We start from the raw sequence: 54,835 nt of genomic DNA, 5'->3' as shown, positions 1-54,835 counted from the left end.
TGATCGAGCGTGTGGCGGCGCGACGATGACGGCGCTCGCCCAGGGGATAGGCACCAGTTTTCAGACCGCCGCCGCGACCGGGCCACTGCTGCTCGCGCTCGCCGCCTGCATACTCGCCGGGCTGGTCTCGTTCGCGTCGCCGTGTGTTGTCCCGCTGGTGCCCGGGTATCTGTCTTACCTCGCTGGTGTTTCCGGCGCCAGCACCTCACCCGGCGGTGCCGATGAGCCGGGCTCGGGCGCAGACCGCTGGCGGGTGGCCGGTGCGGCGGCGTTGTTCGTCGCCGGATTCACCGTGGTGTTCGTCCTTGCCACCGCGTCGGTGTTCGGGGTGATCGGAGCGTTGCGGATCAACGAGGATCTGCTCCAGCGCATCGGTGGTGTGGTCACGATAGTGATGGGTCTGACCTTTGTCGGGCTCATCCCGGCGCTGCAGAAGGACACCCGCTTCGCCCCGTTGCGGATATCCTCGCTTGCCGGAGCGCCCTTGCTCGGGGGAGTGTTCGGGTTGGGGTGGACGCCCTGTCTGGGGCCGACTCTTGCGGGAGTCCTCTCGGTCGCCGCCGGAACCGAAGGCACGACCGCCGCGCGCGGCGTGGCGCTGATCGTTGCCTACTGCGTCGGACTCGGATCACCGTTCATCGTTCTCGGCTTCGGCTCCGCGAAGGCCTTGCGCGGTGTCGGTTGGTTGCGCCGACATTCCAGGACTATTCAAATCGCCGGTGGTGTCATGCTGATCCTGGTGGGTGCGGCGCTGGTCAGCGGTGTGTGGGCGGTGTTCATCGGCTGGCTGCGCAACGAATTCGTCACCGCGGTCGCGCTGCCGATATGACGCCGCGGCGACTCAGTGGCGAGCCACCGACTGCCCGCACGCCGTCTGGTGGCCAACTTCGATGAGCGAGAACAACTCACCTGCCAACTCCACCACCTGGAGGAGTTGAGCCCGCTTCGCTCACATGACCGAACGGGTCGGCATCGAGCGGTTGGTCGTTCGACACCGAGACGTTGGATTCGATGATCCAGCAGACTGTGGAGTCGTCGTGGCTGGTGGGCTGGTCGGTACGGGAAGTGTCCAGCAGTGTTTGCAGGTGGGCTTCGAGGGTGATGAGTTCGGCGATTTGGGCCCGGACCTGGTCGAGGCGCTCGCTGAGGATCGCTTGGACATGGCCGCAGGGTTGTTCGCCGCGGTCGTGGACAGACAGGATCTGACCGGCTTCGCGCAGACTCAGCCCCGCCGCTTGCGCCCGGCGGATGAACTGCAACCGGGCCAGGTGCTCGGAGCTGTAGTCGCGGTAGCCGGTAGGAGTGCGGCCCGGTTCAGGCATCAAGCCCTCGCCCTCGTAGAACCGGATCGTTTTTGTCGTGACTCCGCCCGCTGCAGCCAGTTCACCGATCTTCATCGCATACTCCCTCGGATCCGGCCCCTTGACATTCCATCTTACTGGAAGGTTCAGGATGGGATTGCCAAGCGGGACGCGTGTGGATGGATGGAGGTCGGCGTGAACGAGCTCGAGTGTGCAGTATGCGGGATGACGTGCTGGTGCTCGTCGCGGTGCCGGTGATGCCCGCGTCGAGCGGACCCCTACCGGCCGAGGACGCGGCTGCCGCGCCGCGGCGGTTGGAAGTCGCTATCGGCGGGATGACGTGCGCGTCGTGCGCGACCAGAATCGAGCGGCGGCTCAATACGATGGACAGTGTCGTGGCCACCGTCAACTTCGCCACCGAGAAGGCCCGTGTCGAGATCGATTCCGACACCGCAGACGCCGACGTGATCGAGGTGATCGAAGCCACCGGGTACACCGCACGAATTCCACACCCGGTGCGAGGTCCTGATAGCGAAACCTCCTATGAGACCGAGACATACGACACCGACACTCGCTCACTGCGCCAGCGAATGCGAGTGTCGGTGGCGTTGGCGGTGCCGGTGGTAGCGATGGCAATGGTGCCACCGTTGCAGTTCACCAACTGGGCAGTGGCTGCCGCTCACCCTGGCGGCGCCGATAGTCGTGTGGGGCGCCTGGCCGTTCCACCAAGCGGCGTGGACGAACCTGCGTCACGCCGCCGCGACCATGGACACTCTCATCTCGGTGGGCGTGCTGGCCGCGTTCGGTTGGTCGCTGTACGCGCTGTTTCTCGGTGATGCCGGGTGGCGGTAGCGACCGGACTGGTGGTGCTCGGGATGGGGTTCTACACCCTCAACGGTGGACTCGAACTCGCCGGTTCACCGTTGGCCGCTGGGCGTATCGCCGAGGCGTTCGGCGCGAGCCAGCCGGTGGCCGATGCCTCCGCCGCTACCGTCGCAGACGGCGCGCAGGTCGTGACGATCACCGCCCGCACCGGCGCCTACACACCGGACAACGTCGCAGCGAAGCCCGGTGTACCGACCACCCTGGTGGTCAAGACCAACGGCACCCAGGGCTGCATCCGGTCGCTGGTCATACCGAGCCTCGACATCCAGAAAGTCCTGCCGACCACCGGCGAGACCCGTATCGACCTCGGGATTCTTCGACCCGGCCGCCTGGACTACACCTGCGGCATGGGCATGTACTCCGGCACCCTCACCATTGCTTGAGAAGGGATCGAAAACCTATGGGCACACACACCTTCCGGGTCGACGGCATGCACTGCGGCAGCTGCGCATTGCTCATCGACGACACCCTGCAAGACCTGCCTGGTGTGCGCGAGACCCGCACTTCCCGGAGGCGCAACCGCACCACCGTCGACCTCGACTACGCCACCCCCGGCGATGTCATCGCAGCCATCGCCGAACTCGGCTACACCGCAACGGTCGACTCGTGACGACCCTGGCCTCATTACATTCGCCCAATTCCAAGCCAGCACGGCGCAACCGGCGCCGCCCTGGCAAGCACCAATCCGTCGGCACCCAATAGCCCGATCAACCGATCGCCAGCCGCTTGCACGACTTGACCTTCCATCCTAATGGAACGTTTAGCATCGCTGTGGTCCACCGGTCAGCCGAGATTGTCTTGGCAGCTCTGGGAACCACGACGACGGCACCGTATCAATCCACCGATCGCGCGGCCGACGAGTCCGAACACGCAACCCAGGGAGGTGATTTACGTGAACCCGCTGAAGATGATCTGTGACTGGATGTGCAGCATGATGGGCCCTTGCTGTCCCATGTGACAGCAGGACGGCTCCCGCAATCACGGCGGGCCGATCGACTCTGGACGGTTCCGGTGTCGATCGGGCCCGCTCTGTCCGGACAGTTCAGTCGTCACTCGGCAAACAGCGCGCTGAGGTCGGTCTATCGTCGCTGTTGGCCTTGCCCGACCCGGCGGTAGCTGACTACTGCCGACTCGCACAGGACTCGGCGCAAGAAGAGGTTCGGAGCAGTCGCTGGGATACTGCGGCGTGCTAGCAGAACCGAGTCGGCGTGAGTGAAGTCAAGCCAAGCTGAACCCCACTTGCGAAGAACGTTTGCATCGACGCTATCCAGTGCCACACACTGCTCGATCGAATCCATGTTCGACCATCACCACGCCGTGCGGTTAGTGGAACTGCGTCTGGCCCGCCAAGTAGGGAGCCTTAGCGGCGCTGCCCGTGAGCCGCCTGCGGGCTGTCTGTCGTCCTGGTCGCCATGATGCGCCCGGTCGCCGTGGTGCCGAACCGTCCGTCAGTAGAACTTCTGGCGTGAGGCGGTCAGTGTTCGCAGTCGGTGTGCGCGGGCGGACTGTAGGTGGTCGCGCCGCAGGCGAGGCAGGTGTGTGCGCGGTGGTGGCCGCCGACGCGCCGACACGGCATTGCGGCGACGACTGCTCGTCCTGCGCCGAGGCGGTGGCCGTTGGGGCAGAACCGCGGCGAGGGCTCTGTCCAGACACCGAGCCTCACGTATGGTCGCGTGGATTCGCACACATGTTCGACTATAGCCCGGGTGTTGCTGGTAGGCGACACCCGGACGCCTAGCGCTGGGAGGCTTACAGACCGACTTTCGCCGGTGCCCGGTTGATGTGAGCGGCCAGCGCGGTGGTGACGTGTTCGGCGTCGCGGTGGACGCCGCGCAGCGTGTTGGAGGAGAACGTCCGCTGGAACTCGAGCCCGACGTAGGCGAGGCCGGGGTGTGTGGTGGATATACCGGCGTTGTGGAGTGGGTATCCGTCAGCGAGGGCGCCGAGCTCGGTGAGGTAGCCGAGGTTGGGGCGGTAACCGGTGGCGTAGAGCACGGTGTCGACCGCTTCGCGAGTGCCGTCAGCCCAGACGATGGCGTCGGTGTCGAAGCTGGTGAACATGGGTCGGCGGTCCATGCGCCCGGTTGTGAGGGCGTGTTGGTAGTCGCCGGTGTCCATGACGAGGGTGCCGCCGACGTAGCGGATGAGCCATTCGGGTGGGAGTTGGTCGAATCCGGTAGAGACGAGCCAGTGGTGGATGTCGTGTCCGTCGCGGTGTTGGGGCAAGAAGTTGATCGGGTTGTGTGTGGCGAGGGTGACGGTGGCGTGGTCGGTGAGTTCGTAGGCGATTTGCACGGCGGAGTTGCCCGCGCCGACGACGATGACTCGTTGACCCGAGTAGGGCTCGGGGCGCCGGTAGTCGGCGGCGTGCAGGACGGTGCCTTGGAATTTGTCTCCTCCGGGCAGTTCGGGCACAGAGGGGTTACCGAAGGAGCCGGTGGCGGCGACGATTCCGGCGGTGTGGAGTTGTTGGCCGTCGTCGGTGTGGACGACGAATCCTTGGTCGGGGTGGGGCTCGACGGTGGTGACGGTGGTGTGGGTGCGGATGTCGGCGTCGAGGGTTTTCGCGTAGCGGCGCAGGTAGTCGACGACCTCGTCACGATGCGGGTAGTGGTGGGGCTCGGCGGGGAAGTTCAGACCGGGCATGGTGCTGTGTTGGGCGGGTGAGAACAGGGTGAGGCTGTCGTAGTAGTGCGACCAGGATCCGACGGGGTCGGGCCCGGCCTCGAGCACGACTGGGGTCAGGTGGTGGTCGGTGAGGGCGCGTGCGGCGGTGAGTCCGGATTGTCCTGCGCCGATGACGATTGCGTCGATCATGAGTGTTGTTCTTTCGGTGAGTGTTTCGGGATGGTGGTCAGTGACAGTGCCGCGGCGAGGGCGGCGGCTGTGCCCAGGATCAGGAACGTGGCGGGATAGCCGCCGAGGTTCGCGGCCATGGCGGTGGCCACGAACGGTGCCGAAGCGATGGTGATGGTCATCGGCGCGGAGACGAGCCCGGTGAGTTGCCCGTAGTGGGCCGAGCCCCACCGGTCGGTGATCGCGGTGGCTTGCAGCAAGGTGAACACACCGCGTGCCATACCCGACAGGATCGCCGCGACGGTCAATGCTGCTGTGGTGGTGAAGATTCCGAGCAGCATTGTGGTGGCGGCGATCGCGGCCAGGATGATCGCGGTGCGGGTGCGCACACTGGTGCGGTCGGCGAAGGCGCTGTAGCCGATCCGGCTCACGACCTGCCCGAGTCCGCCCAGTCCGAGAGCGAGTGCTGCGGTGGTGCTGGAGATCCCGCGCTCGGTCATCAACGGTACGAGGGTGACCACGACCGCGAAGGAGGCGAATCCGGTGACGCTCGACGCGATCGCCAGGGTGATGAATGCCCGGCTGCGCGCGATGCTGGCGGGGTTGCTCAGGTGGGCGTGCTCGGTGCCTTCTTCTGGTCCGGGTGGCCAGGCCGGTCGCAATCCGAACCAGTGGCCGGGGACCGTCACGACCGCGAGGATCGCGGCGAGGATCAAATAGGTTGCGCGCCAGTCAAATCTGGTTTCCAGGGCTGCGGTCAAGGGTGCGAAAACGGTGGAGGCCAGCCCACCTGCGAGGGTGAGCACGGTCAGCGCTTTCACCCGGTCGGGCCCGTACCAGCGGGTCAGCGCAGCGAAGGCCGGGGGATAGAGCACCGCACCCATCGAGATCCCGGCCAGCGCCCAGCCCAGGAGAAACATTGTCAGGGTTTGCGCGGTGGCCACGATGAGCAGTGCCGTGACCGCGAGCGCCGAGCCAGCGGTCATCACCGTGCGAGGGCCGTGGCGGTCCAGGCGACGGCCGACGAGTATTCCGGTGAGCGCGGTGAGGAGTTGTCCGGCGGAGAACACCGCTGTCAGCGCGGTGGTTGACCAACCGGTGTCGGTGGCGATGGCTCCGAGCAGGACGGGGAAGGCGTAGAACAGGATTCCCCAGCTGGTGATCTCGGTGACGCACAAGACCACCAGCACCCGCCGCAACCCGGTCGCGGCGGGTGCCGTCGGTGTCGAAACAACCTGCATCGCAGTGGATCAGCGCGCGGGAGAGGAGGTCAGGGGCAGTTCCTGGATCGCGGTCGGCACGCTGAGGGTCAGCTCCTGCACGGCGGCCGGGGCCCCGCAGCACCCGCCCGTGGATTCTTCGGCGGGGGCGTCGAACAGTCCGGATCCGCCGCAGACCCCGGTGTCGGGCAGGGTGAGTTCGACGCGTTGGGCGGCTTCGTGGTCTCCGGCGAGGGCGGCGACGATGGAGCGGACCTGTTCGTAGCCGGTCATCGCCAAGAAGGTCGGCGCGCGGCCGTAGCTCTTCATCCCGGCCAGGAAAACGCCGGGTTCAGGGTGGGACAGTTCGGTGACTCCGTGCGGGTAGACCGTGCCACAGGAATGGGCGTTCGGGTCGATCAGCGGTGCCAGCTTGGCCGGTGCCTGCAAGGTGGCGTCGAGGTCGAGGCGGATTTCCGAAAGCCAGGACAGGTCCGGGCGGAACCCGGTCAGCACGATCACTTCGTCGACGTCGGTGACGGGGTCGCCTTCGGCGGGGATGAGCGTGAGCCGGCCGTGGTCGGTGGATTCGATGATCTCGGTGCGGAATCCGGTGACCACGTTGATGTGTCCGGCCTCGACCGCTGCCTGAGCGCGCAATCCGAGTGCGCCGCGAGCGGGCAGTTCGTCGGCTTGTCCGCCACCGAAGGTGGATCCGATCGTGCCCCGGCGCAGCAACCACGTGATGCGAGTCCCCGAGTGCTCGCCGGCCAGGTCGGCGAGCGCGATCAACGCGGTGAGCGCGGAGTGTCCACTGCCGGCGACGACCACGTGGCGACCTGCGTGGCGGACGGCGACGGCGGGGTCGGTGAGGTCGGGCACACGGTAGGAGATGCGTTGTGTGGCAGCGGCTTCACCGATGGCGGGCAGCCCGTCTCCACCGAGGGGGTTCGGTGTCGTCCAGGTGCCGGAGGTATCGATGACCGCGCGGGCGGTGATGCGCTCCTCGCGGCCGTCGACGGTGCGCACGTGCACGGTCAACGGTTCGCTGTCACGTCCGGCGTCCACGACGCGGTCGCGGCCACGGCGCGCGACACCGGCCACTTCGGTGTCGAACCGGGCCGAATCGCCCAGGGCTGCACCGAGCGGGCGCAGGTACTGCTCGACCCACTCCGCGCCGGTCGGGTAGCCCTCGAGGTCGGGCTCAGACCAGCCCGCAGCGTCGAGCAGCGGGCGTGCGGCCGGGGCGATCAGCTCGCCCCAACGTGAGAACACCCGCACGTGATGCCACTGCGCGACAGCAGCACCGGCGTGCTCACCGCGTTCGAGCAGCAGGAACGGCAGCTCACGACGGGAAAGCTCGGCAGCGGCAGCCAGACCGACCGGCCCAGCTCCGATAACTACGACGGGCAGGGAGTTCATGACGAACCTTCTTTCATCGATGCAGATCGATTAACTATGGCTGAGAGTATCGACTGGCATCGATGAAAGCAACCATCGATCTGCGTCGATATACTGGCCGCATGCCCATCGCTCTGCCCCGAGCCCAGGTCCTGCCGACCGGCGAAGCCGCCACCTATGCCGAGTGGTTCGCCTGCCTGGCCGAACCGGTGCGGGTGCGGCTGCTGCACGCGGTGGCCACGACCCCGAAAGGTATGACGGTCGGCGCGTTGACCGAGATCCTGGGCACGAGTCAGTCCACGACCTCCCATCACGTCCGCAAGCTCGCCGACGTGGGATTCGTGCGCCTGCACAAGGAAGGCGCAGCGACCATCGTCACCGTCAACGAGGCATGCTGCGCCGGACTGCCCCACGCCGCCGACGCGGTGATGGGTCTGCTCGCCCCGCGCCCGTGCTGCCCCGCCGACCTGCCCGCCGCCGTCACCGTCCGCGCCCTGGAGCCCCAAGATTGGGCTGACGTGCGCCGCATCTACGGCGAGGGTATCGCCACCGGCATCGCGACCTTCGAGACCGAGGTCCCCACCCGCGCCCACCTCGACAAGCAGTGGCTGCCCGCCCACCGGTGGGTCGCCGAGATCGACGGCCACGTTGCCGGCTGGACCGCTGCCGCCCCGGTATCGGGTCGTAACTGCTACGCCGGTGTCGCCGAGACCTCGGTCTATGTCGCCGACTCCCACCGTGGACGCGGTGTGGGCAAAGCCCTGCTGCACAAGCAGGTCCTCGCCGCGGACGACGACGGGTTGTGGACGTTGCAGACCTCGATCTTCACCGACAACCGCGCGTCGCTGGCCCTGCACCACAGCGCCGGATACCGCACCGTCGGCGTGCGCGAGCGCATCGCCCAACGCGACGGGGTCTGGCACGACACCGTCCTGCTCGAACGCCGCTCACCGGTCCGGTAACCGCTGCCCGGTCCGGGCGGGGTGGTGTTCACCGGCTGTTTGCTTGCCTTGTAGTATTGATATCGGTCAATATTGGTGCATGTCGAAGTCGAAGATGGTGGTGACGCCTGTGCAGGCGTGTTCCGCCGCGCCCCTGGTGCGTGAGCCCCTGTCCGAGTCTCACGCCGTCGAGCTGGCGAGCGTGTTCAAAGCACTCTCGGACCCGGTCCGCCTGCGCCTGCTGAGCACCATCGCGTCCCGTGAGAGCCAGGAAGCCTGCGTGTGCGACCTGTCGGCCGGGATCGAGTTGACCCAGCCCACGATCTCCCATCACCTCAAGGTGCTGCGCGAAGCCGGTCTGCTCGACAGTGAACGCCGCGCCTCCTGGGTGTACTACCGGGTCGTCCCCGAAGCCCTGCAACGACTGTCGGAAGTTCTGCTCGTCGAAAGCGGCACCGCGACGGGAGTCACCGCATGAGCACGACCACCGCCGAGCACCCCGCCGTCGTCGGCGAGCTGTCTACTCTCGACCGGTTCCTGCCGGTCTGGATCGGCGTCGCCATGGTCGCCGGGCTGTTGCTGGGCCGGATGATTCCCGGTCTCGGCGACGCCCTCTCGACGGTGGAGATCGACGGCATCTCGCTACCGATCGCGATCGGCCTGCTCATCATGATGTACCCGGTGTTGGCGAAGGTCCGCTACGACCGACTCGACACCGTCACCGGCGACCGCAAGCTCCTGATCAGCTCCTTGGTGCTGAACTGGGTCCTCGGCCCGGCCCTGATGTTCGCGTTGGCCTGGCTGCTGCTGCCGGATCTGCCCGAGTACCGTACCGGCCTGATCATCGTCGGTCTGGCCCGCTGCATCGCGATGGTCATCATCTGGAACGATCTGGCCTGCGGTGACCGTGAGGCCGCCGCTGTGCTGGTCGCGTTGAACTCGGTGTTCCAGGTGATCATGTTCGCCGTTCTGGGCTGGTTCTATCTCTCGGTCCTGCCGGGTTGGCTCGACCTGGAGCAGACCACCATCGACACCTCGCCGTGGCAGATCGCGAAATCGGTGCTGATCTTCCTCGGCATCCCGCTGCTGGCCGGATTCCTCACCCGCCGCTTCGGTGAGCGCGCCAAGGGACGTGACTGGTACGAATCCAGCTTCCTGCCCAAGATCGGGCCGTGGGCGCTGTACGGGCTGCTGTTCACCATCGTGATCCTGTTCGCCCTGCAAGGTGAGCAGATCACCTCTCACCCCCTCGACGTCGTCCGCATCGCGATCCCCCTGCTGGCGTACTTCGCGATCATGTGGGGCGGCGGCTACGCCATGGGCGCCGCCCTGGGCCTGGGCTACGAACGCACCACCACCCTCGCGTTCACCGCCGCGGGCAACAACTTCGAACTCGCCATCGCCGTCGCGATCGCCACCTACGGCGCGACCTCCGGCCAAGCCCTTGCCGGAGTCGTCGGCCCGCTCATCGAGGTCCCCGTCCTCGTGGCGCTGGTCTATGTATCCCTCGCCCTGCGGAAACGATTCCAGCCAACCGCACGAACCGGTGTCGCGGCGACCGACGAGGTGACACCGCGGTGAGCACCACTCCGTCCGTGCTGTTCGTCTGTGTGAAGAACGGTGGCAAATCGCAAATGGCGGCCGGGCTGATGCGAGCCGTCGCCGGTGATCGCGTCGAGATCCATTCCGCCGGGACCGCACCCGGCACCACCATCAACGCACTCTCCGCCGAAACGCTGCGCGAAGTCGGTGTCGACATCAGCGCCGAGATCCCGAAACCCGTCGATCCGGACCTACTGCGTTCGGTTGACCTGGTCGTCACGCTCGGGTGGGAAGCACACATCGACCCGGTCGACGGGGTGCGGCTCGTCAACTGGGACACCGACGAGCCCTCCCAACGCGGCATCGACGGCATCGAACGTATGCGCTTGGTCCGCGACGACATCGCCGCCCGCGTCAACAACCTGCTCACCGAACTCACCACACCCGCCGAGCAACGGACCACATCATGAGCGACAGCCCACTCGCGCCCACCCACACCCGCCACGACCTGACCATCGATCAGCAGCTCGCCCTGAAAACCGCCGCCACGCACCTGCAGCGCGAGTTCGACGGCACCTTCGGCGTCGAGACCATCGAACGGTTCCTGCACTCCTCCTACGACCAGTTCGCCGGACGCGCGACCGTCATCAACTACCTGCCGCTGCTGGCCGAACGCTTCGCCCGCCAACGCCTGCACGCCCTGGCCCGCGTCGAAGGCAAAGCCCACACCGGCACTCCCACAGTGCTGTTCCTGTGCACCCACAACGCCGGACGCTCCCAAATGGCCCTCGGGTTCTTCACCCACCTCGCCGGTGACCGCGCGGTGGCCTGGTCCGGCGGCAGCGAACCCGGCGACGAGATCAACCCCGCCGCCATCGCCGCGATGGCCGAGGTCGGCATCGACATCACCGCCGAGTTCCCCAAACCGTGGACCGAGGAAATCATCCAAGCCGCCGACGTCGTCATCACTATGGGCTGCGGCGACGCCTGCCCGTTCTACCCCGGACGCCGCTACGAGGAATGGGACCTCGACGACCCCGCCGACCTCGACATCACCGCCATCCGACCCATCCGGGACGAGATCGAAACCCGCGTCCGGCTCCTGCTCACCGAACTCGACCTCCCCGCCAACTGAAAGGCATTGCCCCACATGAGCACCCAGCCCAGCGTGTTGTTCGTCTGCGTCCACAACGCCGGACGCTCCCAGATGGCCGCCGGATTCCTCACCCACCTCGCCGGCGACTCGATCGAAGTCCGCTCCGCCGGGAGCGCCCCTGCCGAGACGATCAACCCGTCCGCAGTGGAGGCGATGGCCGAACTCGGTATCGACATCTCCGACCAGACCCCGAAGATCCTCACCTACGACGCGGTAGAAACCTCCGACGTCGTGATCACAATGGGGTGCGGCGACACCTGCCCGGCCTTCCCGGGCGTCAGCTACCGGGACTGGGTCCTGGAAGACCCCGCAGGCAAGGGAGTCGAGTCCGTGCGGCCGATCCGCGACGAGATCAAGACCCGCGTCGAAGCCCTCGTCGCCGAGCTGCTGCCGACGCGCGCCTGACAAAGCCCCGCACACGGTCAACCTAATCGAGCCTCGCGCCACGACAACCAGGGCGCGAGGCTCGAACTGACGGCGACACCAAACTGGCCGCCGACGAAGTGATCGCATCGATCACGCGCGCCAGCGAGCTCGACGGATCAGCCCACGCTATTTCGACATCGCAGGCGCACTCACCTGCGCAGACGGAGCAGCGCCCGTGCGAGGCGTAGCTGGCCGCTAGGCCGTGTTTCTTGGGTGAGGGGCACGAGCGTCAGGCCACCACCATCGATCCGGCACCGTAACAGCCCAGCGCGAGCGCGACCGCCGTCGCCGAACCACCGAGCAGATCACGCACGTAGACAACGGTATCCACGTGATCGGCTGTTGGTGCCCGGGTAGCGAAATTGGCGGCCCCGCCGGTGGGCCCGGAACCGGAGAAGTCCCAGCACACAAGCATGTCCACGGAATCGCAGGCCCATCGTGACGATGACGCTGACGTCAGGTGATTCGGGCGAGCGTAGTGTCGGCCGACAAGTCGTTCGTCACACTGACTCGGTTCGTATGCGGCCGCTCAGCGAGATCTCAACCGAATCTCGCTTGTCGGTGCGCAGCGAATATGCGGATGTCGGCCAGCGGATTACGGAGATGATGGGCGTTGTGTGGCATGCCATCGCAGGACGTCGAGGAGAGCTTCAGCCTGCTGCCGTGCTAACTGCTCGCTGTCTCGGTCTTTGGCAATCAGTATCTCGCAGACCGCTTCGAGTGGCGGACGCCGCTGTCGGGATTCGTTGGAGGCGTTCGGATCGGGTGGCGCTGTGTTCTCGGTCATTCTCATGTTGTGCCACCGATCTACGCTGCCGTCTGACAAATCGGACCTCCGGCGTGTCGCCGGATTCCGTCGGCGTGTCGTTAGCTGTCAGCTAACCCCCCTAGGGCGCCAACCTGCGACCCGTCACCTGGGGTTTTCCTCGCTCTCTAGCATCTCGATCTCGTCCAAACGGCCCTGACCTGCGCAAATGATGCGCAGGTTGGCGCCCCCGGCAGGACACACAAAACATGGGCAACCGGAAAACGCCTGGTCATCGCGGATTCCTACCCGATCTAGCGATGCTGTCCGGCCGCGACCTATCCTATCGCGCTCCCATCTACGTTGTGCCTGCGGGTGAGGCACAACGAAGATGCAGTCACGCGTGACCCGGGATAGGTTCGGGGCTGCTGCAGGTGTAGGTGACAATCGAGATGGCTTGCCGGGAGGCGGGCCTGAGAGGATGTCACAGTGCCCAAGCCGTATCCGAAAGAGTTCCGCGACGACGTGGTCAGGGTCGCCCGCAACCGCGACGACGGGGTGACCCTCGACCAGATCGCGGCCGATTTCGGCGTCCATCCGATGACGTTGTCGAAGTGGATGCGCCAAGCCGACGTCGACGACGGGAACAAGCCGGGAACCACTCGCAGCGAGTCCGCCGAATTGCGTGATGCCCGCCGCCGGATCCGGTTGCTGGAGCAGGAGAACGAGGTCCTGCGGCGCGCGGCTGCCTATTTGTCCCAGGCTCAGATACCGGGAAAAGGCTCTACCCGCTCGTGAAAGAGCTTGCCGCCGACGGGATCCCCGTGGCGGTGACGTGCCGGGTGCTGCAGCTCGCTCGCCAGCCCTACTATCGGTGGCTGGCCGATCCGGTGACCGCCGCCGAGGTCGCCGAGGCGTATCGAGCCAATGCGTTGTTCGATGCGCACCGCGACGACCCCGAATTCGGCTACCGGTTTCTCGCCGACGAGGCCCACGAAGCCGGTGAGACGATGGCCGAGCGGACCGCGTGGCGGATCTGCTCGAGCAATCGGTGGTGGAGCGCGTTCGGCAAGTCCCGGCGCGGCAAGAACGCCAAACCAGGGCCGCCTGTCCACGATGATCTGGTGCAGCGGAACTTCCGCAGCGACGCACCAAATCGTTTGTGGCTCAGCGACATCACCGAACATCGCACCGGTGAAGGCAAGCTGTATTTGTGTGCGGTCAAAGACGTGTTCTCCAACCGGATCATCGGCTATTCGATCGATTCACGAATGAAGTCCCGGCTGGCGGTGACCGCGGTGAACAATGCTGTCGCCCGGCGAGGTGATGTGGCCGGTTGCATTCTGCACACCGATCGCGGATCTCAGTTCAGGTCAAGGAGATTCGTGCACACGCTCAACCGTCACCGTATGGTCGGATCGATGGGGCGCGTCGGCGCGGCCGGCGACAACGCCGCCATGGAAAGCTTCTTCAGCCTGCTGCAACGCAACGTGTTGGACCGGCAGCGCTGGGGAAACCCACGATCAGCTCCGGATCGCCATCGTCACCTGGATCGAACGCACCTATCACCGTCGGCGCCGACAAGCTCGGCTCGGCCGGTTGACCCCGATCGAATTCGAAACCATCATGTCCCCAGCAGCCCGACAGGCTGCTTAACCACTGTCACCCGATCTTGCAGCAGCCCCGTTCGCGTGAATCGGCGTCCCGCATCTGCAACTTCCGACGGGTTGCCAGCTCAAACGGGAGTGCGCGCGGGCAGCCTTCGTCGGAGCGTCGTGTCGAGGTGTAGACCGGCGTTGGTGATGGTGGTCGCGGTGGCGCGCTATTGCGCATCGCGTGTACTCCGTCTCGTGGTCACCTCGCTACGCACTCCGCGTCGTGTCATTCTTGTCGGCCGAACCTCCAGTGGTGAGCCGGTGATTCTGCGCCCTCCGCGACTGTCCGACGCGTCTACCTGGCGCGCGATCCGAATCGCCGACCGTTCGGCGATCGAGCCGTTCTGGCTGACCGACGAGCGGAGCTGGGAATCGCGCCACCGCGAGCGGGTGTGGATTCACGAGTGGCTATGGTCGAGAGCGGAGGCGAAGGCCGACCGTATCGTGCGCACGGTCATCGAGGTCGGTGGCCGATTCGCGGGACAATGCGACCTGTGGATACAGCCTCACGACAAGCGTGGCGAACTCAGTATCTGGGTCGACTCTCGACTGTCCGGGCGCGGCATCGGTGCGGCGGCGGGGCGTCTGATCGTCGGGTATGCCTTCGATGAACTGGATCTCGCGCGCGTCACTGCGCCGATAGATGTGGACAATGTCAACTCGAGTCGATTGGTTCGCCGGATCGGGTTGGTGCGTGAAGGCACGATGGTCAGCTATCTCAGCGTCGGTGGTAGGCGCCGCGATCACGATCTCTGGGCTGTCTCCGCTCAGTCTTGGGAGCGGTATCCGTCGGCCGAGTTGTGAGACCGGGCAGTCCAGTTTTCGGCGTCTAATACGTAGAGACATAGTAGGTGCATCTTGCGTGCTGCCGGTCCGCGAGCCGTCGGCACGTCGGGCCGGGAGAGCGGCGATGGGGCATCGTTTCGGGGAACTGGGGAGCGGTTGTGATGGACCGTGCCTGGTCGGCCGACGACACCATCACGGTCCGGCAGGTGTACGGCGACTTGCTTCGTGACCGAGAGATCGCCTACACGACCGTCATGACGACGGTGCAGGTTGTCCACCGTCATGACGACGGTGGACAACCTGCACCGCAAAGGATGGCTCGAGCGGACGCGACTCGGCTTAGTCAGCTAGCACCGCGTCCGGACTCAGGTCCAGGCGGCGGAGCAGTTGGGCATTGACCGCGACGACGACGGTAGAGGCCGACATCAGCAGGGCACCGACTTCCATCGGAAGTGTGATGCCCCAGTGCGAGAGCACGCCCGCGGCCAGGGGCACGGCGATGATGTTGTATCCGGCTGCCCAGACCAGGTTCTGGATCATCTTGCGGTAGGTGGCGTGCGACAGTTTGATCACCGATAAGACAGCGCGGGGGTCGTCGGAGGCCAGCACGACACCGGCGGAAGCGATAGCGACGTCGGTGCCGGCGCCGATGGCGATGCCGACGTCGGCACGGGCGAGGGCGGGGGCGTCGTTGACGCCGTCGCCGACCATCGCCACGGTGTGCCCGGCGTCTTGGAGGGCTTGGACTTTGGCGCCTTTGTCCTGGGGCAGGACTCCGGCGAAGACTTCGTCGATGCCGAGTTGGGCAGCGACAGTGCGGGCGACGGGCTCGGCATCGCCGGTGATCATGGCCACGTGGATGCCGCGAGCGTGCAGGGCCTTGATGGTCTGGGCGGATTCGGGGCGGATCTCGTCGGCCAGAGCTAGTGCCCCGATGAGCTTCCCGTCGCGCAGGACGTGCAGCACGGTCGATCCCTGCGCGGACCACTCGGCCGCAGCGGGTGCTGGGTCGAGGTTGTGCTGGTCGAGCATCGCGGGCCCACCGACGCTGATCTTTGTGCCGTTGATTGTGGCGGTGACTCCGACACCGTTCTGGGCGGTGAAATCTGTCGCGGTGGGAATGCTGATGCCGCGTTCGGTAGCAGTGTTGACGATGGCGCGACCCAAGGGGTGTTCGCTGTCGGACTCTGCGGCTGCGGCCAAGGCCAGGACTTCGTCGTCACCGATGCCGGGTTGGGTCGAGGTGGTGGCGACGACGGCGGGTTCGCCGCGGGTGAGGGTGCCGGTCTTGTCGAACAGGATCGCATCGACGGTGCGCATTCTTTCGAGAGCGCGGCGATCGGTGATCAGCACACCGGCTTTGGCAGCTCGTTCGGTCGCGATCGAGACCACAAGCGGGATCGCCAGTCCCAGGGCGTGGGGGCAGGCGATGACGAGCACGGTGATGGTGCGGGTGACCGCGGATTCGGGCTGCCCGAGCAGCAGCCAGGTGATCGCGGTGATGACCGCTGCGCCGGAAGCGAACCAGAACAACCATGCCGCGGCGCGGTCGGCCAGCACCTGGGCGCGTGAGGTCGAGTTCTGCGCTTCGGCGACCAGGCGCTGGATTCCGGCCAGCGCGGTGTCGGAACCGACTGCGGTGATCCGGACCCGTAGAGCGGAGTCGGTGGTGACGGTTCCGGCGACAACCCGGTCGCCGGGGCCACGGTGGACCGGGCGGGATTCGCCGGTGATCATGGATTCGTCGACGTCGGCGCTGCCGGTCTCGACGCTGCCGTCGGCAGGGACTCGTCCGCCCGGGCGGACGACGACCAGGTCGCCGGTGCGCAGGTCAGTGACCGGCACGGTGGCGGTGGTGCCGTCCTCTCCGAGACGTTCGGCTTCGTCGGGCAGCAACGCGGCCAGCGATTCCAGCGCGCTGGAGGCTTGGCCGAGCGAACGCATCTCGATCCAATGGCCCAGCAGCATGATCACAATGAGCAGTGCCAGTTCCCACCAGAAGTCGAGCTCGTGGGCCAGCAGGCCCAGTGTCGAGCCCCAGGAGGCGGCGAAGGCCACGGTGATCGCCAGCGCGATCAGCAGCATCATCCCTGGCTGACGGGAACGGATCTCGCTGACCGCCCCTGTCAGGAAGGGCCGTCCGCCCCAGAAGAACATCACGGTGCCCAGCGCAGGGGACACCCACTGCAACCCGGTGGGCACGGTGTAGCCGATGAGGTCGGCGAACATCATGTCCGCGGCGACGACCGGCACGGCCAGGGCGAGCATCACCCAGAACAGGCGCCGGAACATCGCGACGTGATCGCCGTGGCCCGCGTGCCCGCCGTGGCCTGTGTGCCCGGCGTGATCGTCGTGGGTGCCGTGGTCGGGTGCAGGCGCACCGTGATCGTGGCCGGAGGTGGCGGTGTGCTCGTGATGTTCGGGTCTCGGGTGCGAGGCCTCGTTGTGGTCAGGGCCACGGCTTCCGCCGTGTTCGTGAGTGTGGGCGGTCGCTGGGTCGGCGTCGGAGCGTAGGTGATCGCTGGACATGCGCTGACGTTCCTTTGGGTCGACGGCAGGGGCGCAGCCGCGGCCGAACTCGCCGCGACCAGGGCGAACGGGATGGCTCAGCTTTTGGATCGGTTGGATTTTCCGCGGCGGAGCAGGGCGCGCAAGGCCTCGGATTCATCCTCGCTGATCTGGTCGACGAAATGCGCCAGCACGAGATCGGAGCGCGTGCCTTCGAGGGCATCACGCATGAGCTGTGCGCTGTATTCCTCGCGGGTGAGGGTGGGCCAGTACAGGTATGCCTTGCCATGGCGTTCGCGGTCGAGCCAGCCCTTGCGGTGCAGGTTGTCCATGGTGGACATCACCGTGGTGTAGGCGATCTCGCGTTCGAGCAGCAAACTTTCGTAGACGTCACGGACGGTGAGGTCGTCTTCGGCCGCCCACACGCGCTCCATCACGACGGCTTCGAGATCGCCGAATCGGTGTGCCACGACCAACCTCCTGACAGGAACCTTAAATCTACGTAGCAATATCGTAGGTTGTTCGGTGATGTTCTGTCACTTCGACCTGGTCGAAGTGCAGATGAGGGTCGATCGCCATCGTGGGATCGACCCTCATCTGACCAGGCCTGTGTTACCAGCTGCCGGTGCGCGGAAGCGGGAATCCGGGCCGGTAGTTGTTGAGCAGCGGGGCCTGATGGTTGCGGTGGTTGCCGTGGCGACTGCCCGGGTGGTGGTCACGGTGGCGGTTGTCGTGTGCGGCGGAGACCTCGGTGGCCGATGCGGTGGTGCCGGCGTCGGCGAGCGCCGGAGAGGCGAGCGTGGCAGTGGCGGCGACGGTGAAGATCGCAAGGCCGACGCTAGTGGCGATCCGGCGCGTGCTCTGCGGTGAGGATTTGGTGTTCATAGTGGCCTATCTCGTAGAACTACTATCTACGTACGCAGATAGTAGTTTGCTTGTCACGTCGCCCTGGTGGAATTTCGTGGGTCGGCCGACTGGCGACTCGACGGCCGACCCACGTGACCCGTTGGGGGTCACATTTGACAGCACGAGGCCATCATCGAGCACATCCAGTCGCACAACATCTTCATCGGGTTCATCGGTCGGTCACCTCCTTTCGCATCGGTGGCGGGCATCAGGTATCGGTGGGCGGTACGCGCACTGACGCGCGGTGGAAACCGCGGCATGGGGCAGCGGCACTCGGCCTGGGGTTATTGCTCGTAGGAGACGACGGCCATCATCCCGGCTTCACCGTGGTAGACGTTGTGGCAGTGCAGCATCCACTGGCCGGGGTTGTCGGTGTCGAAGTCGACTTCGACGGTCTGGTTGGGCACCACGATCAAGGTGTCCTTGCGTGGCCCGGCCCCGGAGCCGGTGACGACCTGGAAGGTGTGGCCGTGCAGGTGCATCGGGTGCCACATCATCGTCTTGTTGTTGAACCGCAGCCGGACCCGTTGCCCGGCAGTCACATCCAGCGGGGCATGGTCGGGGAAGGCTTTGCCGTTGATCGTCCAGATGTATTTGTTCACGTCGGCTTCCAGGACCACATCGAGGATCTGATCAGGTTTGCGGTCGGGCAGCCGGACGGCCTCGGCCGCGCTCAGCCTGTCCGCTGACAGCGGGATCGCGGCCAGTTCGGTGGGGCGAGCATCCGGCGGTGGTGGAGTGCCGGATCCGGTTCGGATGAGCGCGAAGCCCTGACCGGTCTTGCCTTCGGCGGAGGCGACCAGCGGGAACACCCCGTCGCCGAGTTCGACCACGGCGTCGTAGCGTTCGCCCATCCCGATGAGGATGTTGGCGGTCGACACCGGATCCACGGGGAAGCCGTCGGTGTGGGTGACCCGTAGCTGGTGACCACCGAGGGCGACGCGGAAGGCGGTGTCGGAGGCAGCGTTGATGATGCGCAGCCGCATCCGCTGTCCCGGGCGGCCCTGCAGGACCACGGGGTCGGTGCCCAGGCGCCCGTTGATCAGGTAGTAGGGGTATTGCACGTCGCCGGTGTCGGTGCCCAACGGCATCGCCGGGTCACTGGGTGCCGACATCGGCGCCGAGCCGCTCATCGACATTCCGCCGTGGTCCATGCCGCCGGATTGCCCTCCCATGTCCATTCCGGCCATGCCCTGCTCACGCAGCCTCGCCAGCTCCTTGTCCGGGTCGCGGCCGTCGACACCGTCGAGCCAGTCGTCGAGCACGATGACGGCTTCGGTGTCGTAGTCGGATCCCTCGTCAGGGTCCTCGATGATCAGCGGGGCGTAGAGGCCGCGGTCGAGCTGGACACCGACGTGCGGGTGGAAGAAGTAGGTGCCCGCATCGGGAACGGTGAATTCGTAGCGGAAGTTCGCGCCCGCGGCGATCGGGTCCTGGGTGATCTCGGGAACGCCGTCCATGTCGTTGCGCAAGGCGATGCCGTGCCAATGCACCGTCGTCGGCGCGGGCAAAGCATTACTCAGTTCGGCACGCAGCACCTCCCCGCGGCGCAACCGGATCTCACGCCCGGGCAGGGAGCCGTCGTAGGTCCAGGTCTGGACCTGGACCCCGCCGAGATCGACCGTGCTCGGCGCGGGACGCAGCGATACCTCGCGCACCGCCGCGGTGGCCGATCGCCGGGTGTCCTCGGCGGATCGGACCGCTTCGGAATCGGGGCCGACCGGAGAACGCTGAGGCGAGGTGGAATTCCCGCATGCCGCCAGCAGTGCGGCTGTGCCCGCACCGGCGCTCAGCGCCAGAAAGTTGCGCCGGGTTCTGAGCATGCCGAGGTTGGGTGGTGACGACATGGGCGTCTCCTTCGTCGTGTCGATACCGGTGATCGACTGGCCGGTGAATGACTGGGTTTGTGCAGGTGAAGAGGATTTCTCGTCGCATGCTAGGGCGCTCGTGTGTGGGGAGAGGCACGTGAGCGGGCGTGTTGGTTGTTCACCTCGTTGCCGCGCGAGTGAAACGAATTCGTCCTACGATCACGGCCAGGCTGTCGCGCGCGTCTCGTCGCCGAGATCTGCGCGGCCCGCTCGGTGCGGGTAAGCCGGAAGGTGAGGAGGTTCGGGTGGCAGGCGGCGGGTTCGGCGAGCTGGAAACGGTGGTCATGGACACGGTGTGGTCGGCCGGCGAGCCGGTCAGTGTTCGCCAGGTGCGCGAGGTGATCGCCGGCGGGCGTGAGATCGCCTACACCACGGTGATGACCACCATGGACAACCTTCACCGCAAGGGCTGGCTCGACCGTGAACGCCATGGTAGGGCCTACCTCTACTGGCCCACTCTGACTCGCGAGCAGTACAGCGCCGGACTGATGCGCGCCGCGCTCGATGCGGGCGGCCGCGCTGAAGACGTGCTGGCCCGGTTCATCGAAAGGATGACCCCCGCGCAATCGCAGCGGTTGCGTGAGGCGCTGCGGCAGCGGCCGCGAGGGATCGATCACCCCGACTCCAGCGGCTAGCGGGGTCCGGAGCACACGCGAGGTGTGCAGTGGCCGCCGTCGTCGGACGGGTCGTGGCGACCGGCGTCGGCGCGATCGTGTCCGTGCCCGCGTGGACCACCATCGGTGCTGTGGCCGTTGTCGACGCGAGAGTTGCCATGCCAGGCGGTGCCCCGGCCGTCATCGGCGCCCGCGGGTCGGCCGCTGGTCCCCGAGGCCGACGGTGCCGCGGTCGCGGGAACAGCGACCAGAAAGGTCGCAGCCGCGGCGATCGATGTGGCAGCCAGCAGGCGGGCGGGAAGGCGATGTCGCTGGGGTCGGGCGGTGGTGGTCATGATGGTCCCTTTCATCGTTGCCGGTGCGGTTTACCGCCGGCGGGCGGCGGGTTAGCCGCATTCGGACGAACAAACGGTGCTCGTCACGTGCTCGTCACCGGGGCATGTCACGGATGTGACTCGCGCAAGGTCTTGTGGTCCGACACGCCGAGGCGTGCGCCTGATCACACAACACAAACTATTTACGTACCGAGATAGTAGATTGATCGCTGTGGTTGTCAACCAACCCTCCGCTTGCGGATAGGGTAGGAACCGCCAAAAGTATTGGTGCCCAGCGTGATCGAGTTCGGGAGGTGGAGTTTGCGCAGCAAGGCAGCGTGGGGGCTCTCCGCGCCGGTCTACGACACGAAGACGGGCACACGATCCCATCGCGACGCTGTGGATGTGGCGGCGGCGCCATTGCGTTCGCCGTTATGTGTTCGTTATTGTCGCGGCATCGTGAATTCTCTCGGTCGGATGCGCAGGGGTAGCTGGTTGGCAGTTCTGCTGCTGGCCGCCCTGGTGATCGTTCCTGCCGCCGATTGCCTGCTCTTCAATGATCAGACCGGCTCACGTGTCCATCACGCGCTCACCGCTGCCGCGCCCGTCAGCGCGACTGACCACGACCACGCCGATTTCGACGCCGCGACCGGCCACGACCACGCCCTCCCTACCGTCGACGCGACCCAGCTGTGCATCGCGCACGCCGGGCACTGCCCGGACAAGGCGCTGCCGCCGGGCATCGTGTCGCTGACGCTGGCCGCTCTGGTGCTCGCCGCTTTCACCGCGGTCTGGACGCCGGCGTCGACACCGGACTCCCGCGCTGGTGGTATTCGTGGGCCGCCTACTGCGCCGCGTTCGCCTGATGGGCGCACTGTACTGACTCTGTTCTGTATTTCCCGACGCTGATCGGTCAGCGCCAGGCCGATCCGTCGTGTCCGGCCGGTGCTCGCTGCCCATCGTCGTGGCGTACCGCGAAAGCGGTCGCCTGTGCAGAGAAGAGACAGCAACCGTGAACAACACCTCGACCTTCCCCACCCTCGAACTCGCCCACACCCGTCGCATGCTGGGCGCCCCAGATGCCATCGATGCACCCCGCGGTCTGGTCGGCAACACCCCGGTGCTGCGGATCGGAGAACCTCTGGCCGGCGCCGATCGCGGGTTCTGGGCCAAGCTGGAAGGGTTCAACCCTGGCGGGATGAAGGACCGTCCCGCGCTGCACATGGTGCAGAAGGCGCGCGAACGCGGCGATCTGGCGCCTGGCGCGCGCATCGTCGAATCGACCAGCGGCACGCTGGGCCTGGGGTTGGCGCTGGCCGGGATGGTGTACCAGCACCCGGTGACCGTGGTCACCGACCCGGGGCTGGAACCGATCGTCGCCCAGATGCTGGCCGCCTACGGCGCCACGGTCGACCTGGTCACCGAACCGCACCCGGTCGGTGGCTGGCAGCAGGCGCGGCGCGACCGGGTCGCCGAGCTGCTGGCTGCCGAGGACGACGCCTGGTGCCCGGATCAGTACAGCAATCCCGACAACGTCGAGGGCTACGAATCCCTGGCTTTGGAGCTGATCGAGCAGCTGGGCACCGTCGATGTCCTGGTGTGCGCGGTCGGCACCGGCGGACACTCGGCCGGAGTCGCGCGCGTGCTGCGCCGCTACAACCCGGAGATGAAACTGGTCGGCGTCGACACGATCTCCTCGACGATCTTCGGCCAACCGGCCGGGCCGCGGCTGATGCGCGGCCTGGGTTCGAGCATCTACCCCGCCAACGTCGACTACGCGGCCTTCGACGAAGTCCACTGGGTCGCCCCGGCGGAATCGGTGTGGGCGTGCCGCACACTGGCAGCGACACACCACGCCACCGGCGGGTGGAGCGTGGGCGCGGTCGCGCTGGTCGCCGGATGGGCCGCCCGCGTCGCCGCGCCGTCGACCCGAATCGCCGCGGTGTTCCCCGACGGGCCACACCGCTACTTCGACACCATCTACAACGACGCCTACTGCGCCGAGCACGGGCTCCTCGACACCACCCCGCCGATCGCGCCCGAAGCGATCAGCCACCCCGGTGAACGGGTCGTGCAGCGCTGGACCCGCTGCACCACGGTGGTCTCGCCGACGGCAATGGCAGAAGGAGAACTCGCCTCGTGACCGTGGTCACCAAATTCGCCAGTTTCGACCGGCCCGCGCAGCTGTTGATGATCAACCAGTTCGGCATCAACCTCGGCTTCTACATGCTGATGCCGTACCTGGCCGGATACCTGGCCGGCCCACTGGGGCTCGCGGCGTGGGCGGTCGGACTGGTCCTGGGTGTACGCAACTTTTCCCAGCAGGGCATGTTCCTCATCGGCGGCACCCTGGCTGATCGGCTCGGCTACAAACCGTTGATCGTGGCCGGATGCTTGCTGCGTACCGGCGGCTTCGCGCTGCTGGTCTTCGCCGAATCCCTGCCCGCGGTGTTGATCGCTTCCGCGGCGACCGGCTTCGCGGGCGCGTTGTTCAATCCGGCCGTGCGCGCCTATCTGGCCGCTGACACCGGCGAGCGCCGCGTCGAGGCGTTCGCGGTCTTCAACATGTTCTATCAAGCGGGCATCCTCGCCGGACCGCTGGTCGGGCTGGCGTTGATGGCGGTCGACTTCCGCGTCACCGCCGGGGTCGCGGCGGCGGTGTTCGCCGCGTTGACCATCGCTCAGCTGTTCGCCCTGCCCGCCCGCCGCGGTGAAGCCCCGGCCGAGAAGACCTCGGTGCTCGACGACTGGCGCCGGGTCATGTCCAACCGGCGGTTCCTGGCGTTCTCGGTAGCGATGATCGGCTCGTATGTCTTGTCGTTCCAGGTGTATCTGGCCTTGCCATTGCAAGCGGAATTCATCGCCGGGGCACGCTCGCAAACCCTGGTCTCGGCCTTGTTCGTGGTTTCCGGCGTCGTCGCTGTCGCCGGTCAGCTGCGCATCACCGCGTGGTTGCGTGCCCGCTGGGGGCCGGGCAAGAGCCTGGTCGCCGGCATGGCCGTGCTCGCTGCGGCGTTCATCCCCTTGATCATCGTGCCCACCACGGGGCTTTTCGGCACCGTGGCCGCGGTGACCGCGCTGCTGGTCACCACCACGCTGCTGGCGATCGGCACGGCGGCGGTGTTCCCGTTCGAGATGGACACCGTGGTCTCGCTGTCGGGAAACAAGCTGGTCGCCACCCACTACGGCTTCTACAACACCGTCGTCGGTGTCGGCATCCTGGTCGGCAACCTGGCCACCGGTACCCTCGTCGGCGCCGCGCGCGACGCCGGACTGGACTGGGTCGTCTGGGCGGGCTTGACCGCGATCGGCGTCATCGCCGCCTACGCCTTGGCCCGGCTGGAACGATCCGACCGCACCGCGACCGCGCCCGAGCAGCACGTCACCGGACGTCATCGTCTGCCCAGCGGACGCCACCGGCTCACCGAACCCGCCTTTGCGGGCTCGGATCCGGTGACCACCCCATTGCGCCGCCGATCCGGGCGCGGCATCGAACCGGTGAATCGGCTCGGTACGGCGACCAAGCCCCGACCGGCGGCAGAATCCGACCAGCGCACCTACCGCCGCCAGCCCCTACCGCCGCGGCCGCGGACAGCCGTCGGTGAAGACCGACACGGTCCCGGGCCTCGTCTCCCGAACGGCGCGCCGCGCCCGTGGCCGGGTTCGGAGCCCGAGCGACGCGGACACCGCCGGGTCCAACCACCGGCGCCCCGCACACACTCCTCTGCCGAGGACCGGCGCTCGCGTTATCCCGCCGCCGGACCGGAAACCAGGCGGTGAGGCCCGCCTGGTTCCACAGCCAGGCCGGTGATGTCGTCGAGCGCCGGGGCCCTCCCATCGGGTCCCGGCCTCTGATCGTTGCTCACCACCTACTCAAGGAAATATGACATGACCACAGTTCTGCGGCGCCTGGCCGTCACCTTCGGCGCCGCTGCGGCCGCCACCGTGCTCGCCGGCGGTATCGCCTCGGCGCACCTGGGTGTCGAAGCCCCCGGCGCCAAGCAAAACACCTCCGCGGTATTGACCTTCCGCATCTCCAACGAATCCGAGCAGGCCTCGACCACCGCGTTGACGGTCGAGCTGCCCGGCCTCAAAACCGCGCGCACCGAACCGCTGCCCGGATGGACCGCCACGGTGAACCGGGATGCGGCCAAGATGGCAACCTCGGTCACCTGGACAGCGGATCCAGGGGCCGGTGTCGGCCCAGGCCAGTTCCAGCGTTTCGATCTCTACGCCGGGCCGCTGCCCACCCAGGACTCCGTCGCCTTCCGCGCCGTTCAGACCTACAGCGACGGCAAGGTCGTCACCTGGGACCAGCCCAGCACCGAGGGCGCACCCGAACCGGAATTCCCGCTGCCGGTCCTGGCTCTGGCACCCGCTCCCGCCGGCGACGGACACGGACACTCCCACGCCGCCGCCCCGGCAGCCCAGGACGAGCACGATGCCGAGACCGGCACTGATTCGGCGACGCGCTGGATGGCTGCGGGCGGGCTGGGACTGGGCGTGATCGCCGCGGCCGTCGCGGTGGCCGCACTGGCACGCACCCGCCGTACCACTCGATAGTCACTGAGCGGCCAGTGGGTGCAGATGCAGAAAACAGCCGCGCTAGCACTCACTGGCCTGGACAAGGCCACGCACGGCACTGTTCGGGGACGTGGCAGCATTCGCCGAGAATCGGGCAGCACGCTGTCGCCTTTGCGATGCCGCCATGCCTTCGCCCAGGGCGCCGCCGCGCTCACCAAGGCAAGTGGAACCCGGAGTGCCGGGCTGTGAAGTCTCAGCCTGAGTTGAGGCCGCTGGCGTCGAGGGCGGCAAACGAACACGACCGTAGTGATCGCGGGCGGGCTGCGCGTCCTACTGGATCGCTTAGTAGGATCACCGCGTGATCTTCGCGCCGATGACTGCACGACGAGCCGCGCTGCTGCGGCTTGCGGTGGCGCTGTCGGCGTTCGTCGCGATCGCCCTCGTGCACGGGGCGCAGTGCCAGACCGGCATGCCGATGACGATGGCGCACTCGGCCGCCATGGTCGGTGGTGTGGCGGGTCAGTGTGGTGGTGCGCAGGTTGGTGATGCCGGAATCCACGAGCATGATCACGGCCCTGATTCCGGGGTGGGCGTCCAGGCTGCCGATACGCCGTTGACGGTGGCCGACGATGCCGTGCCTGCCCCGCCGGTGGGTCTGGTGATGGCGTGTTTGGCGGCATTCCTGGCGATGCTGGCGACACTCGCCTTTCCGCGGCGCGACGTCGTTGCCACTGTGCTTCGCCGAGCCCCGGATGTCGCGATGATACGGGTGCGGGCGGTCCTGCCGCGTGCACCGACCTTGGCCGAACTCTGCGTGTTGCGGACATAGGAGCGGGCGCCCGGGATGTGTCCGATGTTGTGACCGTCTCGGGTCTCGCGCCGCCGACTCTGTCGTCGGCGCGAACTGTCATGCCGTTGTCTTTCCTTTCCTCGCAGGAGTCTTTCGTGAATCTTTTTCCTGTTCTGGTGACCGGCTTGTTCGCCGGCGGTGTGTCGTGTGCTGCCGTGCAAGGCGGTCTGCTCACCGGTCTGATCACCCGTCAGCGCGCCGCCGCAGCGGCGGGTGTCGGCGCTGCATCGGCCTCCAACAGTGCCGCTGGGACAACGACGGGCCAGCCGCGTTGGGGCCAACGGGTCGTCGATGATCTCGCCCCGGTCGGCGGGTTCCTTGCCGGGAAATTGTTGTCGCACACCGTGCTCGGCGCGGTCCTGGGTGCCGTCGGAGGTGCCGTGCAGTTGTCGACCGGTGCCAGGACCTGGCTGCAGATCGGGGCAGGGCTGTTGATCATCGTCTTCGGTCTCGCGCAGCTGGGCGTGCCGGGGTTCCGAGGCATCGTGGTCGAACCACCCGCGTCCTGGATGCGGGTACTGCGCAAGCGGGCACGTTCGCAGGCCGCGCTTGCTCCGGCGGTGCTAGGTGTCTCGACGGTCCTGATCCCGTGCGGGGTGACGCTGTCGGTGGAGGCGCTGGCCTTGGCCTCGGGCTCGCCGTGGTGGGGTGCGGCGATCATGGCGGTCTTCGTGCTCGGTACCAGCCCGCTGTTCGCGATCCTCGGATACGCCGCCCGGGTCGCGGCCACGGTGTGGCGGGGCAGACTGGCCCTGGCCACCGGTGTCGTGGTGCTCGCGATGGGCTTCTACACACTCAACGGAGGCCTCGAGCTCGCCGGTTCGCCGCTAGCGGCCAGCCGGATCACCGAGTCGATCGGATTCGAACCCCCAGCAGCAGACGCCTCGGCCGCTGTCGTCGCCGACGGTGTGCAGACCCTGACAATCACCGCCAAGACCGGCTCCTACGGTCCCAAGAATATCGAAGCCGTCGCGGGCATCCCGACCACGCTCGTCGTCAAGACCAACCGAACACAAGGATGTGTTCGGTCGATGGTTGTTCCGAGTCTCGGCATCACCGCGACGCTGCCGACCAGCGGCGAAACCCGCATCGACCTGGGCACTTTGCAGCCCGGCCGCTTGGACTACACCTGCGGTATGGGCATGTACTCGGGCATGATCACCATCCTCTGAAGGGGCAACTCCGCATGACCACCCACATTTTCCGGATCGAGGGCATGCACTGCGGCAGCTGCGCACTGCTCATCGACGACACCCTCGAAGACCTGCCCGGCGTGGCCGGCACGCAGACTTCGATGAAGAAGGGCCGCAGTACCGTGGAGCTCGATGTCGCGGTCACCACCGTCGAGGACGTGATCGCCGCGATCACCGAGTTGGGCTACACCGCGGTGGTCACTCGATAGTTACGGGACCGGCCAGGGTTGGGTCAGCAGGTCGGCGTTGACCTGCTGGCGCACCCACAACCCCAGCACCGCGACCACGGCGACGATCCGCAATACGCGGCGTAGTCCTGGACGCAGCGCGATCTGTAACCAGTGGCCGGTGAGCACTCCGATCGCGCCGCGCGCCAGGGCAAGGAGGGCGACGGCGGCGAGGACAAGGACGCCGGGATTGTAGCGAAGAGACTCCGACACTTCGCCGGTCAGCAGCAGGTAGGTGGCCCGGGTTCCGCCGCAGAAAGGGTCCATGAGCCCGAGGAAATGCGTCGGTCCGTGCAGATCTACCGATGGGACACCGACAACCCGTAGCGCCGCGGCGCCGCCGAGGAATACGAGAGCGGACAGCGTCAGCCACTGCAACCGGTCACCACCGGGCCAGCGGGCGGCGTCGGGGACCAAGGACCGACCTGCCATCATCGACTCCTTCACCTTCCTGGATACAAGACGTAGTTCACAAGACGCCGAACAACCGCCAGCGCGATCGCCGGACGCAAGCCGAGCTTGCCCCGCGACCGGCGGGCCCTTGCCGGGTTCAGGTGCCCAGCGCGCAGACACCGATCCCACCTGCCGCGGCCAGGGTCGCGATCATCGGTCCCAGGACGACCGCGGCGATAGCGGCCGAGGCGGCGACACGATTGATCCGGGTGGGTGCCGGGGGATCCGCGAGGCGGCGAACCCGATCGACCAGCCCCACTTCAGTGGCCGCGACCGGGGCCATGCCGTGATTGTCGGCCAAGGTCACCAGCGCCTCGCAGACAGTAATGGGTCCGTAGATGTCGGCGGCGGCGTCGTCGGCGATCATCTCGGTCAGGCGCGCCACCTGCGCGGCGCCGGTGGCGAACAACTCGATGCGGGGGAACACCGAGGCGAGTGCTCGGGTGAAGGCGAGTAGCAGGTGGTGGCGTCCACGCAGGTGGGCGCGTTCGTGGGCCATGACCGCGGCCAGCTGTTCCTCGTCGAGGGTGGCGACGATGCCCTGGGTCAACACGATGGTGTTCGGGTTGCCTGCCACCGAATAGGCCGCCGGTTCGGGATGATCGAGCACCACCGCGTCGTGGCGGTCATGACGGCGACCGACCATCCGTGCCGCCTGCGCATGCTGATGAGTCACCGATCGAGCCCGGACCAGCGAACGGCACAGCCGCCACGCCGCGACGAAAGCCGCGAGTGCCGCCAGCCCTGTCAGCGTCCACAGGCCGATCTGGACAGCGATTCCGTACGAGCCGGCCGCGGCGTCGTGCAGTTGCCTGAAACAACGTCCGAGATCCAGATGTTGATCGGCGAGCAGATCGCGGACGACATCGACGCCGAGGAAGGCAACCGCGACGGCCCAGGACAGCAGGACCGAGACGATAGCGCTGAGCCAGGCTACCAGGCCCAAGCGGGGATGTTGCCCGTCGCCGGCCGTGCGCAGCAACAGTGGCGGCGCCAGCACCGCCACGACCACGGTGTAGGCCAGTAGGCACAGTGCCACACTCATGAGAGCGCCCGCGGCGTATCTGTATCGACGACCACGACCGTACGCACGAACATCGATGGCACCGATTGGCTCCTCTGCCGGGTCGAGATACGGGCGTTGTACACAGCATTTGCGGCTCGCCAACATACTATCGGCCCCTGAAGGCGGCCAATGATCGCGCCGCCGCGGCGCCGCTACCGATCATCTGCCGGGTAGTTGCATTCCGCGTATCTACTATCTACTATCTACTGACGTAGATAGTACTTGCGCCGTTCTCGGCGCGGGCGCCCCTAAGAGCCAGGGGCGTTGGTCACGGCTCTGGGCGCGCGATCCCCTCATCTCGCGCGCTCGGAGCCGGCCTTCGGGAGTGAGGGCGACGACTCGTGGCGTCGCCCTCACTTTTGTTCTACTAGCAGGGCCGCCCGGGCCGTCCGCCGTATGGCCGCCCGCGGCGAACGCAGGCCACGTTTCCCGCCATGACCCCGTCGCCGGAAAGTGTTGCCGCAGCCTGGGTTCCGATCAGCTCACGATGATTTCGGTGCTCATGCCGAGTTCTCGATGGTTTCCCACCGAGCACCACAGCGTGTAGGTGCCGGGCTCCAAATCGACGGCCAGCTCACCGGATTCGCCTCTTTCGATCCGCGGTGTGCGCCGCGACTCCACACCTGGACCCTCGATCGCGAGATCGTGGGAGACCGATCCGGAGTTTTCGACGACGAACGTGTATGCACCCGCAGTCGATGGGGGGTTGGCTATGTTGATGGAGAACTCGTTCTCGCTGACGGCGATCTGTGTCGAGTTGCCCGGGCTCGATGTGATGGCGGATTCTCGATCGGTTGCCGCGCCGGGATCCCCGCCCCCAGAGCTGCATGCCGCCAACGCCAGTGCCGACAGCGCGGCCAGTGTCGTAAGCGCCTGCCGCTTTGTCCCCCAGCCTCGTCTGGGCGTCATGGCGTCTCCCTGGTGTCCATGTAGACCGAGCTTGTCGCCAATTCCACAGATTACTCTCCGGACCGGCGAGGGTCTATGGATGCGCAAGCGGCGGCGAATCCCCTCACCGCCATGGCGCTGGAGCAGCGGTGGAGCGCTGCGATCGTGGATCGCTGCGGCGGTTGGTCCAACTTCCCGGCGAATGCCGACACTGATCGCAACGTCCGCGTCCGAATGTGGATCGCCGAACGGGGCTGTTGCATTCCTCGGCAGCCCTGACTACCGTTCTACTGAGTAGAATAGTACTTGTGCCGAAATGGTGATCCCGGCACAGGGGCACCCCTAGGACCGGGGGTGTCGGCTGGGGCGGAGGCGTGCGATTTCCTTCATCTCGCCTCCGCCCCCGTCATCGAAAATGCGGTAGGTGACGAGGTCGGGGCGTCACCTCCGCCCTTCTCCCGCAGCTGCCTGGTCGCGACGGGGCTGCCCGGGGGTGTGATGCAGTTCGGCTGGCGCGTTCTCAGGCTGGCGGATGTCGGTCCACTGTCACGCACATTGCATTTCGCCTCCTGTGGGTCGGCTCCGGATGTGAGGGGAATCGCCGCGGCCGGAGCGGTCACCGAAGAGCAGCAGCGCACAATACCCGCGGGGGGTATGATGGGGGTCATGCGGTCGGAGGCGCCGCAGAGCAAGGAGACGATCAGCCATGACCACCACAACTGTGACCGTGACCGGAATGACCTGCAGCTGCTGCGCGAATTCGGTGAACAAAGAAGTCGGCAAGATTGCGGGTGTCACCGCAGTGGAGGCTGACTTCGCCAGCGGGCGCGTGACCATCGAAGCGGCAGATACCGTCGAGCGAAGTGTCATCGCCGCTGCTGTCAGCGAGGCCGGCTATCAGCTTGCCGACTGATCGAACCTGTCACTACCTCTAGCCAGATTTTCCCAGTACGGAACGGAGCCTGCGATGGGCACCACGACGCAACCGTCCACCCGGATCGAGTTGGCGATCGGTGGCATGACCTGCGCGTCGTGCGCCAATCGCATCGAGAAGAAACTGAACAAGCTCGACGGGGTCACCGCCACGGTCAACTACGCCACGGAGAAGGCGCGCGTGGAATACTCCGGCGACCTCACGCCCGAGGACCTGGTCGCCACGGTCGAGGAAGCCGGTTACACCGCCGCGCTCCCGATCTCGAAGGCCGGGAAACCGGACGCGTCAGCACCCGAAGGCGACGATCCCACGGCCTCACTGCGCGAGCGTCTGCTCATCTCGCTGGTCCTGACGGTGCCGGTGATCGCGATGGCGATGATTCCGGCACTGCAGTTCACCAACTGGCAGTGGCTGTCGCTGACACTGGCCGCGCCGGTGGTGATCTGGGGTGCCTTGCCCTTCCACAGAGCGGCCTGGACCAACTTGCGCCACGCCACCGCCACGATGGACACCCTCATCTCCATCGGCACGCTCGCCGCGCTCGGCTGGTCGCTATACGCACTGTTCTGGGGTACTGCGGGTATGCCGGGCATGACGCACCCGTTCGAACTGACCATCGCCCGCGAAGGTGGGGCCGGGAACATCTATCTCGAGGTGGCGGCCGGAGTCACCACCTTCATCCTCGCCGGCCGCTACTTCGAGGCCCGATCCAAGCGGCAGGCCGGTGCCGCGCTGCGAGCGTTGCTGGAACTGGGCGCCAAAGACGTATCGGTGCTGCGCGACGGCAAGGAACAGCGCATACCGGCCGAGCAACTCGCCGTGGGCGACTTGTTCGTCGTGCGCTCCGGTGAGAAGATCGCCTCCGACGGCGTCGTCGTGGAAGGCTCCTCCGCGGTCGACGCATCGATGCTGACCGGGGAATCGGTGCCCGTCGAGGTCAGCGTCGACGACGCGGTGGTCGGCGCCACCGTCAATGTCGGCGGCCGGATCGTGGTGCGTACCAGCCGTGTCGGCTCTGACACCCAGCTGGCCCAGATGGCCAAGCTGGTGGAGGAAGCTCAGAACGGCAAGGCCCAGGCGCAGCGGCTGGCCGACAAGATCTCCGGCATCTTCGTCCCCATCGTGATCGCCCTGTCGGTGGCGACCCTGGGGTTCTGGCTCGGCACCGGAGGCTCTGTCGCCGCGGCCTTCACCGCCGCGGTCGCCGTGCTGATCATCGCCTGCCCCTGCGCACTAGGCCTGGCCACGCCCACCGCGCTGATGGTCGGTACCGGTCGCGGCGCGCAGATGGGTGTCCTGATCAAGGGCCCGGAGGTGCTGGAATCGACCCGGCGGGTCGACACCGTGGTGCTGGACAAGACCGGGACCGTCACCACCGGCAAGATGAGCCTGCTCAAGGTGTATGCCGCCGACGGCGAGGACGAGTTGCAGATCCTGGAGCTGGCCGGAGCGCTCGAGGATTCCTCCGAGCACCCGATCGCGCAGGCGATCGCCAAGGCCGCCCGGGACAAGCTCGGCGACCTCGCGCCAGTACAGGGCTTTGCCAACGTCGAGGGCCTGGGTGTGGAGGGCGTAGTCGCTGACCGCAGGGTTGTCGTCGGGCGTCGCCGAATGCTGGCGCAGCGAGCGCAAAGCATGGACTCGGACTTGGAACGAGTCATGGCCGTCGCCGAATCCGAGGGGAAAACGGCCGTCGCGGCGGCCTGGGACGGGAAGGCGCGCGGTGTCCTGGTCGTCGCCGATACCGTGAAACCGACCTCCGCCGACGCGATAACCCAACTGCGTGCGCTGGGGCTGACACCGATCTTGCTGACCGGCGACAACGCGGCCGCGGCGCGGGCCATCGGCGAGGAGGTCGGCATCGAGGAGGTGATTGCGGAGGTGCTGCCGCGCGAGAAGGTCGATGTCATCACGAAGCTGCAAGCCCAGGGCAAGGTCGTCGCGATGGTCGGCGACGGCGTCAACGACGCGGCGGCTCTGGCCCAGGCCGACCTCGGCCTGGCCATGGGCACCGGCACCGACGTGGCGATCGAGGCCAGTGACCTGACTCTGGTCCGAGGCGATCTGCGGGCCGCGGCGGACGCGATCCGGTTGTCGCGCCAGACGCTCGGCACCATCAAGGGCAACCTGTTCTGGGCGTTCGCCTACAACGTTGCCGCCTTGCCGCTGGCGATGGCAGGTCTGCTCAACCCCATGCTCGCCGGTGCGGCGATGGCGTTCTCGTCGGTGTTCGTGGTCAGCAACAGTCTGCGTTTGCGAGGCTTCCGCTCCAGCAACAGCTGACGGGCGAATGCCGCCCTGACGCCACGCCAGCTCGCTGCGCAGCGAGCTGGCGTGGCTGTCGGGCCGCGATATACGCAATCAGTTGATGTCGATTGTCCCGTCGAAGATCAATGGCGTCGGGCCCGGTTGGCATCCCCGGAAGCTGTTCGTCGGCATCGGGACTCCGTAGCCGATCCGGCTCGGTTCCCCGTTGACGCCCTTGGTGACAGTGATCTGGATGGCCATCGAGTCCGGTGCGAACATCATGACCGGTTCGGCAGTCGTGATCGGATAGATCAGCGAGACGGTGTTTCCGTTGATCGTCAGACAGGTCACCGGGCCGGTCACGCGTACCGGTAGCGGCATATTCCCCAACCGGCCGCTCGCGACATAGGTGCCCGTCGCCGGTCCATCGCCGGTGCCTTGGGCGTCGATGTGGAGCACGTTCATGCCCACCACCTGCATATTGCCGTCGATCGATACCGAGCCTGGGTCAGCGGCGGCCGCTCCAGCACTCGCGGCTATCGCTGCGGACGCCAGGGCCGCGGATGCGGCGAGTCGAGTGAGCTGAGCAATCATTGGTATGCCTCCTCAGTCAGTGTTCCCTGCGAGCCGCATACCCGGCATCCAGGCGTTCACGCGACCCTCTGCCCCTGACACGTCGTGCCGGTATCGTCACCGACCTGTCCCCATTGTGTGCAACGGGGACCGGTCGCTGGGGATGCGGAACTGCGCGTCACGCTACGCTTCGTGTCCGTAGTTGCGGTGAAGGCTTTGTCGCCGGGCGCGTCACTTCGAGGAGTGCTGGATTGTCGGTGTGATCAGGCCAGGTCGACCAGGACGACCTTGGCGGCGCCGACGGCCTCGGCGATCGCGGTCTGCACCTCGGCGGGCACCTCGCGGTTGACGCGCAGCACCACGGTGGCGCCCTCGGCGTCCACGTCCTGGCTCAGCTGCGCGGCCAGGATGTCGATCTCGGCCTCGCCCAGCTTGGTGCCGATCTTGCCCAGCGCGCCCGGCTTGTCGCTGTAGTTCAGCACGGCCAGGTTCAGGCCCTCGGCGCGCATGTCGTAGTTGCGGCCGTTGATGTTGACGATCTTCTCGACCAGGTTGGGCTCGGTCAGCGTGCCGGCCACGTTCAGGGTCGAGCCGTCGCCGAACACGGCGCGCAGGTCGACGACGCTGCGGTGGTTCGGGCTCTCGGTGGCGGTGGTGACCTCCGCGGTGATGCCGCGCTCCTTGGCCAGCGCCGGGGCGTTGACGAAGGTGACCTGGTCCTCGACCAGCGCCGAGAACACGCCGCGCAGCGCGGACAGCTCCAGCACGGCCACGTCCTGCGAGGCGAGCTCGCCGCGCACCTGCACCTCGACGCTGACGGGCAGCTCGTTGGCGATGGCGCCGAGCAGCGCGCCCTGCTTGCGGACGACGTCGAGCCACGGCGCGACGACATCGTTGACCGCGCCACCGGTGACGTTCACCGCACCCGGCACGAACTCACCGGCCAGCGCCAGCAGCACCGACTTGGCGACATCGGTGCCCGCGCGGTCCTGGGCCTCGGCGGTGGAGGCGCCCAGGTGCGGGGTCACGACGACCTCGGGCAGCTCGAACAGCGGGCTGTCGGTGCACGGCTCGGTCTCGAACACGTCCAGACCGGCGGCCCGCACGTGGCCGGACTTGATCGCGTCGGCCAGCGCCTGCTCGTCGATCAGGCCACCGCGCGCGGCGTTGACGATGATGACGCCCGGCTTGGTCTTGGCCAGGGTCTCGGCGTTGAGCATGCCCTTGGTCTCGGGCGTCTTGGGCAGGTGGATGGAGATGAAGTCGGCGCGCTCGAGCACCTCCTCCAGGCTCAGCAGCTCGATGCCGAGCTGGGCGGCACGCGCGGGCGAGGTGTAGGGGTCGTAGGCGACGATCTTGGTCTCGAAGGCGGCGAGGCGCTGCGCGAACAGCTGGCCGATGCGGCCGAGGCCGATGACGCCGACGGTCTTGCCGAGGATCTCGACACCGTTGAACTTGCTGCGCTTCCAGGTCTTCTCGCGCAGGGTCGCGTCGGCGGCCGGGATCTGGCGGGCGGCGGCGAGCAGCAGGGTGACGGCGTGCTCGGCGGCGGTGTGGATGTTGGAGGTCGGGGCGTTGACGACCATCACGCCACGCTCGGTGGCGGCGGGCACGTCGACGTTGTCGAGGCCGACGCCGGCACGGGCGACGATCTGGAGCTTCTTGCCCGCCTCGAGCACCTCGGCGTCGACGGTGGTGGCGGAGCGCACGAGCAGCGCGTCGGCCTCGGGGACCGCGGCGAGCAGGGCCGGGCGGTCGGGGCCGTCGACCCAGCGAACCTCGACACCGTCACCGAGCGCGTCGACGGTCGACTGGGCGAGCTTGTCGGCGATCAGAACTACAGGACGGCCTGCTTGGCTCACTGTGGGGTACTCCTCTGTGCTGGGTTCGACGATGAGTTCGTGTCGAACGGACTACGAATATCTACGTAGTTAGACAGTAGATATCGGCTCGGTGTGGAGCAACCGATCCGAGGTGTGGCGCGCGCCATGGCCTGCTGGGTGCCGGCTCCCGCAACCCGCGAGACGATCGCCCCGTGGCCGGTCGAGTCCGCCGGTTCGCTGCGGTTTCGCCCCCCGGTGGCCGGGTAATGCACCGACGACCAGCTGGAACTTTTCGTCGAGGAGGAAACTCATGGGTACCGTCGCTGAACTGCTCGACTCGTATCCGGCCGATCTCGGCCAGGTCGACCGGAATGTACTTGCCACGTGCATCGAACGATGTTTCGAATGCGCACAGGCCTGCACCGCGTGCGCGGATGCCTGCTTGAGCGAGCCGAGCGTGGCCGAAATGGTCAAGTGCATCAGATCCGATCTCGACTGCGCCGACATCTGTGACACCACAGGAAGAGTGTTGTCGCGTCACACCGGCTACGACGCGAACTTGACCCGAGCGGTTCTCGAAGCCTGTGCGACCGCGTGCGCGAGCTGCGCGGATGAATGCGAACGCCATACCGCCCACGAACACTGCCGGGTCTGCGCGCAGACATGCCGACGCTGTGAAACGGCGTGCAGGGAATTGATCGCAGCCCTCGGCTGAACGCCGACTCGGCGCGCCCGGGCAGTCGAGCCGCATATCCGGCGCGGCCACGACGGCGCTGGATATGCGGAAATGAATCATGTTCACGTCGATTGCGGGCACCCGAGAGCGATGCTACGTAGGAAAGTCGTAGAAACGGTCGGCTTTGCCCGTTGAGCGCGCCGGGATCTCTCCTCCGCAGGCTTAGGTTCCCTCACGCCTTTCGGGTAGAGCAGAGATGATCGCCACCGACATCAAAGCGGACAGCACTACCGTCCCGGTGGCGAGTTCTGCCGACCACGCGACTCCCGGGCCGAGCTGCAAGGCCGCGAACTGCGCCGACCACAGCATCGTCGGCAGCGCGGCCGCGACAACCGCCACTGTCGGCACCCGGGGCATCCAGGCTGTGCCTACCGCGACGAGCCCTTCGATGACCAGCCCGGCAACGACGGCGGCCACCACGACCGAGGGGCGGGTGAAGTTCTGCACGGTCTGGGCGAGGATGGCCAATGCAGTGACGAAGGCTGTGATCGCACCGACGGGCAATCGCCGCCGCTTCAGCAGCAGCGCAACCGGGACCACGACCAGCGCGGTAGTGATCAGATAGGCGCCGAGTCCGGCCTGGGCCGGGATCTCGGTGGCGTAGTGCGCCGGGGTGCCCTCGGGGAAGTCGCCGACTGCGCGCAGTGGTGCGTCGGTGGTGAACGCGGAGACATAGCTGAGGGCAAAGCCGACGATCGCGGTGATGGCAGTCGCGGCGATGACCGCGGGCACGGCCCACAACGGTGCTGAGGGCTGTTTGATCTGGGTCGCGCGCAGCGGGCCGGAGAACAGCAGAACGGCCCCGGTGAACAGGAGTAGGTGAGTCGGGCTGACCAACGCGTCGAGCCCGGATTCGACCCCGAACCTCAGATGCCACGCCATGTCCGCGAGCCCGGCGGCGGCGAAGACGCCGACCCCGGCCAGCGACCCACCGTACCCCCGCGGCATCGACACCGCCGCCGACATCAGCGATCGACCTGTTCTACGGCGCCGCACGCCCATCGTCAACAGCAGGGCAGCCGCTGCGCCGACGCCGGAATACAACAGCAGATGCCACCAGGTGAAGAACGAGTCCGGTAAATCCAGGTAGTGCGCACGCCCGTCCAGGTGTACGGCCAAGACGATCCAGACGCTCGTGGCGGCCATGGCGAGGTCCTCGCCTCGGGTGCTGTCAGCGGTTCGCGCCTCGATGCCGGCGCGATCACTCCCTTGTGTTTTCACCACGGCCAGGCCCCTTTCCGATTCGATGCGAGTCCCGGTGACCCACGTCACCAATATACCCCCGCTAGGTATATGGGTAAATGGCTCGATACCTATACCCCCTAGGGGTTTACATTCACGAGATGATGTCGTAGCGTCTCTCCTCGGAAAGCAACGCCACACAAGGAGACCCGGCCATGAGCACCACAACCACCACGAGCACCTACGTCGTTTCGGGCATGTCCTGTGGCAGCTGCGTCGGCAAGGTCAGCGCCGGACTCGAAAAGCTCTCTGGCATCGACGACGTCGGCATCGATCTGACCAGCGGCGCGGTCACCGTCACCGGCGCCAGCGCCGCAGACGCCGCACTGATCCAGGCCACCGTCGAAAACCTCGGCTACGAACTCGTCCAGAGCTGACCCCGGCCGGTCGTCGTGTCCCCGCCCACGGCGTGACACGACGACCGGGAATCGGGGGCCCGCAGCGTCCCATGACGGTCGCCACCCTCAGCTAGACCTGGTGCCCCGCACCGACACAGGACCAGAAGGACACCCCCGATGACCTCGTTGTTCGCCCACCGCGACTACCTGCGGTTGTTCACCGCGCAGATGACCGCGCTGTTCGGTACCGGCTTGACCACCGTCGCGCTCGGACTGCTCGCCTACGAACTCGCCGGCGCCGACGCCGGCGCGGTGCTCGGCACCGCACTGACGATCAAGATGCTCGTCTACGTCACCGTTGCCCCGATCGTGGCCGCCTATGCCGACCGTTTCCCGCGAAGGCTGTTCCTGGTCGCGCTCAACATGATTCGCGGGGGCGTCGTGCTGGCGTTGCCCTTCATCGACCAGATCTGGCAGATCTATGTCCTGATCGCGATCCTGCAAACCGCCTCGGCCGCGTTCACTCCGACCTACCAGGCCGTGATTCCCGACATCCTGCCCGACGAACGTGACTACACCCGCGCGCTGTCGGCCGCTCAGCTCGCCGCGACCATGGAAACGCTGCTCAGCCCCATGCTGGCCGCGGCCGCGTTGACCCTGATCAGCTTCCACTGGCTGTTCGTCGGCACCGCCATCGGCTTCGCCGTCTCGGCGGCCCTGGTGGTCTCGACCCGCATCCCTGACGCCGGAGCAACGACCCAGGGCAGCTTCGCGAAGCGGATCGCAGTGGGCATGCGGATATTCGCCGCCACACCACGGCTGCGCGGGCTGCTGGGGCTGAACCTGGTCGTCGCCGCGGCAGGCTCGGTGATCATGGTCAATACCGTCAACTACGTCCGCGACACCCTCGGCGGATCACAGACCGGCGTCGCGATGCTGTTGGCCGCCAACGGCTTCGGAACGATGATCATCGCGCTGTCGCTGCCGCGAGTCCTCGACCGCACCGGTGCCCGCCCAGTGATGCTGGCCGGCGCCGCGACCCTGATCCTCGGGCTCGGGTCGGCCATCGCCCTCTCGACCGCCGACGCCGGCCAGTGGCGGTGGGCCGCCGCGAGCGCGGTATGGGCACTCATCGGCGCCGGCACCGCCGGCGTGCTCACCCCGACCGGCGCGATCCTGCGGCGCTCCTCGCAGCCGGCCGATCGCGCGGCACTGTTCGCCGCCCAGTTCTCGCTGTCGCACCTGGCCTGGCTGATCACCTACCCGATCGCGGGATGGCTGACCAGCGCCGCCGGATTCACCACCACCTGGGTGGTGCTGATCGGCCTGGCAGGGCTCGGCGCCACCGTCGCGGTACGGAACTGGCCACGCAACGAACCCGCCGAGATCACCCACCTGCACGAGGTCGGCACCATCGACCCCGCCAGGCTGGCCGACGCGATCCGCATCAGCGACCGCATCTACCAGCACACCCACCCGTTCGTCATCGACGACGCACACCGACGCTGGCCCCGCGAAGCACGTGAACCCGTCCTCGTCGGATAGCCGAAAGCGGATTCAATTACCTCGCATACGAGGGCTCTGAGCATGTGATCGAGAAAGAGGGTGGGGCCGCACAACCAAGTGCGGCCCCACCCTCTCCTGAAAGACGAGGTAACGATGCACACCTTCACAGCGGTGATCCTGCGGGTCGCCCGCCATCCCGCCACCCGAACCGCCGCGGCCTGCGTTCTGGCTTGCGGCGCCGAAGCCCTCCGCGTCGCGCTCGCGGGCCAGCCTGTCAAGCCTCAGCGCCGCTTCGAATCCACCGGCCCGTAGAGCCACAGGGCGGCGCAGGCCACAGGGCGTCGAGGGGCCGAAGAATGCCTACTTTTGTCCCAGCAGAGTTTCCATCTGCGTGATCTCTTGCTGCTGTGTGGCCACGATGGTCTCTGCCATTTGTTTGGCCTGAGAGTTGGTTCCGGAGGCGATCTCGGTTTGCGCCATCTCCACCGCCCCGCGGTGATGGTCGATCATCATCTGCAACCACATCTTGTCGAACTCCGGCCCCGACATCGCCTCGAGCGAGGACATCTGCTCCGGCGACATCATTCCGGGCATGTCGTGATTCATCGCGCCACCGGCGGGATCCGGCTTCCCGGCGCTGGCCAGCAGCGATTGAATCTGGGTCATTTCAGGTTGCTGAGCTGCCTTGATCCCGGCAGCGAGGTCGATGACCTGCTGATCCTGCGAGCGTGAAGGGACCAGCTCGGCCATCTGCACGGCCTGCTCGTGATGCGGGTACATCATCTGCAGAAACGTTACGTCGGCGTCATTGAAGGTACCCGCCGGAGCGGTGCCGGTAGCCGCACTCGTCGAGACGGCGGTTGTCGTTGAGGAATGGTGGACCGGTGCCGAATCGTCGTCATTCCCGCAGCCGGCAACGACCAGGGCGACCAACCCGATACACGGAACGAGCCTTCGAGCGATGATGGAACGTCGAGACATGTGAACTCCTCAGGAGTGGGACATGATCTTCTCGTCGAAACACAAACCAGCGGCCCGCGCGGGACCCACGCAGGGCCGCGCAGATATCGGTGGCTCCCGACGGACAGTGCAGCACAGCCTAACCCTTTTGGCGTCGTTCACATCGGCATGGACGGGAACATCATGTTCCACATGTCGCGCAGCATGTTCATCATCTGCATGCACATCCCGGGCATCACTGTTCACCTCCTCGCGCACACCCCCACAAGGCGCGACTACCCTCGACCGCTGGAAATATTCGCCGCGCCTGCTGCTGCTCGGCGGATGTTCAGGCGGGTCCCAATCCAGCCCGGATCACTGTGATCAGCCGGGCTACCGCAGCGTCGGATGATGCCGCGACGGCGGCATCCAACGCATGTAGGCAATAGATTGCCAGCTCATCGGCAGGGGTATCCGTCCTCACCGTCCCGGTCGCCGCGGCGGCGGCCACCGCCTCGGTCACCAACTGGCGAAGTCGTTGTTCGGCGTGGTCGACGTGCGGGCCGCTGTGGTGCACCATCGCGCCGAGATCGCTGTCGTGACGGTGCCTGGACTCGCGAAGAATCCGCGCATAGGCGCCCAACAGGGCATCCAGTCGTCGGGACGGATCGGATTCTGTATCACTCACCGCCACCAGTTGCTCCAGGTGGTGACCGACTTGGCGCTCGTGCCAGGCGGCAAGGATCGCGCTTACATCGGGGAAGTACTTGTACAGCGTCGCCCGCCCGATCCCGGCCTGCTCGGCGATCCCCGACATCGTCATCGAGGCGACCCCGTGCTCGATCGCCAACCGCGCGGCAGTGTCGAGGATCGAGTCGCGCACCGTGCGGCGGTGCGTGTCGATCGTCTCGCTCCACAGCTTCGGCACCCAACCAGGATACAGCCTGCCATGGGCATAGACAGATCGTAATTGATAGAGACATACTGTCTTGCAAAACTATGATGCGCTGACCGAAGGACTCCAGATGACAAACAACTCCCCGCAACGCCCCCACGGCCCGAATACGCCCCGCTGGGTGAAAGTGACCGGAGTCGTCGTCGCGTTCTTGGTGGCGGTGCTCGTCATCGGACTGCTCATCAGCGGCGGCCAGCACGGGCCAGGGCGGCACAGTCAGTCGGCTGCGGCGCCAGCCAGCGCTCAGCTCGTGCGATGCTGAGCCCGCGCGGGCGCAAACTCGCCCTCGCCGCGCACGTCAGCATCTCGGTCGGCTGGCTCGGCGCCGTCGTCGCCTTCCTGGCCTTGGCCGTCGTCGGGGTGACCAGTTCCGACGTGCAGCTGGTGCGTGCGGTCGACCTCGTCGCCCGACCACTGGCATGGTGGGTGCTGGTGCCACTGTCGGTGGGCTCGCTAGTGACAGGTATCGTTCAATCCCTCGGCACACCATGGGGTCTCATCCGCCATTACTGGGTGCTGTTCAAACTCGTGCTCAACGTGGTCGCAACGGCGATCTTGATCCTCTACACCAGTACGGTCGACCACTATGCGGCTGTCGCCTCGCGCCCCGACTCGACTCTGCTCGAATTGCGGGCGCCGACTTTTATTGTCCACGGTGCAGCCGCGTCTATCGTTCTGGCTGCTGCGATGATCCTGGCGGTCTTCAAGCCCCGCGGCCTCACACCGTTCGGGCTACGTATTCGGCAGGCCGCAGCAGAAGGACGAGTCGGGCGATGATTCTGCCCAGGTTCCACGGTGCCCGCGTAGTTGCCTTGATCAGCCGGCGTGATCCCGGCGGCGAGGCGCTGTCGGATGGCCTGGAACTCTTCGGGTGGGCGCGGGTTCCAAGTCGGTGCGGTCAGAGAGTCAAGCGGTAGGTCGTGGACTCGCGTGGGGCGAATCCGAACCGCTGGTTGGTAGAGCTGGTTCGCGGCGGACCTCTTCGGGTCGAAGTGAGGTCGACCATGCGTGCTCCGTGGTTCTTCGCGATGGCGAGCGCGACGTTGGTCAGGTCTCGTCCGATGCCGTGCCCTCGCGCGGCTTGGTCAACAACGACATCTTCGATGCGCGCTCGCAGTCCGGTGGGAATCGTGTATATGACCAGAGTCAGCGCACTGACGATCGTTCCCCCGAGACGCGCGGTGTGCAGCCGCGTCGAAGGGGTATCGATGACCGCTGCCAGGACATCGCGAGCCAGAGTCGCCGCGGTGGCGGACAGCAGCGGTAGACGGTCCAGCGCTGCGAGTGTCTTCGTCTAGCCCGCCGCCGACTGTCGGCCAGTGAAGCGCTGATGGAATTTCCATGCGTCGGCCACGATTTCGATGATGTCGGGGCGCGTGGGTCGCCAGCCGAGTTCGCTTTGTGCGAGGTCGGACGAGGCGTAGAGGACAGCCGGGTCTCCAGGGCGACGGGTAGCTATCTCGGTCTCGAAGGCCGCACCGGTGACTTTCCGTATGGCGTCGAGAACCTGGTGGTTGGAGAACCCGATGCCGTTGCCCAGGTTGTAGATCCGGTGCTCGCCGGGCTGGATGGCGTCGAGTGCGAGCAGGTGGGCTTGGGCGAGGTCGGTGACGTGGATGTAGTCGCGGACGCAGGTGCCGTCCGGCGTCGGGTAGTCATCGCCGAACAGTGAAAATTTGTCGCGTAGTCCTGCGGCGGCGTCGAGTGCGAGGGGGATCAGATGGGTTTCGGGGGTGTGGCGTTCGCCGATCATCGTTCCGTCTGGGCAGGTGTGTGCGCCTGCGACGTTGAAGTAGCGCAGGCTGATCGCGCCGAGCGCGCTGGCGCGGGTGATCGAGGCGATCGCTTTGTCGACGGCCAGTTTGGTGTCGCCGTAGGTGTTGACCGGGTTGGTCACGGTAGTTTCGAGGATGGGGACTTGGTCGGGTTCGCCGTAGACGGCGGCGGTGGAGGAGAACACCAGACGAGGCACCTCGGCCTGTTGGATCGCGTCCAGTAGAGCCAGTGACGCGGCGGTGTTGTTGTCCCAGTGCCATTGCGGGTGAGCCATGGACTCGCCGGCCGCGATGAGCCCGGCGAAGTGGAGCACGGCTTCGAAGCCCGCGTCTGGGGTGAGTACTTGGGCGATGTCGTGCACGCGCAACTGGTGGAACGTTGCTTCGGCGGGGATCTGCTGGTCGTCGTTGCGGGAGAGATCATCGACGACCTCGACGTGGTGCCCGGCGTCGAGCAGGAGCCGGGTCACGGTGGCACCGACGTACCCAGCGCCACCGGTGACGAGGATCTTCATGTGGTCTGCACTTTCATCGCGAGGAGGTGGTCATGAATTTCTCGTTGGTGCGCGGCGAAGTAGGCCGAGGGACCGGGTGCGGGTTTGGTCCCGGTCCAGCCGGTGACGCGCGACCAGATCGCGGCTTCCACCGTAGCGAGTTCACCGGGGTGCGGTTTCGCTACCCAGGCTGCGGCGACTTGGCGGGCGAGGTCGTGGGCGATGCGGTGGTGGCGGGCGATGATTTGGCCGCTGCTGGTGACCGCGTAGCGGCTCAGCCGCACGGCGTCGGGGCGCGGGCCGCCGAAGACGTAGTCGAAGCGGCGGAACGCGTCGTGCAGGTAGTGCCAGAATCTGCCGGGGTCCAGCGGTGGTTGTGTGGGGTTGGTGCGCCATCGCAGCTCGGCGCGCATTTGTTCGGACAGGTGTGGGGCCATGTTGGCGAAGTCGTGGTGGGAGTAGGCACCGTCCAGCATGGCGGTGGCGCGTAGCACTTTGATGCAGAGGCGGTTGACGAGCAGGTGGAATTGCGTCGTGTCGTAACCAGCGAGCCATTTGGTGTTGAGGTCGTGCCAGTAGTGGGCTTGCACGTAGTACAGCAGGATCTCGTAGGCGTCGCGGTCATCGAGCCGCACAGAAGTGTGTTTGGGCAGTCCGTGGCCTGCCAGGTCGAGTCCGAGGTTTTTGAAGTCGTAGCCCAGCGAGGTGCGCAGGAGGCGGTATCGGTGTTCGGGCAGCACCATGATGTCGACTGCGGGAAAGCACCTTTCGGCCATCGCCCGTAGTTGGTCGAGTGGTGTTGCGGGTTCGGGCCCGGAGTGGACGTAGAGCAGATCGACGTCGCTGATGAGCACTCGGCCACCGTGGTGGTGGATCCAGGTGGGCTCGCCGCGGGCCATCGACCCGCCCAGGATCAACCAGTCGTCGCTCGGGACCAGGCGTCCGAGGGCGACCAGATCGTCGGCGATTCTGTGTGCGGCCGCGGCGAGATCTTGGGCGTCTGGCAGCCGCCGGGTGATTGTGTCCGCGAGGGTGGCGATCCGGCTGGTATCCGCTGTGGTGGTCATGGTCAATCCTCCGCGATCGTGAGTGGAAGCGGGAAAGCGCTGGCGGCGACTGGGGTTTCTTCGTGGTCCTTCTTCGCGGTCAGGTGTGGGCACAGTGATCCGCAGATCGTGCAGGGTGCGCCGGTTTTGAGTCCGGCGTTGATGAAGGCGTTGGTGGCCAGTCCTGGGTAGAGGGCGTGGGTGGCTTGGACTTCCCAGTCGTTGGCTCGCCGTGCCACCGAGATGGCGCGCTGGCGTGCGGTTTCGGTGGTGTTTCCTCGGCCGAGTTCCAAGGCGGTGATGGCGACTTTGACGTTGCGTACCGCTTCGGCGGTGTCGATTCCGGTCGGCATCAGGTAGTGCTCGACCTGGGTGATGGAGGCGAACATGTCGCCGCCGTGCGCACCCGCGGTGGCGACGCCGATCGTGTTGACGATCGAGTCCAGGGTGACCGCGTTGTCGATGACCATCGGCCCGGCCAGCCACAAGGGCGCGCCTCCGAGTGCTTGTTTGTAGGCGGGGATGAGTTCGGGAATGCGGTGCAGCGGGATGTGTCCGCCGGTCTCACACAGCACCTGCACACCGGCGTCGAGGGCACGCTTGCGCAGTCCGGCGAGCAGTTCGATCTCCCGCCATTTCAGTTCGTCTCCGGCGTCGGCGGTTGCGCCGGGGCGGAAGATGTCGCCCAGGTCGAGCACGACTCCACGGCGGCGGCAGATTTCGAGAATCCCGTCGAAATGCTCGTGCAGTGGGGATTCGGTGTTGTGCATGCGCATGTAGCGGGCGATCAGCCCACCGCCGCGCGAGGTCGTCGGCATGATCCGGTCCGATTTCTCACTCAGCCGCGCCAACTCGGGGTTGATTCCGGCGTGGATCAGCACGAAATCCACCCCGGAGTCGAGGCCGAGTTCGAAGCGCTCGAGGAACTCTGCGCAGCCGAGCTTGTTGCGGGGCTGGGCGAACAGGTCATAGGTCAGGCAGCACCCCAGCGGCACGCCCACGACGTCCTTGAGTTCGCGGCGCAGCGCAATGCCTTCGGGGTTGGTGGTCAGGTCGATGACGGCGTCGGGTCCGGCGGCGTTGATCACCGCCATGCTGTCGACGATCGCGGCGCGGTCGGTGTCGCGCGGGCCGAGACCGATCAGCGCGGTCACCTTCCGGCGTGTCCCGGCACCGACGAGGATCGGGCTGTAGCCGTCCTGGGCGCGGGAGTCGTTGGACCGCAAGAACACCATCGTGCCGTTGGCGACCGCAGCAGCGGCCTCCTCGACGTCGATGCCCTCGCGGGTACAGGTAGCGACGAACTGAGGGTCAGTCGAATCGATCATGGTGAATCACCTTTCACAAGAGAACATTTGGGGAATCAGCTGTCGGAAACCTGGGCCGGTTTCCGGTCCCGAGCGGCGTGCGCCGCCGGGGCGCGGCCAGAGTCGGCAGGTTGTTAAGGCTTGGTGATGCGATGGTGGGCGGCGTGGCCTTGGTCGGTGAGGGTGTAGACCGTGTCTGCGCGGGGGGTGTCGGCATCGTCGGTTGCCGTGGCGTAGGCGTTGGTAGCTAGCCAGCGCAGCGTGATGGTGACCGGTCCCACCACGCGCCCACCTGCGATCTGGCGGGCGGTCTTCGGGCCGGTGGCCAACGCCCAGACCGCTGCTACCTGAGCCCGGGTGAATCCGCTGCGGTGCATTCGCGAGAATCGTTGCGCCATTGTTCGACTCCTTCATCCCGGGAGATGACCCACGGCGGCATAGGCGCTCAGCTCCCACTCGACGGGGTGAAATCCCTGACCCACGCGGCTGCCGAATTCGGGCCGCCACCGATGGGGTGCGACGAGGCCAGGCGACAGCAGCCGGTACGGGGCGAGCATGTCGGCCACGGTCGCGTGGTCGCGTGGCCGGTACGGGATGGCGTGGAACGCGAGATGGGCCGCCGACTCGCGGATGTCCTCGCCGAACACGTCATCGGTGATGTGGCTGAAGATGATCCAGCAGCCCGGTGGCAACGCGGAGGTCAGCTCCATCAGCATCGCCGGGGCGTCGGGCAACAGTTCGGCGGTGCCGGACAAGCAGATCGCGAGTGGTTGACCGAGGTCGAAAAGCCCAGCGATCTGATCGAGGACGGCGCAAGTGTCGGTGATGTCGGCCAGGGCGAAGCGCCGGTTCGGGCTGTGCGCGAGTAGGGCGTGAGCGTGAGCGGCGACCAAGACATCGTGGTCGAGGTAGAGGACGCGAGCGGACTCGCCGCGGTGTGTGGCGGCGTCACCGACGTCGGGAGGGAGCGCGATGCCGCACCCGAGTTCGACGTACTGGTGCACGGCGTGTTCGCGGCTGAGGTATTCCACAGCACGCAGCAGGAACCGTCGCCCCTCGCGTAGCGCGACGACGAACCTTTTGCTCACGTCGGCTGCGACGATGCGGTCGATCTCGTAGTTGTCCTTACCGCCGAGCAGCACATTGGCGACACGCGCACTGCTGGGTATGTCGTGTCGCAGCGCGACCTCGTGATCCGCCATATCGAACAACTCCAGTGGTTAGAGGGGCTGCCGGGCCCCGACCGCTCTCGGCCGTGACGAGGGATGCGGCCTAGCAAGGGCGGGTCGGGCCCGGCAGCGGGTCAGGTGGTTCAGATGCCGGGGCCGACGTGTTCGGCCAACGCGCGATCGAGCAGGGCTCGGGCGTGCTCGCCGTAGCGGGCTTGGCCGGCGAGCAGGTCGAAGGTGCGTACCGCGAGGGCGATCTCGTCGGCGCCGCTGGTTTCGACCGAACCGGTCACGGTCTCGATCGCGACTCCCGATTCGTCGTGGATGACGAAGTTGTCGGCCTGGCCGATGAATTCGGCGTCGAGCGGGATGATGCCGATCTCGACGTTGTCGCGGCTGGTGAGGATGTCGCCGAGCTGGCGGATCTGGGCCGCCATCACCGCGTGGTCGCCGACCGTGCGCCGCAACGCGGCTTCGCCGATGAGCATGTGGAAGCTGTGCCCGGGTCCGTCGAGCACGGCCTGGCGCTGCATCCGCACCGCCGCGGTCGCCTCGCTGTCGTCAGGCAGGCCGAGCACGGCGGTGCACTTGGACAGGATCGCGCGGGCGTAGGCGAGTGTCTGCACCAGGCCGGGCAGGATCTCGGGGCTGTAGCTGCGCTGGTATTTGGTGTCGGCCTCGATGTCGATCAGGCTGCGCTGCAACGTTTCCAGGCCCGCGTTGTCGGTCGCCTCGTACCAGCTGGAGTAAGACATGATCTAACCTTTCATTCACTTTTCAGAAGTTCGGGTATCCGGTGGGTATCCACCGGGTGTGGTCGCTGGGTGTGGGGGAGCGCTCCCGGAGGCGCGGGGGTGTCGAGACGGCCTCCGGGAGCGGTTCCCCACCCTCGGACCCACCGGCCAGCGAGCTGGCCGCGCGATGCTGGTCCGAGGTATTCAGGTGGTCCGAGTTGTGTCAGGCGCGGGCGATGGAACTGATCAGCGTCGCCGCGCCGAGGGTTCGGGTGGTGATGATCTGGCGCGGCGCGAACGGCTCACTGCCGGGGTGGTATTCGGTTACGGTGACCGCCCACAGGTCCGCATCACCTACGCGGACCAGCGGTGAGATCGTGACGCAGTGATGGGTGCCAGCCGGGACGGCGTCGATCCCGGCCTGCAACCGGTCACCAGGACCGACGAGGGCGTCGGAGGCGAGGAACTGGCGTGCCTGCTTGGCGGAGCGTTGCACGTAGTAGGCGTAGTTGAACCCCAGGATCGCGCCCGGGCCGCTGGACGTGTCACCCGGTCCGAACCCGGTTACCACTCCCGAAGGGGAGGTGACCTGCGCGCAAGTGACGGTGCGCGAGCCCGCGGAGCCCTCGGGTGCGGTCACGATCGCGATGGTGGTCAGCGCGGCGAGGGTGCCGAGCACGCTCGCCGCGATCCATTGGCGGCGGTGTGAGCGAGGCGTGGTGGTGGTGTCGAACTTGGCATACATGGTGCTGGGAGTTCCTTGGCTCGAGAGGGTTCGGAGGGTGGCCCGGGAGTCGCCGGGAAGCAACTCCGGGGCCGCCTCGGCACGGGCCCGGACCGGGAGGGGTCGTGGTTTCTCGCCGGTTCACGTGCCGGAGGCCATTCAGGTGGTCGGGGGCCGTGACGGGATGGGTCAGGGCTGGAGGTAGAGCCGCTCATTCGGCAGCCGGGGCAGTCCGGTGCACCGGCAGGGGGAGACGGCTACGGTTCCGGGGCGGTGTGCGGCCACGTCGCAGACGAACACCAGCGCGGCGGTCACACAGGCGGCGAATTCCATTCGGACGCTGGAAATCAGCACCGAGAGTCGGACGTCGGGTTCGTCGGGGCGCGGTGACCGTCGGCTCGCGGGCGTCATTGCCGCGCCGACCGGGGTAGGAGTGCTCGGGCGCATTCGATCACCACTTCCCCGGAAGGGCGGAAGGTGCTGGTAGCCGGGGAGATCCAGGTACGGATCACCTGTGAGTCCGGGACCGGGGAGGGTAGGGCGATGTCTCCGTCGCGGATGACCACCACCCGGGCGTGCCACAGCTGCGCGATGACACTGGGATCGGCGATGGGCTGCATGTCGGCTCGCACGAGGAAGGTCCACATCCCTGCGCGGGGGTGGCCGATGATCGACAACGGAGTGACGCCTCGCATGTCGAGGCTGTTCTTGACCTGTTGTGCCAGTCCGGTCGGCATCATCACCGCCGCGACGAGAGATCCCGCCGTCATCGTGATCCGCCCTGTCTGCGGGTCGACCACGGTCGGCAGCGAGCAAATACGACGGTAGAACTCGGACCGGCTGCGGGGCGACTCGGTGAACGGGTGCATCCGCGTGTAGATCGGTGTCATTGCAACTCTCCGGAGGGCTCGGTCACACCGGTCAACCATCCGGCGGTCTTCATCGCGGCGAAATGCTGGACGAGCGTCGGCAGCGAGCAGTCGATTGCGTGAGGGATCTCTGTCCCGGCGAGGGCGCCGGCCGACTCGCCCGGCTCGGCCTGCCTCACCGCGGGCTGCGGTGCGTTCGGCTCGTTGCTGCCGTTCATGCGCGGCCTCCCTGATGGCGTTTCCGACGTGGAGGGAAGCGGGATCGGGCGGTTGTGCCTCGGCTTCCCCCGGACTGGGTTCCTGGTGAAAATCCTGGCCCGCCACCGGTATCGGAAGTAACCGCACAGTGTTGGCGTAGCGTTGGCGTACCGTAGGAGTTTCCGTCCAACAGCGGGATGAAGCTTGCTTGACCGAGTTCACGGCAACAGTGACCACACCCGTGCGCCGACAGCCTCCAACCACTATCTCCAGAGCGGTGCGTAGTTCCTTCCGTGACAGTGGAGTCCTCGGGCCGGGCAGAGTGAGGCGGCTCATCGGCTCGCCTGTCGAGCCGGGCGGCGCTTGTCCGCCGAAACCTGCCATTGCGCGCGCCGGTTGCGGAACACATCGCCGTTGTGGCGCAGAGCATCCAACGCCCGCGCGACGGTCCACGGCGGCACACTCAGGTCATACGCGATCGTCTCGACGGTCAGTGGTCCTCCGGGCTGGAGGAGGGCGAACACATCTTTTTCGAGGGCGGTTGTCATTAGTCACCTCGGTCGGCTGCCAGTAGTCACGGAGTCCGTGTCGGTGGGGGATGCGGACGAACTGACAGTCGCTCCACCATGCGGTTATGGGCAACGCGCACAAGGCATAACCGATATACGCCGGACGCATACCAGCCGCGTGTGCTGGTGATAGCGTCGAAATATTCGCGTTGTGTGGGGTCGGAGCGACGGGAGCGAAGCGATGGCGGAAACAGCCGGAAATGGGCGCACATGCGCTACGTGCGGAAGTGCGTTAAGCCGGTTCAACATCGGCCCGTGGTGTGGCAACTGCTCGCCCATCGCCTCGGCGGACGGACCGCCCGAGATGCCGGCCGAGTTCTGGGCTCACGGCCCGCTGCGCGAGGCACTGGCGAACTGGCATATGGGCGCGGTCATCGAGGAGTACCGCAATCACCCCGCCCACGGGCAACCACTGAGCCAGATCCAGGTAGCACAGTGGCTGGACCTGAGCCAGGCCCAGCTGAGCCGAATCGAGAACGGCCCAGCACCCGAGACACTCTCCAAGCTGGTCAGGTGGGCAACTGTCCTGCGCATCCCGCCAGATCTGCTGTGGTTCAAGCTGCCGAACGTCGCTACCGTGGAGCCCGTGGACCGACAAGGATTCCTGCGTGTGGCCGCAGCTACCGCTGCGACGGTCATCGTGTCACCGGACCGCCTCACCCAGATGCTCAGCCAAGCCCGCACCACCGTCAACCCGACGCGAGTGGGCGCAGTGGAGATCAAACAGATTCACGAAGCCGCCCAGCTATTCGCCCGGTGGGACGCCACCTATGGCGGCGGCCTAGTCCGCGATGTCGTTGTCGCGCAACTACGCGTAGCGGTCGCCTACCTGAAAGCCAACTGTTCCGCGCGCGACCGCGCGGCCCTGCAGATGGCTGTCGGGTCACTCGCGCACACGGCGGCGTTCATGGCCTTCGACGCCTGCGCACATGACGACGCGAACTCGATGTTCGCCCTGGCCCTCGACTGCGCCGAAGAGTCCGGGGCGGTGAACCTGCGAGCGAAGATCCTGTCCTCGATGGCACGCCATGCGATCTGGACCGGCCGCAACCACGACGGACTCGGATACGTCCGCAGGGCGTTCACCGAGGCAGACAAGCTCACCGCTACCGAACGCGCGATGCTGCACACCACCGAAGCACGGGTGCACGCGAAGCTGGGCGACGTTCCCGCAACGCTGACCTCCGTCGCCAACGCCGACCGCGACTTCAGCCGGTGCGTGCCCGGCAACGATCCGGCGTGGATGCGCTACTACGACAGTGCGCAGCACGCGGGCGATACCGGCCACGCCCTGTTCGACATCGCCGTGCACGGCAGCTTCGTCGGTGAGGCACGCGACCGGCTGACCGCAGCCGTCGACGGCCACGCCGACACCGCCGCACGGTCCCGGACGATGTCTACGATCAAACTCGCGTCACTGGTCATGGCCACCGGTGACCCGGCCGAGGCAACCACCATCGCAAACCAAGCCCTCGGTCGAGCACGTGACCTCAAGTCCCAGCGCGCGAACGAGGACATCGCCGAACTCCGCCGCTACGCCCACCGCGCAAAAGTCCAGATACCGACGCCCGCCACCACCACCACATGAACAGCTCGCAGGTCGAACGCATCGCCCGCACAGCCTGCACCGCAGCTGGCATCGACCCAGCCGGGATGGTCCCGATCAAACTCGCTGAGAACGCGATATTCCGAGTACCTGATCAACACACGGTCATCCGCGTCGCGCGGGCGGGCCAGACCGAAGCTGCACGCCGCGAGGTGGAAATCGCGGAATGGCTTCGAGAACAGCATATTTCGGCTGTGCAGCCGATGGGCACTCGCGCCGACTTCGCGGTGATCGACTCGCGCCCGGTGACGCTGTGGAAAGAGTTGCCGCCCCACCACAACGGCAGCGAGCGCGAGATCGGGAGGGCTTTGCGCGCCTTGCACCAGCTGGCCGCGCCGCCATTCCTACCCGAAGTCCAACCGTTCGTCCGGCTCGAGCAGCGCATCGACAGCGCGTCATCGCTGAGTCACGCAGATCGGCGGTGGCTGTACCAGCGGCTCGCGGACCTGCGCGCAGGTTGGGAAAGGTTGCCGACGGGCATGCCATGGTCGCCGATCCATGGCGACGCCTGGGAAGGCAACGTGGTCACCACCGAGGCCGGGGTGACCACGTTCCTCGACCTGGAGCGAGCCTCGGTCGGCCCGCCCGAATGGGACCTCGTCTCCACCGCGATCAAACAAAGCTCCTTCGGCTGGATCTCGGCCGAACGCTACCGTGCCTTCTGTGACGCATACGGCCACGACGTCACGACTTGGGAGGGCTTCTCACTGTTGAGAGACATTCGCGAGCTGCGGATGACCTGTATGGCGGCCCAAGCAGCAGGAACGAAGCCGAACCACGCTGCCCAAGCGCAACATCGAGTTGACTGCCTACGCGGCACCTATGGCCCACGACCGTGGTCGGGATGGCACCCGATCGCCTAACACGGACACGCCGCGAGATTGCAAACGAACATGTCCCACCGCGCGGCGGGGCCCAGAACCGAGGGGCCTCACCGGCGGTGTCGGTTTGTTGGAACGGTCGAGGTGAACCTCAGCAGGCGATGGCGTTGGTGTTGTAGAGGCCATGGACGGACAGGATCTCGAAACATGCTCCGTACTGGTCGATTTCGAGGTTCAGCTGGATCGGGTGCGCGTTGCCGGGTGGGTGGAGACGGAGTGGGATCGCGCGGTGCCAGTTGTAGCTGACCTGCAGGGGTGTGGTGTCCCATGCTTGCCGAAACCCGGGGTTGTCGCGCAGTGTCCGGAACAGTGCTTGTGCTCGGGGTGAGTCGCGGTAGCGGCCGAGCGCGGTGCGTAGGTTGCGGATGTTGTAGGGCAGGTGTTCGTGCCAGTCCTCGATGAGGTCGTGGGCGGTGGGTGTGAACATCCATCGCACGATGTTGTGGTCGGCGTCATCGAGGCCGGGCATGATCCGGTAGAAGACTTTGTTGGCGTGCAGGACGTTTTGGAGTGGGTCGAGGTAGGCGCCCATGACCTCGCATCGGTCGAGGTAGTCGAGGTGGTGGTGGACGCCGTCGTTGGTGAGGTACTGGCGTAGGCCGGTGATCGGTGGTAGCTCGGCGGCGGGGTGCAGCAGTTCTTGCAGGTGTCGCTGTTGGTCGAGGGTGAGGTCGTCGAAGAAGGCGAACAGGCCCGTCTGGACCTTGGGGCCTGGTTTGGTGCGGGTCTGGATGATCTGGTTGAGGCGGGAGATGCCGAATCCTGCTTTGTTGGCGGTGGATTCGCGGGATAGCTGGCGCTTGTGGCGCAGGAATTCCAGGGTGTCGTGGAAGTCGGGCATCCCGGAGAGCGCGAGGGACATGTCAGTGGTCTCGCTTCTGCGGCGGGATGAGGACGATGTCGACGGCGAGCGCAGCACACGGTGCCGGTGGCTGTCGGTGTGGATCTGTTCCGAGATGGCGGGTGTGCTGGGGATTGCTGGTCATGGTCGGGCTCCTTCGTTCGGATGCCTCCGCCCGGGACTTCCGGGGGAGTGGTCGTGGGGCGGTGGAAGGGTCAGGTGTCGCTGCTCGGCGGCTCACACGGATCGGGGTAGACGAAGCAGAACCGCAGATCGGGAGGGCCTTCCGCTCCGACACCGAGGTGGATACGAATCGTGCGTTGCTCGCCGGTGTCGCGATCACGTACCTGCAGCGGGTGCACGGTTTTGTGGCCGTAGGCGACCTCGATACTGTCGGTCCACCGCTGTCGGAAAGTGGTTGCCGCGCTGAGCTTCTCGTGCAGCGTTCGTGCGCGGGGACTGTGCCGGTAGATGCCGAACTTCGCGCGCAGAGACGCGACCATGTAGGTAGCGGCGGCGTCCCAGTGCACGAGGAGAGCCTCGGCGGTGAGTGTGGTGGTGCCGGGGTGGAAGAACCACTGGCTGAGGTTGTCGTCGTAGTCGGCAAGCTCAGGCAGTACGCTGCGGAAGCGCTCGCTGGCGTAGACGACGTTCCACAAGGGGTCGAGATACGCACCGACCAAACCTCGCTCATCGAGACGGCGCAACGTCGTGTGGTGCTCGCAGGCGACGGGGCGGGCTCGTAGCTCCTCGATCGAGGGCAGCGGTAGCGGCGGCCCGGCGAGTTCGCGGGTGTAGCGGGCTTGGGACTCGTTCATGCCGAGCCCGGTGATGAACTGCTCGCGCACTGTCGGCGAGGCCGAACGTTCACCGCGTTCGATCTTCTTGATCAGGTCCTCGCTGACCTGGAGTCGGCCGGCGGCCTCGGATCGGATGAGTCCGTGGTGCTCGCGGATCTGGCGGATCCATCGTCCCAGGTCGGGTAGCTCTGATGTGGTGCGGCGGGCCATGCCTCGCCGCGGTCGTCGGGTCGGGCGGGTCCTCCGGTTCATGTGTCAAGCCCCTCCTATTTCAGTCTTCCGTCA

General features: G+C 66.6%; 58 protein-coding genes and 3 pseudogenes (1 of these 61 cut by a window edge). 31 read left to right on the top strand and 30 right to left on the bottom strand.

Going from position 1 to position 54,835, the window contains the following annotated elements; translation table 11 throughout:
* On the top strand, positions 1–29 hold the end of the coding sequence (locus APZ21_RS03275) for a TlpA disulfide reductase family protein (RefSeq protein ID WP_082392787.1). 625 nt of this gene lie to the left of the window's left edge; the window shows 29 of its 654 coding nt (coding positions 626–654); its start codon lies off the left edge, out of view; its stop codon occupies positions 27–29.
* Positions 26–829, top strand: coding sequence for a cytochrome c biogenesis CcdA family protein (locus APZ21_RS03270; RefSeq protein WP_054811704.1), 804 nt, complete (start codon positions 26–28; stop codon positions 827–829). The genes APZ21_RS03275 and APZ21_RS03270 overlap by 4 nt, the downstream gene beginning before the upstream one ends.
* Before the next feature lie 76 nt (positions 830–905).
* Here the strand turns inward: APZ21_RS03270 and APZ21_RS03265 are convergent, their stop codons facing one another.
* Positions 906–1,397, bottom strand: coding sequence for a heavy metal-responsive transcriptional regulator (locus APZ21_RS03265; RefSeq protein ID WP_054811703.1), 492 nt, complete (start codon positions 1,395–1,397; stop codon positions 906–908).
* Between the two features lie 239 nt (positions 1,398–1,636).
* Here APZ21_RS03265 and APZ21_RS32665 point away from each other — a divergent pair.
* From APZ21_RS32665 to APZ21_RS03250, 3 genes and pseudogenes are all read left to right on the top strand, one after another.
* Positions 1,637–2,144, top strand: a pseudogene (locus APZ21_RS32665) (cation transporter); the annotation flags it as partial.
* Positions 2,144–2,569: a cupredoxin domain-containing protein gene (locus APZ21_RS03255; RefSeq protein ID WP_054811701.1), complete on the top strand. Its 426-nt coding sequence runs from the start codon at positions 2,144–2,146 to the stop codon at positions 2,567–2,569. The pseudogene APZ21_RS32665 and the gene APZ21_RS03255, both read left to right, overlap by 1 nt.
* Positions 2,570–2,586: 17 nt before the next feature.
* Entirely contained in the window at positions 2,587–2,796 is a 210-nt protein-coding gene (locus tag APZ21_RS03250) for a heavy-metal-associated domain-containing protein (protein WP_054811700.1), read from the top strand.
* A gap of 1,139 nt (positions 2,797–3,935) precedes the next feature.
* On the opposite strand, the gene APZ21_RS03245 is transcribed toward APZ21_RS03250, so the two are convergent.
* The 3 genes from APZ21_RS03245 to APZ21_RS03235 are packed head-to-tail and all read right to left on the bottom strand — an operon-like array spanning position 3,936 to position 7,603.
* Positions 3,936–5,003, bottom strand: a complete 1,068-nt coding sequence (locus APZ21_RS03245) for a flavin-containing monooxygenase (RefSeq protein ID WP_054811699.1) — start codon at positions 5,001–5,003, stop codon at positions 3,936–3,938.
* A complete protein-coding gene (locus tag APZ21_RS03240; protein WP_054811698.1) occupies positions 5,000–6,223 on the bottom strand; it encodes an MFS transporter in 1,224 nt (407 codons plus the stop codon). Before APZ21_RS03240 ends, APZ21_RS03245 begins: the two co-directional genes overlap by 4 nt.
* A 9-nt stretch (positions 6,224–6,232) precedes the next feature.
* A complete protein-coding gene (locus APZ21_RS03235) occupies positions 6,233–7,603 on the bottom strand; it encodes an FAD-dependent oxidoreductase (RefSeq protein ID WP_054811697.1) in 1,371 nt (456 codons plus the stop codon).
* Between the two features lie 101 nt (positions 7,604–7,704).
* Here APZ21_RS03235 and APZ21_RS03230 point away from each other — a divergent pair, with 101 nt between their 5' ends.
* The 8 genes and pseudogenes from APZ21_RS03230 to APZ21_RS03190 all read left to right on the top strand — a co-directional run bounded on the left by APZ21_RS03230 (position 7,705) and on the right by APZ21_RS03190 (position 14,851).
* On the top strand, positions 7,705–8,544 hold the full coding sequence (locus APZ21_RS03230) for a helix-turn-helix domain-containing GNAT family N-acetyltransferase (RefSeq protein WP_239476467.1): 840 nt from the start codon (positions 7,705–7,707) through the stop codon (positions 8,542–8,544).
* 79 nt (positions 8,545–8,623) lie between these two features.
* Entirely contained in the window at positions 8,624–9,001 is a 378-nt protein-coding gene (locus APZ21_RS03225; RefSeq protein ID WP_054811695.1) for an ArsR/SmtB family transcription factor, read from the top strand.
* Entirely contained in the window at positions 8,998–10,104 is a 1,107-nt protein-coding gene (arsB, locus tag APZ21_RS03220) for an ACR3 family arsenite efflux transporter (RefSeq protein WP_054811694.1), read from the top strand. The genes APZ21_RS03225 and arsB overlap by 4 nt, the downstream gene beginning before the upstream one ends.
* Entirely contained in the window at positions 10,101–10,535 is a 435-nt protein-coding gene (locus APZ21_RS03215; protein ID WP_082392786.1) for an arsenate-mycothiol transferase ArsC, read from the top strand. Before arsB ends, APZ21_RS03215 begins: the two co-directional genes overlap by 4 nt.
* Positions 10,532–11,200 carry an arsenate reductase ArsC gene (locus tag APZ21_RS03210; RefSeq protein WP_054811693.1) on the top strand — a complete coding sequence of 223 codons (669 nt, stop codon included), beginning with the start codon at positions 10,532–10,534 and terminating at the stop codon, positions 11,198–11,200. The genes APZ21_RS03215 and APZ21_RS03210 overlap by 4 nt, the downstream gene beginning before the upstream one ends.
* A 15-nt stretch (positions 11,201–11,215) precedes the next feature.
* A complete protein-coding gene (locus APZ21_RS03205) occupies positions 11,216–11,626 on the top strand; it encodes an arsenate reductase ArsC (protein ID WP_054811692.1) in 411 nt (136 codons plus the stop codon).
* Positions 11,627–12,881: 1,255 nt separating this feature from the next.
* Positions 12,882–14,048, top strand: a pseudogene (locus APZ21_RS03195) (IS3 family transposase).
* 146 nt (positions 14,049–14,194) lie between these two features.
* The gene (locus APZ21_RS03190; protein ID WP_054811690.1) at positions 14,195–14,851 is read left to right on the top strand and encodes a GNAT family N-acetyltransferase; all 657 of its coding nucleotides are present in this window, start codon (positions 14,195–14,197) and stop codon (positions 14,849–14,851) included.
* A gap of 321 nt (positions 14,852–15,172) precedes the next feature.
* Here APZ21_RS03190 and APZ21_RS03185 read toward each other — a convergent pair whose 3' ends face one another.
* From APZ21_RS03185 to APZ21_RS03170, 4 genes are all read right to left on the bottom strand, one after another.
* Positions 15,173–17,362, bottom strand: a complete 2,190-nt coding sequence (locus APZ21_RS03185; protein WP_371391982.1) for a heavy metal translocating P-type ATPase — start codon at positions 17,360–17,362, stop codon at positions 15,173–15,175.
* A gap of 77 nt (positions 17,363–17,439) precedes the next feature.
* Positions 17,440–17,811 carry a BlaI/MecI/CopY family transcriptional regulator gene (locus APZ21_RS03180; protein ID WP_169812125.1) on the bottom strand — a complete coding sequence of 124 codons (372 nt, stop codon included), beginning with the start codon at positions 17,809–17,811 and terminating at the stop codon, positions 17,440–17,442.
* 142 nt (positions 17,812–17,953) lie between these two features.
* The gene (locus APZ21_RS03175; protein ID WP_054811689.1) at positions 17,954–18,226 is read right to left on the bottom strand and encodes a hypothetical protein; all 273 of its coding nucleotides are present in this window, start codon (positions 18,224–18,226) and stop codon (positions 17,954–17,956) included.
* A 305-nt stretch (positions 18,227–18,531) separates the two neighbouring features.
* Positions 18,532–20,094: a multicopper oxidase family protein gene (locus tag APZ21_RS03170; RefSeq protein WP_054811688.1), complete on the bottom strand. Its 1,563-nt coding sequence runs from the start codon at positions 20,092–20,094 to the stop codon at positions 18,532–18,534.
* Positions 20,095–20,360: 266 nt separating this feature from the next.
* Between APZ21_RS03170 and APZ21_RS03165 the strand changes: the two genes are divergently transcribed.
* The 8 genes and pseudogenes from APZ21_RS03165 to APZ21_RS03125 all read left to right on the top strand — a co-directional run bounded on the left by APZ21_RS03165 (position 20,361) and on the right by APZ21_RS03125 (position 27,819).
* Positions 20,361–20,750: a BlaI/MecI/CopY family transcriptional regulator gene (locus APZ21_RS03165; RefSeq protein ID WP_082392784.1), complete on the top strand. Its 390-nt coding sequence runs from the start codon at positions 20,361–20,363 to the stop codon at positions 20,748–20,750.
* Positions 20,751–21,538: 788 nt separating this feature from the next.
* Positions 21,539–21,952, top strand: coding sequence for a putative copper homeostasis (lipo)protein LpqS (gene lpqS, locus APZ21_RS03155; RefSeq protein WP_054811686.1), 414 nt, complete (start codon positions 21,539–21,541; stop codon positions 21,950–21,952).
* A gap of 154 nt (positions 21,953–22,106) precedes the next feature.
* Positions 22,107–23,186: a PLP-dependent cysteine synthase family protein gene (locus APZ21_RS03150; protein ID WP_054811724.1), complete on the top strand. Its 1,080-nt coding sequence runs from the start codon at positions 22,107–22,109 to the stop codon at positions 23,184–23,186.
* Positions 23,183–24,433 (top strand): annotated as a pseudogene (locus APZ21_RS03145) (MFS transporter); the annotation flags it as partial. The gene APZ21_RS03150 and the pseudogene APZ21_RS03145, both read left to right, overlap by 4 nt.
* Before the next feature lie 498 nt (positions 24,434–24,931).
* Positions 24,932–25,606 carry a YcnI family copper-binding membrane protein gene (locus tag APZ21_RS03140; protein ID WP_054811684.1) on the top strand — a complete coding sequence of 225 codons (675 nt, stop codon included), beginning with the start codon at positions 24,932–24,934 and terminating at the stop codon, positions 25,604–25,606.
* A 319-nt stretch (positions 25,607–25,925) separates the two neighbouring features.
* Positions 25,926–26,396 carry a hypothetical protein gene (locus APZ21_RS03135; protein WP_054811683.1) on the top strand — a complete coding sequence of 157 codons (471 nt, stop codon included), beginning with the start codon at positions 25,926–25,928 and terminating at the stop codon, positions 26,394–26,396.
* Between the two features lie 116 nt (positions 26,397–26,512).
* Entirely contained in the window at positions 26,513–27,589 is a 1,077-nt protein-coding gene (locus APZ21_RS03130; protein ID WP_232998203.1) for an urease accessory protein UreH domain-containing protein, read from the top strand.
* A gap of 14 nt (positions 27,590–27,603) precedes the next feature.
* Positions 27,604–27,819: a heavy-metal-associated domain-containing protein gene (locus tag APZ21_RS03125; protein ID WP_054811682.1), complete on the top strand. Its 216-nt coding sequence runs from the start codon at positions 27,604–27,606 to the stop codon at positions 27,817–27,819.
* Here APZ21_RS03125 and APZ21_RS03120 read toward each other — a convergent pair whose 3' ends face one another.
* From APZ21_RS03120 to APZ21_RS03110, 3 genes are all read right to left on the bottom strand, one after another.
* Positions 27,820–28,269, bottom strand: a complete 450-nt coding sequence (locus APZ21_RS03120) for a DUF2752 domain-containing protein (RefSeq protein ID WP_082392792.1) — start codon at positions 28,267–28,269, stop codon at positions 27,820–27,822.
* 118 nt (positions 28,270–28,387) lie between these two features.
* Positions 28,388–29,335, bottom strand: coding sequence for a M56 family metallopeptidase (locus APZ21_RS03115; RefSeq protein WP_054811680.1), 948 nt, complete (start codon positions 29,333–29,335; stop codon positions 28,388–28,390).
* A gap of 498 nt (positions 29,336–29,833) precedes the next feature.
* Entirely contained in the window at positions 29,834–30,265 is a 432-nt protein-coding gene (locus tag APZ21_RS03110; protein ID WP_146088986.1) for a hypothetical protein, read from the bottom strand.
* Between the two features lie 685 nt (positions 30,266–30,950).
* Between APZ21_RS03110 and APZ21_RS03105 the strand changes: the two genes are divergently transcribed.
* Together APZ21_RS03105 and APZ21_RS03100 are read left to right on the top strand one after the other, a co-directional pair.
* Complete coding sequence (locus APZ21_RS03105; RefSeq protein ID WP_054811678.1) at positions 30,951–31,157, top strand: heavy-metal-associated domain-containing protein; 207 nt, start codon at positions 30,951–30,953, stop codon at positions 31,155–31,157.
* A gap of 54 nt (positions 31,158–31,211) precedes the next feature.
* Positions 31,212–33,461, top strand: coding sequence for a heavy metal translocating P-type ATPase (locus tag APZ21_RS03100; RefSeq protein ID WP_054811677.1), 2,250 nt, complete (start codon positions 31,212–31,214; stop codon positions 33,459–33,461).
* 78 nt (positions 33,462–33,539) lie between these two features.
* On the opposite strand, the gene APZ21_RS03095 is transcribed toward APZ21_RS03100, so the two are convergent.
* Both APZ21_RS03095 and serA read right to left on the bottom strand, forming a co-directional pair.
* Positions 33,540–33,890, bottom strand: coding sequence for a hypothetical protein (locus APZ21_RS03095; protein ID WP_228791112.1), 351 nt, complete (start codon positions 33,888–33,890; stop codon positions 33,540–33,542).
* A 371-nt stretch (positions 33,891–34,261) separates the two neighbouring features.
* Complete coding sequence (gene serA / locus APZ21_RS03090; RefSeq protein ID WP_054811675.1) at positions 34,262–35,860, bottom strand: phosphoglycerate dehydrogenase; 1,599 nt, start codon at positions 35,858–35,860, stop codon at positions 34,262–34,264.
* Between the two features lie 271 nt (positions 35,861–36,131).
* Between serA and APZ21_RS03085 the strand changes: the two genes are divergently transcribed.
* On the top strand, positions 36,132–36,536 hold the full coding sequence (locus tag APZ21_RS03085; protein WP_054811674.1) for a four-helix bundle copper-binding protein: 405 nt from the start codon (positions 36,132–36,134) through the stop codon (positions 36,534–36,536).
* 183 nt (positions 36,537–36,719) lie between these two features.
* Here the strand turns inward: APZ21_RS03085 and APZ21_RS03080 are convergent, their stop codons facing one another.
* Positions 36,720–37,703 carry a hypothetical protein gene (locus APZ21_RS03080; RefSeq protein ID WP_146088985.1) on the bottom strand — a complete coding sequence of 328 codons (984 nt, stop codon included), beginning with the start codon at positions 37,701–37,703 and terminating at the stop codon, positions 36,720–36,722.
* A gap of 251 nt (positions 37,704–37,954) precedes the next feature.
* Between APZ21_RS03080 and APZ21_RS03075 the strand changes: the two genes are divergently transcribed.
* The 3 genes from APZ21_RS03075 to APZ21_RS33625 all read left to right on the top strand — a co-directional run bounded on the left by APZ21_RS03075 (position 37,955) and on the right by APZ21_RS33625 (position 39,955).
* Positions 37,955–38,176 (top strand): heavy-metal-associated domain-containing protein, encoded by a 222-nt coding sequence (locus tag APZ21_RS03075; protein ID WP_054811672.1) that lies wholly within the window; start codon positions 37,955–37,957, stop codon positions 38,174–38,176.
* A 138-nt stretch (positions 38,177–38,314) separates the two neighbouring features.
* The gene (locus APZ21_RS03070) at positions 38,315–39,682 is read left to right on the top strand and encodes an MFS transporter (RefSeq protein WP_054811671.1); all 1,368 of its coding nucleotides are present in this window, start codon (positions 38,315–38,317) and stop codon (positions 39,680–39,682) included.
* A 114-nt stretch (positions 39,683–39,796) separates the two neighbouring features.
* Positions 39,797–39,955 carry a hypothetical protein gene (locus tag APZ21_RS33625; protein WP_156370593.1) on the top strand — a complete coding sequence of 53 codons (159 nt, stop codon included), beginning with the start codon at positions 39,797–39,799 and terminating at the stop codon, positions 39,953–39,955.
* Between the two features lie 48 nt (positions 39,956–40,003).
* Here the strand turns inward: APZ21_RS33625 and APZ21_RS03065 are convergent, their stop codons facing one another.
* Together APZ21_RS03065 and APZ21_RS03060 are read right to left on the bottom strand one after the other, a co-directional pair.
* Positions 40,004–40,624, bottom strand: coding sequence for a DUF305 domain-containing protein (locus APZ21_RS03065; protein ID WP_082392782.1), 621 nt, complete (start codon positions 40,622–40,624; stop codon positions 40,004–40,006).
* A 307-nt stretch (positions 40,625–40,931) separates the two neighbouring features.
* Positions 40,932–41,510, bottom strand: a complete 579-nt coding sequence (locus tag APZ21_RS03060) for a TetR/AcrR family transcriptional regulator (protein WP_054811670.1) — start codon at positions 41,508–41,510, stop codon at positions 40,932–40,934.
* A gap of 97 nt (positions 41,511–41,607) precedes the next feature.
* Here APZ21_RS03060 and APZ21_RS32655 point away from each other — a divergent pair, with 97 nt between their 5' ends.
* Both APZ21_RS32655 and APZ21_RS03055 read left to right on the top strand, forming a co-directional pair.
* Positions 41,608–41,799 (top strand): hypothetical protein, encoded by a 192-nt coding sequence (locus APZ21_RS32655; RefSeq protein ID WP_082392791.1) that lies wholly within the window; start codon positions 41,608–41,610, stop codon positions 41,797–41,799.
* A complete protein-coding gene (locus tag APZ21_RS03055; RefSeq protein ID WP_174553658.1) occupies positions 41,793–42,314 on the top strand; it encodes a DUF2269 domain-containing protein in 522 nt (173 codons plus the stop codon). Before APZ21_RS32655 ends, APZ21_RS03055 begins: the two co-directional genes overlap by 7 nt.
* 121 nt (positions 42,315–42,435) lie before the next feature.
* On the opposite strand, the gene APZ21_RS32650 is transcribed toward APZ21_RS03055, so the two are convergent.
* The 12 genes from APZ21_RS32650 to APZ21_RS02995 form a co-directional block, all read right to left on the bottom strand.
* The gene (locus APZ21_RS32650; protein WP_476739081.1) at positions 42,436–42,774 is read right to left on the bottom strand and encodes a GNAT family N-acetyltransferase; all 339 of its coding nucleotides are present in this window, start codon (positions 42,772–42,774) and stop codon (positions 42,436–42,438) included.
* Between the two features lie 57 nt (positions 42,775–42,831).
* The gene (gene galE / locus APZ21_RS03045; RefSeq protein WP_054811668.1) at positions 42,832–43,827 is read right to left on the bottom strand and encodes a UDP-glucose 4-epimerase GalE; all 996 of its coding nucleotides are present in this window, start codon (positions 43,825–43,827) and stop codon (positions 42,832–42,834) included.
* Positions 43,824–44,873 carry a nucleotidyltransferase domain-containing protein gene (locus APZ21_RS03040; RefSeq protein WP_054811667.1) on the bottom strand — a complete coding sequence of 350 codons (1,050 nt, stop codon included), beginning with the start codon at positions 44,871–44,873 and terminating at the stop codon, positions 43,824–43,826. Before APZ21_RS03040 ends, galE begins: the two co-directional genes overlap by 4 nt.
* 2 nt (positions 44,874–44,875) lie before the next feature.
* Positions 44,876–46,180, bottom strand: a complete 1,305-nt coding sequence (locus APZ21_RS03035; protein WP_054811666.1) for a phosphomethylpyrimidine synthase ThiC — start codon at positions 46,178–46,180, stop codon at positions 44,876–44,878.
* Positions 46,181–46,293: 113 nt separating this feature from the next.
* Positions 46,294–46,557: a hypothetical protein gene (locus APZ21_RS03030; protein ID WP_054811665.1), complete on the bottom strand. Its 264-nt coding sequence runs from the start codon at positions 46,555–46,557 to the stop codon at positions 46,294–46,296.
* Positions 46,558–46,569: 12 nt separating this feature from the next.
* The gene (locus tag APZ21_RS03025; RefSeq protein ID WP_054811664.1) at positions 46,570–47,361 is read right to left on the bottom strand and encodes an SAM-dependent methyltransferase; all 792 of its coding nucleotides are present in this window, start codon (positions 47,359–47,361) and stop codon (positions 46,570–46,572) included.
* 110 nt (positions 47,362–47,471) lie between these two features.
* Positions 47,472–48,083 carry a DUF5753 domain-containing protein gene (locus tag APZ21_RS03020; protein WP_054811663.1) on the bottom strand — a complete coding sequence of 204 codons (612 nt, stop codon included), beginning with the start codon at positions 48,081–48,083 and terminating at the stop codon, positions 47,472–47,474.
* Positions 48,084–48,285: 202 nt separating this feature from the next.
* Positions 48,286–48,807 carry a DUF8176 domain-containing protein gene (locus tag APZ21_RS03015; protein ID WP_054811662.1) on the bottom strand — a complete coding sequence of 174 codons (522 nt, stop codon included), beginning with the start codon at positions 48,805–48,807 and terminating at the stop codon, positions 48,286–48,288.
* A 168-nt stretch (positions 48,808–48,975) separates the two neighbouring features.
* Positions 48,976–49,197 (bottom strand): hypothetical protein, encoded by a 222-nt coding sequence (locus APZ21_RS03010; RefSeq protein ID WP_054811661.1) that lies wholly within the window; start codon positions 49,195–49,197, stop codon positions 48,976–48,978.
* Complete coding sequence (locus APZ21_RS03005; protein ID WP_054811660.1) at positions 49,194–49,676, bottom strand: hypothetical protein; 483 nt, start codon at positions 49,674–49,676, stop codon at positions 49,194–49,196. Before APZ21_RS03005 ends, APZ21_RS03010 begins: the two co-directional genes overlap by 4 nt.
* Positions 49,673–49,873 carry a hypothetical protein gene (locus tag APZ21_RS03000; protein WP_054811659.1) on the bottom strand — a complete coding sequence of 67 codons (201 nt, stop codon included), beginning with the start codon at positions 49,871–49,873 and terminating at the stop codon, positions 49,673–49,675. The genes APZ21_RS03005 and APZ21_RS03000 overlap by 4 nt, the downstream gene beginning before the upstream one ends.
* A 312-nt stretch (positions 49,874–50,185) precedes the next feature.
* The gene (locus tag APZ21_RS02995) at positions 50,186–50,401 is read right to left on the bottom strand and encodes a hypothetical protein (protein WP_054811658.1); all 216 of its coding nucleotides are present in this window, start codon (positions 50,399–50,401) and stop codon (positions 50,186–50,188) included.
* Between the two features lie 202 nt (positions 50,402–50,603).
* On the opposite strand from APZ21_RS02995, the gene APZ21_RS02990 reads away from it, so the two are divergent.
* Both APZ21_RS02990 and APZ21_RS02985 read left to right on the top strand, forming a co-directional pair.
* Positions 50,604–52,010 (top strand): helix-turn-helix domain-containing protein, encoded by a 1,407-nt coding sequence (locus APZ21_RS02990; protein WP_113975399.1) that lies wholly within the window; start codon positions 50,604–50,606, stop codon positions 52,008–52,010.
* Positions 52,007–52,891: a phosphotransferase enzyme family protein gene (locus APZ21_RS02985; RefSeq protein WP_054811657.1), complete on the top strand. Its 885-nt coding sequence runs from the start codon at positions 52,007–52,009 to the stop codon at positions 52,889–52,891. Before APZ21_RS02990 ends, APZ21_RS02985 begins: the two co-directional genes overlap by 4 nt.
* A 109-nt stretch (positions 52,892–53,000) precedes the next feature.
* On the opposite strand, the gene APZ21_RS02980 is transcribed toward APZ21_RS02985, so the two are convergent.
* Positions 53,001–53,771, bottom strand: coding sequence for an MmyB family transcriptional regulator (locus APZ21_RS02980; protein ID WP_054811656.1), 771 nt, complete (start codon positions 53,769–53,771; stop codon positions 53,001–53,003).
* 194 nt (positions 53,772–53,965) lie between these two features.
* On the bottom strand, positions 53,966–54,802 hold the full coding sequence (locus APZ21_RS02975) for a helix-turn-helix domain-containing protein (RefSeq protein ID WP_082392780.1): 837 nt from the start codon (positions 54,800–54,802) through the stop codon (positions 53,966–53,968).
* Positions 54,803–54,835 lie beyond the last annotated feature (33 nt).

It is taken from the genome of Nocardia arizonensis (assembly GCF_001310275.1).
GTDB lineage: Bacteria > Actinomycetota > Actinomycetes > Mycobacteriales > Mycobacteriaceae > Nocardia > Nocardia arizonensis.
Note: the sequence above shows the minus strand (reverse complement) of the source record. Positions and strands in the feature narration are given on the sequence as shown.

Excerpts from the sequence above, each read along its gene's own strand:
- APZ21_RS03170 (WP_054811688.1), bottom strand. The coding sequence starts at position 20,094 with ATGTCGTCACCACCCAACCTCGGCATGCTCAGAACCCGGCGCAACTTT.
- galE (WP_054811668.1), bottom strand. The coding sequence starts at position 43,827 with ATGAAGATCCTCGTCACCGGTGGCGCTGGGTACGTCGGTGCCACCGTG.
- APZ21_RS03185 (WP_371391982.1), bottom strand. The coding sequence starts at position 17,362 with ATGTCCAGCGATCACCTACGCTCCGACGCCGACCCAGCGACCGCCCAC.
- APZ21_RS03095 (WP_228791112.1), bottom strand. The coding sequence starts at position 33,890 with ATGAACGTGCTCCACATCGACGCCCAAGGCACCGGCGATGGACCGGCG.
- APZ21_RS03025 (WP_054811664.1), bottom strand. The coding sequence starts at position 47,361 with ATGGCGGATCACGAGGTCGCGCTGCGACACGACATACCCAGCAGTGCG.
- APZ21_RS03035 (WP_054811666.1), bottom strand. The coding sequence starts at position 46,180 with ATGATCGATTCGACTGACCCTCAGTTCGTCGCTACCTGTACCCGCGAG.
- APZ21_RS02980 (WP_054811656.1), bottom strand. The coding sequence starts at position 53,771 with ATGTCCCTCGCGCTCTCCGGGATGCCCGACTTCCACGACACCCTGGAA.
- APZ21_RS03040 (WP_054811667.1), bottom strand. The coding sequence starts at position 44,873 with ATGACCACCACAGCGGATACCAGCCGGATCGCCACCCTCGCGGACACA.
- APZ21_RS03105 (WP_054811678.1), top strand. The coding sequence starts at position 30,951 with ATGACCACCACAACTGTGACCGTGACCGGAATGACCTGCAGCTGCTGC.
- APZ21_RS03115 (WP_054811680.1), bottom strand. The coding sequence starts at position 29,335 with ATGAGTGTGGCACTGTGCCTACTGGCCTACACCGTGGTCGTGGCGGTG.
- APZ21_RS03235 (WP_054811697.1), bottom strand. The coding sequence starts at position 7,603 with ATGAACTCCCTGCCCGTCGTAGTTATCGGAGCTGGGCCGGTCGGTCTG.
- APZ21_RS02990 (WP_113975399.1), top strand. The coding sequence starts at position 50,604 with ATGGCGGAAACAGCCGGAAATGGGCGCACATGCGCTACGTGCGGAAGT.
- APZ21_RS03000 (WP_054811659.1), bottom strand. The coding sequence starts at position 49,873 with ATGAACGGCAGCAACGAGCCGAACGCACCGCAGCCCGCGGTGAGGCAG.
- APZ21_RS03125 (WP_054811682.1), top strand. The coding sequence starts at position 27,604 with ATGACCACCCACATTTTCCGGATCGAGGGCATGCACTGCGGCAGCTGC.
- APZ21_RS03230 (WP_239476467.1), top strand. The coding sequence starts at position 7,705 with ATGCCCATCGCTCTGCCCCGAGCCCAGGTCCTGCCGACCGGCGAAGCC.
- APZ21_RS03015 (WP_054811662.1), bottom strand. The coding sequence starts at position 48,807 with ATGTATGCCAAGTTCGACACCACCACCACGCCTCGCTCACACCGCCGC.
- APZ21_RS03240 (WP_054811698.1), bottom strand. The coding sequence starts at position 6,223 with ATGCAGGTTGTTTCGACACCGACGGCACCCGCCGCGACCGGGTTGCGG.
- APZ21_RS03245 (WP_054811699.1), bottom strand. The coding sequence starts at position 5,003 with ATGATCGACGCAATCGTCATCGGCGCAGGACAATCCGGACTCACCGCC.
- APZ21_RS03270 (WP_054811704.1), top strand. The coding sequence starts at position 26 with ATGACGGCGCTCGCCCAGGGGATAGGCACCAGTTTTCAGACCGCCGCC.
- APZ21_RS33625 (WP_156370593.1), top strand. The coding sequence starts at position 39,797 with ATGCACACCTTCACAGCGGTGATCCTGCGGGTCGCCCGCCATCCCGCC.
- APZ21_RS03020 (WP_054811663.1), bottom strand. The coding sequence starts at position 48,083 with ATGTCTTACTCCAGCTGGTACGAGGCGACCGACAACGCGGGCCTGGAA.
- APZ21_RS02995 (WP_054811658.1), bottom strand. The coding sequence starts at position 50,401 with ATGACAACCGCCCTCGAAAAAGATGTGTTCGCCCTCCTCCAGCCCGGA.
- APZ21_RS03150 (WP_054811724.1), top strand. The coding sequence starts at position 22,107 with ATGCTGGGCGCCCCAGATGCCATCGATGCACCCCGCGGTCTGGTCGGC.
- APZ21_RS03030 (WP_054811665.1), bottom strand. The coding sequence starts at position 46,557 with ATGGCGCAACGATTCTCGCGAATGCACCGCAGCGGATTCACCCGGGCT.
- APZ21_RS03100 (WP_054811677.1), top strand. The coding sequence starts at position 31,212 with ATGGGCACCACGACGCAACCGTCCACCCGGATCGAGTTGGCGATCGGT.
- APZ21_RS32655 (WP_082392791.1), top strand. The coding sequence starts at position 41,608 with ATGACAAACAACTCCCCGCAACGCCCCCACGGCCCGAATACGCCCCGC.
- APZ21_RS02985 (WP_054811657.1), top strand. The coding sequence starts at position 52,007 with ATGAACAGCTCGCAGGTCGAACGCATCGCCCGCACAGCCTGCACCGCA.
- APZ21_RS03120 (WP_082392792.1), bottom strand. The coding sequence starts at position 28,269 with ATGGCAGGTCGGTCCTTGGTCCCCGACGCCGCCCGCTGGCCCGGTGGT.
- APZ21_RS03080 (WP_146088985.1), bottom strand. The coding sequence starts at position 37,703 with ATGGCCGCCACGAGCGTCTGGATCGTCTTGGCCGTACACCTGGACGGG.
- arsB (WP_054811694.1), top strand. The coding sequence starts at position 8,998 with ATGAGCACGACCACCGCCGAGCACCCCGCCGTCGTCGGCGAGCTGTCT.
- APZ21_RS03065 (WP_082392782.1), bottom strand. The coding sequence starts at position 40,624 with ATGTCTCGACGTTCCATCATCGCTCGAAGGCTCGTTCCGTGTATCGGG.
- APZ21_RS03225 (WP_054811695.1), top strand. The coding sequence starts at position 8,624 with ATGTCGAAGTCGAAGATGGTGGTGACGCCTGTGCAGGCGTGTTCCGCC.
- APZ21_RS03190 (WP_054811690.1), top strand. The coding sequence starts at position 14,195 with ATGGTGGTCGCGGTGGCGCGCTATTGCGCATCGCGTGTACTCCGTCTC.
- APZ21_RS03055 (WP_174553658.1), top strand. The coding sequence starts at position 41,793 with ATGCTGAGCCCGCGCGGGCGCAAACTCGCCCTCGCCGCGCACGTCAGC.
- APZ21_RS02975 (WP_082392780.1), bottom strand. The coding sequence starts at position 54,802 with ATGAACCGGAGGACCCGCCCGACCCGACGACCGCGGCGAGGCATGGCC.
- APZ21_RS03110 (WP_146088986.1), bottom strand. The coding sequence starts at position 30,265 with ATGACGCCCAGACGAGGCTGGGGGACAAAGCGGCAGGCGCTTACGACA.
- APZ21_RS03205 (WP_054811692.1), top strand. The coding sequence starts at position 11,216 with ATGAGCACCCAGCCCAGCGTGTTGTTCGTCTGCGTCCACAACGCCGGA.
- APZ21_RS03250 (WP_054811700.1), top strand. The coding sequence starts at position 2,587 with ATGGGCACACACACCTTCCGGGTCGACGGCATGCACTGCGGCAGCTGC.
- APZ21_RS03070 (WP_054811671.1), top strand. The coding sequence starts at position 38,315 with ATGACCTCGTTGTTCGCCCACCGCGACTACCTGCGGTTGTTCACCGCG.
- APZ21_RS03010 (WP_054811661.1), bottom strand. The coding sequence starts at position 49,197 with ATGACGCCCGCGAGCCGACGGTCACCGCGCCCCGACGAACCCGACGTC.
- APZ21_RS03085 (WP_054811674.1), top strand. The coding sequence starts at position 36,132 with ATGGGTACCGTCGCTGAACTGCTCGACTCGTATCCGGCCGATCTCGGC.
- APZ21_RS03210 (WP_054811693.1), top strand. The coding sequence starts at position 10,532 with ATGAGCGACAGCCCACTCGCGCCCACCCACACCCGCCACGACCTGACC.
- APZ21_RS03175 (WP_054811689.1), bottom strand. The coding sequence starts at position 18,226 with ATGAACACCAAATCCTCACCGCAGAGCACGCGCCGGATCGCCACTAGC.
- APZ21_RS03075 (WP_054811672.1), top strand. The coding sequence starts at position 37,955 with ATGAGCACCACAACCACCACGAGCACCTACGTCGTTTCGGGCATGTCC.
- APZ21_RS03265 (WP_054811703.1), bottom strand. The coding sequence starts at position 1,397 with ATGAAGATCGGTGAACTGGCTGCAGCGGGCGGAGTCACGACAAAAACG.
- APZ21_RS03005 (WP_054811660.1), bottom strand. The coding sequence starts at position 49,676 with ATGACACCGATCTACACGCGGATGCACCCGTTCACCGAGTCGCCCCGC.
- APZ21_RS03140 (WP_054811684.1), top strand. The coding sequence starts at position 24,932 with ATGACCACAGTTCTGCGGCGCCTGGCCGTCACCTTCGGCGCCGCTGCG.